The organism is Streptomyces sp. NPDC001100 (assembly GCF_053598575.1).
On the sequence record NZ_JBSFKO010000038.1, the window covers coordinates 59,217 to 100,597 of the forward strand.

At 70.9% G+C, this 41,381-nt stretch carries 41 protein-coding genes and 1 riboswitch (1 of these 42 only partly in view); of the genes, 20 read left to right on the forward strand and 21 right to left on the reverse strand.

The window, feature by feature from the left end; genetic code table 11:
* Both ACWDEW_RS38885 and ACWDEW_RS38890 read right to left on the reverse strand, forming a co-directional pair.
* Positions 1-264: the 5' end (the start) of an extracellular solute-binding protein gene (locus ACWDEW_RS38885; RefSeq protein WP_450519521.1), read on the reverse strand. It extends 1,059 nt beyond the left edge of the window; only the first 264 of its 1,323 coding nucleotides appear in the window; the start codon lies at positions 262-264; its stop codon lies beyond the left edge, outside the window.
* Positions 265-538: 274 nt separating this feature from the next.
* On the reverse strand, positions 539-1,681 hold the full coding sequence (locus ACWDEW_RS38890; RefSeq protein WP_450519523.1) for an ROK family protein: 1,143 nt from the start codon (positions 1,679-1,681) through the stop codon (positions 539-541).
* Positions 1,682-1,976: 295 nt separating this feature from the next.
* Between ACWDEW_RS38890 and ACWDEW_RS38895 the strand changes: the two genes are divergently transcribed.
* The 5 genes from ACWDEW_RS38895 to ACWDEW_RS38915 all read left to right on the forward strand — a co-directional run bounded on the left by ACWDEW_RS38895 (position 1,977) and on the right by ACWDEW_RS38915 (position 8,603).
* Positions 1,977-2,876 (forward strand): N-acetylglucosamine kinase, encoded by a 900-nt coding sequence (locus ACWDEW_RS38895; RefSeq protein WP_450519524.1) that lies wholly within the window; start codon positions 1,977-1,979, stop codon positions 2,874-2,876.
* Between the two features lie 201 nt (positions 2,877-3,077).
* Positions 3,078-5,006: a phosphatase PAP2 family protein gene (locus ACWDEW_RS38900; RefSeq protein WP_450519526.1), complete on the forward strand. Its 1,929-nt coding sequence runs from the start codon at positions 3,078-3,080 to the stop codon at positions 5,004-5,006.
* A gap of 92 nt (positions 5,007-5,098) precedes the next feature.
* Complete coding sequence (locus tag ACWDEW_RS38905) at positions 5,099-6,823, forward strand: ArnT family glycosyltransferase (RefSeq protein WP_450519528.1); 1,725 nt, start codon at positions 5,099-5,101, stop codon at positions 6,821-6,823.
* 67 nt (positions 6,824-6,890) lie between these two features.
* Entirely contained in the window at positions 6,891-7,814 is a 924-nt protein-coding gene (locus ACWDEW_RS38910) for a MurR/RpiR family transcriptional regulator (RefSeq protein ID WP_450519530.1), read from the forward strand.
* Between the two features lie 414 nt (positions 7,815-8,228).
* A complete protein-coding gene (locus ACWDEW_RS38915) occupies positions 8,229-8,603 on the forward strand; it encodes a hypothetical protein (RefSeq protein ID WP_019067862.1) in 375 nt (124 codons plus the stop codon).
* Between the two features lie 228 nt (positions 8,604-8,831).
* Here the strand turns inward: ACWDEW_RS38915 and ACWDEW_RS38920 are convergent, their stop codons facing one another.
* The 3 genes from ACWDEW_RS38920 to ACWDEW_RS38930 form a co-directional block, all read right to left on the reverse strand.
* Positions 8,832-9,479: a peptidoglycan-binding domain-containing protein gene (locus tag ACWDEW_RS38920; protein ID WP_450519532.1), complete on the reverse strand. Its 648-nt coding sequence runs from the start codon at positions 9,477-9,479 to the stop codon at positions 8,832-8,834.
* Positions 9,480-9,560: 81 nt separating this feature from the next.
* Positions 9,561-10,397 carry a hypothetical protein gene (locus ACWDEW_RS38925; protein ID WP_450519534.1) on the reverse strand — a complete coding sequence of 279 codons (837 nt, stop codon included), beginning with the start codon at positions 10,395-10,397 and terminating at the stop codon, positions 9,561-9,563.
* Positions 10,398-10,482: 85 nt separating this feature from the next.
* Positions 10,483-11,574: a substrate-binding domain-containing protein gene (locus tag ACWDEW_RS38930; protein WP_450519536.1), complete on the reverse strand. Its 1,092-nt coding sequence runs from the start codon at positions 11,572-11,574 to the stop codon at positions 10,483-10,485.
* A 195-nt stretch (positions 11,575-11,769) separates the two neighbouring features.
* On the opposite strand from ACWDEW_RS38930, the gene ACWDEW_RS38935 reads away from it, so the two are divergent.
* From ACWDEW_RS38935 to ACWDEW_RS38945, 3 genes are all read left to right on the forward strand, one after another.
* Positions 11,770-12,444 carry a TetR family transcriptional regulator gene (locus tag ACWDEW_RS38935; protein WP_450519592.1) on the forward strand — a complete coding sequence of 225 codons (675 nt, stop codon included), beginning with the start codon at positions 11,770-11,772 and terminating at the stop codon, positions 12,442-12,444.
* Positions 12,445-12,595: 151 nt separating this feature from the next.
* Entirely contained in the window at positions 12,596-13,009 is a 414-nt protein-coding gene (locus tag ACWDEW_RS38940) for a Zn-ribbon domain-containing OB-fold protein (RefSeq protein WP_450519537.1), read from the forward strand.
* Positions 13,010-13,199: 190 nt separating this feature from the next.
* A complete protein-coding gene (locus ACWDEW_RS38945; RefSeq protein ID WP_450519539.1) occupies positions 13,200-15,986 on the forward strand; it encodes an alpha/beta hydrolase family protein in 2,787 nt (928 codons plus the stop codon).
* Between the two features lie 65 nt (positions 15,987-16,051).
* Here the strand turns inward: ACWDEW_RS38945 and ACWDEW_RS38950 are convergent, their stop codons facing one another.
* From ACWDEW_RS38950 to ACWDEW_RS38965, 4 genes are read right to left on the reverse strand one after another with little or no spacing between them, the layout of a single operon-like run.
* Entirely contained in the window at positions 16,052-16,522 is a 471-nt protein-coding gene (locus ACWDEW_RS38950; protein ID WP_450519541.1) for a DUF1003 domain-containing protein, read from the reverse strand.
* Between the two features lie 36 nt (positions 16,523-16,558).
* Positions 16,559-16,945, reverse strand: coding sequence for a PPOX class F420-dependent oxidoreductase (locus ACWDEW_RS38955; protein WP_450519543.1), 387 nt, complete (start codon positions 16,943-16,945; stop codon positions 16,559-16,561).
* A gap of 10 nt (positions 16,946-16,955) precedes the next feature.
* Positions 16,956-17,714 (reverse strand): type 1 glutamine amidotransferase domain-containing protein, encoded by a 759-nt coding sequence (locus ACWDEW_RS38960; protein ID WP_450519545.1) that lies wholly within the window; start codon positions 17,712-17,714, stop codon positions 16,956-16,958.
* Positions 17,715-17,766: 52 nt separating this feature from the next.
* Positions 17,767-18,945: a MalY/PatB family protein gene (locus ACWDEW_RS38965; protein ID WP_450519547.1), complete on the reverse strand. Its 1,179-nt coding sequence runs from the start codon at positions 18,943-18,945 to the stop codon at positions 17,767-17,769.
* Positions 18,946-19,167: 222 nt separating this feature from the next.
* On the opposite strand from ACWDEW_RS38965, the gene ACWDEW_RS38970 reads away from it, so the two are divergent.
* Complete coding sequence (locus ACWDEW_RS38970) at positions 19,168-20,535, forward strand: S1 family peptidase (RefSeq protein WP_450519549.1); 1,368 nt, start codon at positions 19,168-19,170, stop codon at positions 20,533-20,535.
* Between the two features lie 160 nt (positions 20,536-20,695).
* Here ACWDEW_RS38970 and ACWDEW_RS38975 read toward each other — a convergent pair whose 3' ends face one another.
* Together ACWDEW_RS38975 and ACWDEW_RS38980 are read right to left on the reverse strand one after the other, a co-directional pair.
* Positions 20,696-20,881 (reverse strand): hypothetical protein, encoded by a 186-nt coding sequence (locus ACWDEW_RS38975; RefSeq protein WP_406463749.1) that lies wholly within the window; start codon positions 20,879-20,881, stop codon positions 20,696-20,698.
* A 100-nt stretch (positions 20,882-20,981) separates the two neighbouring features.
* The gene (locus ACWDEW_RS38980) at positions 20,982-22,142 is read right to left on the reverse strand and encodes an ROK family transcriptional regulator (protein ID WP_450519551.1); all 1,161 of its coding nucleotides are present in this window, start codon (positions 22,140-22,142) and stop codon (positions 20,982-20,984) included.
* 170 nt (positions 22,143-22,312) lie between these two features.
* Between ACWDEW_RS38980 and ACWDEW_RS38985 the strand changes: the two genes are divergently transcribed.
* Genes ACWDEW_RS38985 through ACWDEW_RS39000 form a run of 4 tightly spaced genes read left to right on the forward strand, consistent with a single transcriptional unit; the run spans position 22,313 to position 26,802 of the window.
* Entirely contained in the window at positions 22,313-23,230 is a 918-nt protein-coding gene (locus tag ACWDEW_RS38985; RefSeq protein WP_450519553.1) for a carbohydrate ABC transporter permease, read from the forward strand.
* Positions 23,231-23,245: 15 nt separating this feature from the next.
* Entirely contained in the window at positions 23,246-24,190 is a 945-nt protein-coding gene (locus ACWDEW_RS38990; protein ID WP_450519555.1) for a carbohydrate ABC transporter permease, read from the forward strand.
* Positions 24,191-24,200: 10 nt separating this feature from the next.
* A complete protein-coding gene (locus ACWDEW_RS38995; RefSeq protein ID WP_450519557.1) occupies positions 24,201-25,544 on the forward strand; it encodes an ABC transporter substrate-binding protein in 1,344 nt (447 codons plus the stop codon).
* Between the two features lie 58 nt (positions 25,545-25,602).
* Entirely contained in the window at positions 25,603-26,802 is a 1,200-nt protein-coding gene (locus tag ACWDEW_RS39000; RefSeq protein WP_450519559.1) for a Gfo/Idh/MocA family protein, read from the forward strand.
* 32 nt (positions 26,803-26,834) lie between these two features.
* Here ACWDEW_RS39000 and ACWDEW_RS39005 read toward each other — a convergent pair whose 3' ends face one another.
* On the reverse strand, positions 26,835-27,533 hold the full coding sequence (locus tag ACWDEW_RS39005) for a L,D-transpeptidase family protein (protein WP_026178411.1): 699 nt from the start codon (positions 27,531-27,533) through the stop codon (positions 26,835-26,837).
* Between the two features lie 223 nt (positions 27,534-27,756).
* Complete coding sequence (locus ACWDEW_RS39010; RefSeq protein WP_450519562.1) at positions 27,757-28,509, reverse strand: RNA-binding protein; 753 nt, start codon at positions 28,507-28,509, stop codon at positions 27,757-27,759.
* Between the two features lie 141 nt (positions 28,510-28,650).
* Between ACWDEW_RS39010 and ACWDEW_RS39015 the strand changes: the two genes are divergently transcribed.
* Positions 28,651-30,039, forward strand: a complete 1,389-nt coding sequence (locus ACWDEW_RS39015; protein WP_450519564.1) for a pyridoxal phosphate-dependent decarboxylase family protein — start codon at positions 28,651-28,653, stop codon at positions 30,037-30,039.
* Here the strand turns inward: ACWDEW_RS39015 and ACWDEW_RS39020 are convergent.
* Positions 30,025-30,816 (reverse strand): SDR family NAD(P)-dependent oxidoreductase, encoded by a 792-nt coding sequence (locus ACWDEW_RS39020; RefSeq protein ID WP_450519566.1) that lies wholly within the window; start codon positions 30,814-30,816, stop codon positions 30,025-30,027. The two genes, ACWDEW_RS39015 and ACWDEW_RS39020, sit on opposite strands and share 15 nt — an antisense overlap.
* Positions 30,817-30,866: 50 nt before the next feature.
* On the opposite strand from ACWDEW_RS39020, the gene ACWDEW_RS39025 reads away from it, so the two are divergent.
* Complete coding sequence (locus ACWDEW_RS39025; RefSeq protein WP_450519568.1) at positions 30,867-31,403, forward strand: hypothetical protein; 537 nt, start codon at positions 30,867-30,869, stop codon at positions 31,401-31,403.
* Between the two features lie 2 nt (positions 31,404-31,405).
* Here the strand turns inward: ACWDEW_RS39025 and ACWDEW_RS39030 are convergent, their stop codons facing one another.
* The 3 genes from ACWDEW_RS39030 to ACWDEW_RS39040 form a co-directional block, all read right to left on the reverse strand.
* Positions 31,406-32,320: an SDR family oxidoreductase gene (locus ACWDEW_RS39030; protein ID WP_450519570.1), complete on the reverse strand. Its 915-nt coding sequence runs from the start codon at positions 32,318-32,320 to the stop codon at positions 31,406-31,408.
* Positions 32,321-32,407: 87 nt separating this feature from the next.
* Positions 32,408-33,037: an MBL fold metallo-hydrolase gene (locus tag ACWDEW_RS39035; protein ID WP_450519571.1), complete on the reverse strand. Its 630-nt coding sequence runs from the start codon at positions 33,035-33,037 to the stop codon at positions 32,408-32,410.
* Positions 33,037-34,125 carry an S-(hydroxymethyl)mycothiol dehydrogenase gene (locus tag ACWDEW_RS39040; protein WP_450519573.1) on the reverse strand — a complete coding sequence of 363 codons (1,089 nt, stop codon included), beginning with the start codon at positions 34,123-34,125 and terminating at the stop codon, positions 33,037-33,039. Before ACWDEW_RS39040 ends, ACWDEW_RS39035 begins: the two co-directional genes overlap by 1 nt.
* A 139-nt stretch (positions 34,126-34,264) precedes the next feature.
* Between ACWDEW_RS39040 and ACWDEW_RS39045 the strand changes: the two genes are divergently transcribed.
* Positions 34,265-36,019, forward strand: a complete 1,755-nt coding sequence (locus ACWDEW_RS39045) for an ABC transporter ATP-binding protein (RefSeq protein ID WP_450519575.1) — start codon at positions 34,265-34,267, stop codon at positions 36,017-36,019.
* 73 nt (positions 36,020-36,092) lie between these two features.
* Here ACWDEW_RS39045 and ACWDEW_RS39050 read toward each other — a convergent pair whose 3' ends face one another.
* Positions 36,093-36,386, reverse strand: a complete 294-nt coding sequence (locus tag ACWDEW_RS39050; protein WP_317884541.1) for a hypothetical protein — start codon at positions 36,384-36,386, stop codon at positions 36,093-36,095.
* Between the two features lie 171 nt (positions 36,387-36,557).
* Between ACWDEW_RS39050 and ACWDEW_RS39055 the strand changes: the two genes are divergently transcribed.
* A complete protein-coding gene (locus ACWDEW_RS39055; protein WP_450519577.1) occupies positions 36,558-36,923 on the forward strand; it encodes a nuclear transport factor 2 family protein in 366 nt (121 codons plus the stop codon).
* Positions 36,924-37,001: 78 nt separating this feature from the next.
* Here ACWDEW_RS39055 and ACWDEW_RS39060 read toward each other — a convergent pair whose 3' ends face one another.
* The gene (locus ACWDEW_RS39060) at positions 37,002-37,490 is read right to left on the reverse strand and encodes a MarR family winged helix-turn-helix transcriptional regulator (RefSeq protein ID WP_450519579.1); all 489 of its coding nucleotides are present in this window, start codon (positions 37,488-37,490) and stop codon (positions 37,002-37,004) included.
* Between the two features lie 60 nt (positions 37,491-37,550).
* Here ACWDEW_RS39060 and ACWDEW_RS39065 point away from each other — a divergent pair, with 60 nt between their 5' ends.
* Positions 37,551-38,390: a hypothetical protein gene (locus ACWDEW_RS39065; RefSeq protein ID WP_450519580.1), complete on the forward strand. Its 840-nt coding sequence runs from the start codon at positions 37,551-37,553 to the stop codon at positions 38,388-38,390.
* Between the two features lie 28 nt (positions 38,391-38,418).
* Positions 38,419-38,503, forward strand: a riboswitch (ZMP/ZTP riboswitch).
* Positions 38,504-38,524: 21 nt separating this feature from the next.
* Positions 38,525-39,373: a bifunctional 5,10-methylenetetrahydrofolate dehydrogenase/5,10-methenyltetrahydrofolate cyclohydrolase gene (locus ACWDEW_RS39070; protein WP_450519582.1), complete on the forward strand. Its 849-nt coding sequence runs from the start codon at positions 38,525-38,527 to the stop codon at positions 39,371-39,373.
* Here the strand turns inward: ACWDEW_RS39070 and ACWDEW_RS39075 are convergent, their stop codons facing one another.
* Both ACWDEW_RS39075 and ACWDEW_RS39080 read right to left on the reverse strand, forming a co-directional pair.
* Positions 39,374-40,264, reverse strand: a complete 891-nt coding sequence (locus ACWDEW_RS39075; RefSeq protein WP_450519584.1) for a CU044_5270 family protein — start codon at positions 40,262-40,264, stop codon at positions 39,374-39,376. It abuts the gene before it with no gap.
* A gap of 87 nt (positions 40,265-40,351) precedes the next feature.
* Positions 40,352-40,873, reverse strand: a complete 522-nt coding sequence (locus ACWDEW_RS39080) for an RNA polymerase sigma factor (protein ID WP_450519586.1) — start codon at positions 40,871-40,873, stop codon at positions 40,352-40,354.
* A 105-nt stretch (positions 40,874-40,978) separates the two neighbouring features.
* Between ACWDEW_RS39080 and ACWDEW_RS39085 the strand changes: the two genes are divergently transcribed.
* A partial coding sequence (locus ACWDEW_RS39085; RefSeq protein WP_450519588.1) for a cbb3-type cytochrome c oxidase subunit I occupies positions 40,979-41,381 on the forward strand: 403 nt, incomplete at its 3' end.

Here is a 41,381-nt window from a genome sequence, read left to right on the forward strand (position 1 = left end):
CCCGTCGTAGGGGATGTTGACGAGCTTGACGCTGACGCCCTCTTCCTTCTTGTACTGCGCCACGAGCTTCTTCCAGCCCGCGTCCTGGCCCGGGACCGTGGAGATCCAGAAGGTCAGCGACTTGGAGGTGCCGCCGGAGCCGGAGCCCGAACCGCAGGCGGAGAGGAGCAGGGCTCCTGCCGTGGCCGCGGCAGCGAGAGGAACCATACGGCGCACGCCGCCGTGGACGAGTCGGCGGGAGCGCCGCGCACTCACTCTGGTCATCTTCGATCCCTTTTCTTCGTAGCGGAGGAAGCACGGCGCCATCCGAGGCGGCACAGGTGCATTCTGCAGAAAGGTTCGCTTTCCGGGGGCGTGGCCTCGCCCGGCCTCGCCGTTCTGATGGGTGGCATCCCCGGCCCTCTCGGCCGCTGCCGCACAAGCACACCCTGGTGCGGTTGCCGTACGTCTCGTACGGGCGGGAGGCTCACTCCGAGTCGACGTCCCGGCCGACTTAGAAAGCGCTTGTCCGGACATTGGCAGACCGAGTCCGAGGCCGTCAATCCTTCACCCCCGCGGCATCGGTCACGGTTTGGACTCCTCTGGCGACCGCGAGCCGCGCGGCGCCCACCACGGTGCCGAGATCGCCGACCGTGCTGCTCACCACCTCGGTGGGCCAGCTCAGTCGTCCCAGCTCGGTACGCACCCCGGGCAGCAGCTGCGGGTCCGTGCCCGTGCTGCCGCCCAGGACGATCAGTCCCGGGTCCAGTACGGCCGCCACGGCGGCGGCGAGTCTGCCCACGTCGGCGGCGTGCCGGCCGACCAGGGCGGAGGCCGTGCGCTGCCCCTGCGCGGCCAGCGCGAACAGCTGCTCCGCGGTGTCGGGGCAGGGCCCGTCCGCGTTCTCATCGGCCCGCCAGGCCTCCGCGGCGCGGCGCAGCAGCGAGCGGGCGCCGACGTACTCCTCCAGGGCCTCCCTGCGGGGCTCCACGGCGTCGTCCCAGGGGTAGGGCAGCCGGGCCAGCTCACCGGCCGCGCCGTTCGCTCCGCGCAGCACATGGCCGCCGACGACGATGCCGAGGCCGATACCGACGCCGATCCGCAGATAGCCGAAGGTGTCGCGGCCCCGCGCGGCACCCTCGTGCAGCTCGGCGAGCGCCGCGCAGTTGACGTTGTTCTCCAGGTGGACGGGCACTCCGGGCGGCAGGGCGACCGTCATGGCGTCGAACACCGGGCCGGCCTTGGCGGTCGCGGGACGCATCCCGGCACCGGCCCGGTTCCGCGCGGCGACGTCACCGACGGCGACGACGACCGTGCGCAGCGGAGTACCGGCGGGCAGCGCGTCGAGGGCCTCGCGCACGGCGTCGGCCGCGTCCTCGCGGGACTCGGTGGCCTCGGCCAGCAGGGTGCCGTCGAGGGCGCAGCCCCGCACCCGGGTGAGGGCGGGGCCGAGGTCGACGGCGAGTACGGCACCGGCGGCCGGGCCGAGCCGGTATACGGCGGCGTTGCGGCCGGTGCCGCCGGAGGCGGTGCCGGAGTGGGCGGCGAGCCCGACGTTCTCCAGCTCCACGACGGCGGAGGACACCGTCGGCTTGGACAGGCCGGCCAGGCTCGCGAGCTGCGGGCGGGTCGCGCTGCCGGCTCTGGCCAGCACCTCGAACACCGCGCTCGCGCTCTCGGTCAGCCGAGACGCCCGCGCCACGACGTGTTCCACACTTCCCCCAGTTCACAGGCCGCGCGCCCGGAGGATTTCCATGGGCTGCGGCGATGGGATGTCCTGGCGTCACGCGGGCCCGGACGGTACTTCCCGTTGCCCGGTGCGCGATGCCTCTTGACGCACTGTACTTCGTTAGTTAACTTCCTAACGAACGTCACGGTACTCGCCTGCCGTGTCCCGTCAGAAGCCCGTCCCGGGGCTTCCCTAGTGCTTCAACTTCCGTCCCCCCGGACACGGTTCGCCCACCGTCGCAGCACAGCGCAACGACGAAAGAGGTTCCGTGCAGGACTCCACGCCCCTCGTGGTCGGCATCGACGTGGGCGGCACCAAGACACATCTGCGCGCCTGCGCGGGCCCCGATGTCGTCGCCGACCACATCCGTGCCAGCAGCGGCTGGCGGCCGCACGACATCGCGACCGCCGCCGACTGGCTGACCGCACTCGTCCAAGACGCCCTGCCCGCACACGCGTGCCCGTCCGCGGTCGCCGTGGGCGGGCACGCGTGCGAGACACCCCGCCAGTGCGCCGAGATCCGGGATGCCCTGGAAAGGCGTCTCGGGATTCCCGCGCTCGTCGTGGGGGACGCCGAACTGCTCGTCCCCGCGGCCGGGTTGGACAAGGGGGTCGGTCTGGTGGCCGGCACCGGTTCCGTCGCGGTGGGCCTGCTCGCCGACGGCAGTCGGCTCCAAGTGGGCGGCTGGGGCGCGGTGTTGGGTGACGAGGGCGGCGCCGCCGGACTCGTCCGCGAGGCGGCCCGCGCCGCGTGGGCCGCGCACGACCGGGGCGAGGCCCCGGACCCACTCGGCCTGGGACTCGTCGAGGCGTTCGCCGTGGCCGAAGTGCCCGCACTCGGCGCGGCGTTGGAAAGCGCTTCCGACGTCTCCGCCGACTGGGGCCGCCACGCCCGCGTGGTGTTCACGGCCGCCGACGCCGGCTCGCTCCTCGCGCGCGAGGTGATAGCGGAGGCGGGTCGGTCCCTCGCGGCACTCGTCGTACGGCTCGCCGAACGCGGCGTCCCCGTCGACGACGTGGTGGTCGCGGGCGGTACCGTCCTCGCCCAGCCCCGCCTGTACGACGCCTTCACCACGGCGCTCGCCGAGCGGTTGCCGGGGGCACGACCGCAGCCCATCCGGGTACCGCCCGTCGAGGGCGCGCTGGCACTGGCCCGATCGATCCTGTGAACCGCACAACTCCCGTTCACCCGGGGGTCATGTGACGGACGCCGAACCCCCTCCGCGGGGACACGGCTCACCGTAAACCTTCGCACGTGCGCCTCAGTGGACGAATGCGCTTTCATACGTCCCACGCGCACCCCGAACCACAGCAGATCGCACGACTCCACCGGCCCCACGGGCCGTAGAACTCAAGAGAGGCACACACCCATGCCGTCACCCGCCGGGCACCGCACGGACGCCGGTCGACTCGCCGTGAACAGACGTGGATTCCTCAAGACCTCACTCGGCGCCTCGGCCGGTGTGGTCGCCGCACCGACGCTGGTCGGCTGGCTGGCGGCGGCGGACGCCAAAGCCGCCACGGCTCCGCTCGCGTTCGTTGACGACTACAAGACGAACGTCATCGCGAACCTCACCCCCGAGACCAACGCCGTGGTCCGGGTCCTCGGCGGCATGGCCCGGATATGGAAGACGGGATCCGCCTGGAACACCGGCACCCCGCTGCGGCCCGAGATCCTGCGCGCCAACATGCGGTACTGCATCGACCTCACCGCCCGCCGCACCGAGGCACAGGCCAAGGAGGCGTTCCTCTACGACCGGCAGCACCAGAGCTACGCCATGATCGCGGGCCTCGGTCCGCTGGCCGACCTCTACAAGTCCGGTGCCCTGGCGGTCACTTCGATCACCAGCGCCCCCGACGGCACCCCGGCGACCACGATCAGCGACGCCGTCCCGGCCGACGCGCCCGCCGGTGCCGCGCTCGGCGCCGGCTCGCACGCCTCCGCGCTCGGCAAGGTCGCCGAACTCGTCGACACCCTGCGCGGCAACTACGCGTCGGGCAACCCGAGCAAGTACGCCTACCAGTACCCGCGTCCGTGGCGCATGAACGAGAAGAGCGAGGTCGTCGACACCGGCACGGTCGACGCGCTCGGCTACCCGGTCTACGACTCGAAGGTGATCGTCGCCCCTCAACTCCTGCGCCAGCGCAGCACTTCCCCCGTCGACGACGGCGGCTTCCCCAGCGGCCACACCAACGCCTTCCACCTGGCGGGCCTCGCCTACGCGTACGCCGTTCCGGAGCGCTTCCAGGAACTGGTCACCCGTACCTTCGAGTTGAGCCACACGCGGATCATGGCCGGCATGCACTCCACGGTCGACGTCATGGGCGGCCGCATCATGGCCACCGCGCTGGCCGCCGCCACCCTCGCCGACCCGGCCAACGCCGAGCTCAAGGCCGCCGCGCGCGCCCAGGCCCTCGCCTACTTCGAGGCGCAGACCGGCACGACGGCGGACACCCTGTACGCCTACGCGCACTCGGCGTCCACCGCGACCGACCCGTACGCGGACCGGACCGCCAACTCCCGCCTGGTGGAGCCCAAGTTCACCTACGTCCTGACCCGCAGCGGACGAAACACGGCGCTGACCGTGCCCAAGGGCGCCGAGGTCCTGCTGGAGACCCGGCTGCCGTACCTCGATGCGGCCCAGCGGCGCGAGGTGCTGCGCACCACCGCGCTGCCCTCCGGCTACGTTCTGCTCGACGGCTTCGAGCAGTGGGGGCGCCTCAACCTCTTCGCGGCGGCGGACGGTTACGGCTCCTTCGACTCCGACGTGGTCGTCGCCCTGGACGCGGCGGCGGGGGGCTTCGGCGCGGCCGACGCCTGGCGCAACGACATCGACGGCTGCGGCGGCCTGACCGTGCAGGGCACCGGGACGCTCACGCTGACCGGGCACAACGCGTACACCGGCGGGACCGTGCTCAAGTCAGGTGCGCTGGTGGCCGGTTCGGCGCACGCGCTCGGCCACGGTGACGTGAGCGTGCTCGGCGGCTCGCTGCGGGTCGCGGAGTCCGTGCAGATCCACGGCACCTACGTCCAGCAGTCCGCCACCCTGGAGGTCACGCTCCGCTCGGGCCACCAGCCCGCCGTCGAGGTCACCCGGCGCGCGACCCTCGGCAAGGGCAGCGCGCTGTCCCTGCGGCTCGACGCCGAGCACCCGCCGGCCGCGGGCTCCACGGTGCGCGTCCTGGGCGCCTCGGCGCTGCGCGGCCAGTTCGACAGCGTCACGCTGAACTCGGACAAGCTGCGGGCCGTACCCGTGTATACGGCGGAAGGTCTGTCGGTACGACTCCTGAAGCGGTGACGCCCCTGGTGGCGGGAGCGATGCGACAGTAGGGCCATGCCCCGGCTCCGCATCTCTCCCGCCACCGAGCGGCCGGCCTCACCGCAGGGCGGATGATGGCGCGCGAACAGCACTCGGTCCTCGACCCCGGCACGCTCGACGACGGCGGCGCGCCTCCCCCGCCGCGCGCCGCGGAGAGCCGGCCGGCCCGTCTCCGCGCCGGGCTGCGGCGCCACCGGCGGTGGCTGCTGCCGCTCCTGGTGGCGCTGCTCCTGGCGCAGATGGCCGCTGTGATGGTCACGACCGCCGTCCAGCAGACACCGACCATCGACGAGCCGGTGTACGTGGCCACCGCCACCGTCTATCTGCGCGAGCACAGCCTCGACTACAACCCCGAGCACCCGCCCCTCGGGAAACTGGTGATCGCCGCCGGGATCGCCCTCGCCGATCCGCACTTCGACGCCAACTACCGGGGCGATCAAGGCGAGTTGGGCCGCCATCTGCTGTACGAGTCGGGCAACGACCCCTGGCAGGTGATGTTCTGGGCCCGGCTGCCGGTGATCGTGCTGACGCTGCTCTTCGGGCTGGTCGTGTTCGCCTTCGCCCGTGAACTGGTCGGCGCGGCAAGAGGGTTGGTGGCCCTCGCCCTCTACGCCTTCTCCCCCGACGTGATCGCACACGGCTCGCTGGCCACCCTGGACGTGCCGGAGGCGGGCTTCCTGCTGACCTCGGTGTGGCTGCTGTGGCGGGCCCGGCGGCGGCCCCGGCTGTACGTCCCCCTCGCGGGCGCCGCGCTCGGTGCGGCCGTGGCGACGAAGATGAGCGCCCTGCCCGCCGTACCGGTGCTGATGCTGCTGGCCGTGGCGTCGGTGTGGTCCGCCCGCCGTCCGGCCGACCATGACGCACGGCGGCGGGCGCTGCTCCTCGGCGCCGCGAGCGCGGTGGTCGTCGCGCTGGTCGCGGTCGCCGCCGTCTGGGCGTCTTACCTCGTGGTCGACCCGCATCTGCGGTTCACGTCCACGGAACCGGTGCCCGCCGTGCACGGGCTGCGGGGGCGGGTGGTCGAGCTGCTGCCGTTCCCGCGCGCGTTCCTCGACGGGATGCGCATCCAGTTCGGTCTGGAGGACTACCCGTGGCAGGGCTTCCTGTTCGGGCACCTCTACACCGGGTCCCACTGGTACTACCTGCCCGCGGCGTTCCTGGTGAAGACCCCGCTCGGCATGCTCGCCCTGTGGGCGGCGGGTGCCGTCACGGTCGTGGCGGTACGGCGGCTGCGGCCGGCGGCGCCCTATCTGCTCGTCCCCACGGCCGTGCTGCTGGCCTCGGCGATGGACGGCTCGCGGGACTTCGGCACGCGGTACGCGATCTTCGTGCCGATGTTCCTGGCGGTCGCGGCGGCCTGTGTGCCGGTGCTGCAGTGGCGGTGGGCCGCGCTGTCCACGGGGGTGCTGGTGGCGTTCGTCGCGGTCAGTTCGCTGCGGACGTTCCCCTACTATCTGCCGTACTCCAACGAGGCGTTCGGCGGTCCGTCGAAGACCTATCTGCGGCTGCACGACTCCAACGTGGACTGGGGCCAGGACCTCGGCCGGCTCGCCGACCGGCTCCGTGAGCGCTACGCGGGCGAGCGGATCTGGCTGGTCTACAAGGGCAGCGGTGTGCCGTCGTACTACGGCATCGAGTCGTCCGATCCGCGCAAGGTAGGGGTGCGCGAGGTGCACGGTCTGCTGGTCGTTTCGGACACCTCGATCGACAAGGCACAGGGGAAACTGGCCGAGTTGATCGACAGCAGTCGCCCGATCGATCAAGTCGGTCATTCGATCACCGTTTACCGGCGCTGATCGCCCACTGGTCACAACGCTCTGTGAGCTATGTTGAGTGACCGTGGGAGACAAAGGAGGCGGATCCGTGCCATCGCCGCAGCAGGCACGCGCCCAGGCATCCGCGATCACCTCGGGTAAGACCGACCCGGAAGTCGGGGCGGCGCCGACTTCCCAGCTCCGCGAACTCTTCGACGGGCCACGGCTGTCACCGGGTCAGCGGCGCATCGCCCAGTACCTGATCGAGCACATCACCGAGGCCGCGTTCCTCTCCATCACCGACCTCGCGGAACGAGTCGGCGTCAGCCAGCCCTCGGTGACCCGGTTCGCCGCGGCGGTCGGCTTCAGCGGTTACCCCGCGCTACGGGAGCGGCTGCAGGCGATCGCCCTGAGCACCCTCGCGGGCGGCCCGGCGGCGGCCGAGGTCAACCGCAGCAACGAACTCCAGGCCGCGGTCGACGCCGAGATCGAGAACCTGGAGAACCTGCGCCGGGACTTCGCCGACCCCGACCGGCTGATCGACGTCGGCCGCGAACTGTCGGAGTCCACCCCGCTGACCGTCCTCGGCCTGCGCATCTCCGTCTCGCTCGCCGAGTACTTCGCGTACGCCGCACGCCGTATCCACCCCGACGTACGGCTGGTCACCAGGGGCGGCAGCGTCGCCTACGACGCGATCCTGCAGTCGCGCGAGGCGGGCGGCACCTGGCTGCTGGCCTTCGACATGCCGCGGCACGCGCACGAGACGCTGACCGCGATCCGGGTGGCCCGCAGCGCCGGGCTCAAGGTGGCCCTCGTGACCGATCTGGCGCTCGGCGCGCTGGCCGACGAGGCCGACGTCACCTTCGCCACCGGCACCGGCTCCCGCCTGGTCTTCGACTCGTACGCGGCCCCCGGCGTGATGGCTTCCGCGCTGCTCCAGGCGATGACGGACGCCGATCCCGAGCGCACCCAGGCCCGGCTTGAGGACTACGAGCAGATCGCCGAGCAGCACCAGTTCTTCATGCGGGACTGACCCGCCACTCCCCCCTCGGATCACTTCGGAACCGGACGATTCCGCCCATTTCACGCATGAATGTTTTCATACGCCTTGCAAAGCGGACGGCATATATAAATACTGCTCACGGATCGCGTCCGGCCCACTCCGGACCCGTTCCGCACCCGTGAGCCCAGCGCTCGCACCCGCCCCGAGAAAGCACCGGTCCGCCCATGCGCACGCCGCTCCACCTGCCGCGCCGGCGACACCCGTTCTCCGGGGCTCCTGCACGGACACCCCCAGCCGCCGTCTCCTACCCGCGTCGGCGCCAGGGGTGTTCGGTCGGGCATCGCCTGCGCGAGCGCCCAGGGCGGCCCCGGTCATCCCCTAGACCGGGGCCGCCACACACCGTCGAACCACCCCCCGCGACGCCGCACACCGGGAAGCGATGACATGCAACTCACCACCACCCGCATCAGCCAGGACTGGCCCTGTCAGGTCAAGACGCCCGGCAGCTACGACTGGGAGCGCTCGGCCGCCAAGTGGCTGCGCGAGCTGGTGCCGGCCCGCTACGCCAGCTACCCCGCGTTCATCCGCCATCCCGTGCTGCTCGCCCGCCATGCCCAGATCCAGGTCCAGCACGAGATCCGCGTGGCCCGCACCGCCCTGCAGACCGCACGCGCCGACCTGCCCGGCCTCGGCCTGCCGGAGTCGGTCATCGAGCACACCATCAAGCTGTACGCCGCCGAGCTCCTCCAGCTGCAGCACATCGCGCGCAGCGTCCGCGCGGTGACCGAGGCACTGGTCGGACACAGCACGGGACGCTGACCGGCGCCTCGGGACGCGCGGGCGTTCATCATGGGCGGTGCGGCGTCGTGGGACGACGGCGCCGCACCCCCTGCGAACCGAAGGCCATGCCCATGAGCGGCTCCCGTATTCCGGGCCTCGTACTGCCCGGAGTGTTTCTGCTGGCCCTCGTCGTGGGCGCGTTCTGGTACTGGCGACACCGCGACGACGACTGAGCGGGCCGCCCGCGCAGTGGGCCGGACGTCGGTCCTACTGGCCGTCGAGTGTCGTGCGGGACTCCAGGTCCCTGCGGGTGTCGTCGCCGTAGACGCCGTTCTCGTCGCCGCGGATGCCGTACCAGAGCTGGAAGCGGGCGACGGCCTCCTTGAGGGTCGCGTCGAACCGACCGCTGGTCGAGCCGTTCTCGTAGACATTGGGGATGCGCAGCAGCCGCTGTTCGAGCTCCGTCACCTCGGCGCCGCTGTCTCCCTCGCGGAGGGTGCCGGCGCCGTCGGGGTCGGCGGTGCCCGTGGCGGTCGCCGAGGTCACCGGGGTGGGCGTGGTGACCGGCTGCACGGTGCTGGCCTCGCCTCTGCCGGGCAGCAGCAGGGCGCAGGCGAAGCCGACCAGGGCCGCGGCGCTGACGCCGACGGTGATGGCGGCCCGGCGGAGTCCGGGGCCGAAGGGGCTGTCGCTCGACGCCGGGCGGAAGTCGCCGCGTACGGGCGGCAGTTCCTGTGTCTCGTCGTCGGAGCCGGAGAACGGCCGGGGCAGCGGCACCGAGTCGAAGACGGTGGAGTCCCGGCGGCTGTCCCGCATCAGCTCCGCGAGGTTGTCGGAGCGGCGGCGGCGCAGCACCCGGGCGGGTTCCAGGACCGGGCCGCCGGACGAGGCTCCCGGTTCGGGCGGTGTAGACACACTGCTCTCCTTCCGTTCCGCGCGCACGGATCTCCGCCATTCCCCTGGAGAGATACGCGCGCACGGCCTCAGGAGTTCAGGTCACGCTCCGGCGAACCGGTGCAGGGACGCCTTCAGCGCGGCGACGAACGCGTCCCGGCGGGCGTCGTCGAGTGCCTCCAGGGAGAGGTAGGGGTTCAGGTCCTCCAGCTCGACCAGCAGCAGTCCGCCGTCCGGGGCGCGGCAGGCGTCGACGCGCTGGATGCCGTGATCGATGGTGTTCCAGTCGACGAACCGCTGCGCGAACTCCAGGTCGGCGGCGGCGGGTTCATAGGGTTCGAGACGCCAGCGCTGCCCGGTGTCCGGGGCGTGCAGGGCGTACTGGAAGTCGTGGTCGACGAAGTAGAAGGACACCTCGTACGAGAAGTCGACACGGGGCTGGACCAGGACGCTGCCGTCGGCGAGGGCCGGGAGGCGGTCCGCCGGGACGATCCGCAGGCCGATCGAGTCGGCGCCGAGCTTGGGCTTGACCACGTACCGGTCGGTGCGCGGCAGCCGGTCCAGGTCCTCGATCCGGTCGACCGTCGGGATGACCGGGAATCCGGCGGCGCTGAGGTCGAGGAGGTACTGCTTGCCCGCCATGTCCGCGCGTCCCGAGAGCTGGTTGTAGACGCGGGTCCCGGCCTCGGTCGCGCGCTCGCGGAACGCGTCGTACTCCGTCTGGTACCCGAGGACGGGACCGCTGTTGCGGACCACGACCGCGTCGAACGCGTCCATCAGCCGGGCCGCGTCCAGCGGATGACACAGCGCCAGGTCGAAGTCCTCGCGCAGCCGGGAGGTCAGGGCGATGTCCTCGTCGCAGTAGCGGCGCCCTCGTGCCTGGTACGCCAGGTCGGTGACATACAGGATGCGGGGGCGGGCCGGGGACGGGGAGGGCATGCCGGTTCTCCTTGGCTGATGCTGTCGAGCTGGCTGAGGGCGGGGAGACCGTTCGCGCGTAACGATCAAAACGGTCGTGCCGGATTCACCGGGTGGGCGGCAGTCCTCCGCAGGAGGCGCGGATCCTCAACTCGGGGAGGAGTTCCACGTGTTGACGCGGGGCCGACCGTGCTCCGTTCCCGCGCTCGGCGAGCCGGCCGAGCAGCAGCTTCGCGGCCAGCTCCCCCACCGACCGTTTCGGCGGGGCCACGGCGGTCAGCGGGACGTCGGCGAGCGGGGCGACCTCGTCGTCGTAGGCGATGAGCGCCAGGTCGTCGGGGACGCGGATGCCGACGGCCTGGAGCCGGGGCACGAGCACGATCGCGTCCTCGTCGCTGTGCACGAGAGCGGCGGTGACCCCGCGGCGGCGCACCGCGTCGGCCAGGAAGTCCACGCTCGCCTCGTAGTCGCCGTGTTCGCGGACCGAGGGGGCGCCCGGGGCGGTTTCGAGGCCGAGGGAGCGTACGGCCGACTCGTAGCCCGCGGTGATCTGCGCGGCGTGCGGGCCCTCCTGGAGTACCGCGGTGATCCTGCGGTGGCCGAGCGCGGCGAAGTGGCCGACGGCGACCGCGGCGCCGTGGGCCCGGTCGGTGCGCACCCGGTCGAGGGCGGCGGCCGGGTTGCCGGGCGGGGCGGAGCGTTCGACCAGGACGGTGGGCACTCCCCGGTCCACGAGCCACCGTTCCTGGCCGCCGACGGGCACACCGCCGGACCAGCTGGGCGCGACGAGCAGTCCCTGCGCGCCGCCCGCGAGCAGATGCCCGGCCTGTACGGCGTCCTCCGTGTCGACGTACCCGGACACCCCGAGCACCAGACGGCCGCCCTGGGCCCGCACGGCCTCGCGGGCGCCGCGCACGATGTCGGCGAAGATCGAGGCGGTGGTCGGCACGATCATTCCGATCACCGGGCCGTCGGCGGGCTCCCGCCGCACCGGCCGCTCCACGACTGCCTCGCCCGGCCACACCACCGCGCCGTGCAGTCGCCGCACCCGGCCCTGCCCGGCCAGCGTCTCCACGTCGCGCCGCAGGGTGACGGCGGAGACGCCTAGTTCCGCGGCGAGTTCCGCGACCCGCAGGCTGCCGCGCTCCCGGACGAGTTCGAGCACCCGCTCATGGCGCTGGTCGACGTGGAGTCGCATGGGTCCCCCTGATGGCACTGCCGGTCGCCGTCACTCTATGCCTCGGACCGAATCGACCGTCTCGATCGTCTCGACCGCATCGGCTGTCGCATCCCGTCGTGAACTTCGGGGGACTCAGTTCCCTCTCGGCGGCGCACTGAGTGCCATCCGTGTCGGCCTGGTGCTACGTTCCCGTCCATGAGCTCCAAGCCGCCCATGCGGGACGCCCTGGTCGCGGCCGCCTTCCAGCTGTTCCTGGAGCGGGGCTACGAACAGACCACCATCGACGACATCGTGGCACTGGCCGGCGTCGGACGGCGGTCCTTCTTCCGCTACTTCCCGTCGAAGGAGGACGTGGTCTTCCCCGACCACGAGCGCTGCCTCGCCGACATGACGGCGTTCCTCGCGTCCGGCGGCGACGAGCACGAACCCGTGCGGCGGGTCTGCGACGCGGCCAGACTCGTCCTGCGGATGTACAACGAGAACCCGACGTTCTCGGTCCAGCGCTACCGCCTCACCAAGAAGGTGCCGGGACTGCGCGCGTACGAACTGTCGGTGGTGTGGCGCTACGAGCGCGCCCTCGCCGACTATCTGCGCGGGCGCTTCGCCGGGCGGCCCGACGGCACGCTCCAGGCCGATGTGATCGCCGCCGCCGTGGTCGCGGCGCACAACAACGCGCTGCGTTCCTGGCTGCGTTCGGACGGGCAGCGCGACGCGGCCACCGAGGTGGACCACGCCCTGGGGTATGTGCAGTCCGCCTTCGGAAATCCGCCGGCATCCGTCGCCGTGCTGCAGCAACAGCCCGAGGACGTCGTGGTGGTCGTCTCCCGGCGGGACGCACCGCTGTGGCGCGTGGTCCAGGAGATCGAGTCCGCGCTCGGCCGCGACTGAACCGGAGAAATACGAGGGTACGCAGTATCTTTACGCCTGGCACTGAGTGCCATACGCTGTGGTCGTGCACGGTGGCACGGTGAGCCGCGCACACGCGTGCCCGGCTCGGCCGCGCACGCGGGATTCCGGCCGAGCGCAGGGAGTTGACAGCGTGTACCACCACTCAGGATTCGCGACCCGTCCGGCAGCCGGCTCCCCGACGGGCGTACTCGAACCGCACGGCCCGGACGGGGACACCATCCTCTTCCAGCGCTGCACCTGGTGCGGCACCTCGATGTACCACCGGCTCCTGTGCCCGGTCTGCCAGGGCGGCGACCTGCGCACGGAGCGCAGCGAGGGCACGGGTACCGTGCGGCACTCGACCGTCGTGCACCGCAACACCCCGGCCGCCCGCAATGTGTCGCTGATCGAGATGGCCGAGGGCTTCGTGGTGCGCGGCCGGGTCATAGGTCACCCCATGGGCATCCACAGCGGCGACCGCGTCCGGCTGTCCACGGCCAAGGACCCGGTGCGCGGCGAACCCGTCTTCCAGCTCCTCGACGAGCCGTACCGCGCCTGGCACTGAACTCCGGCACCGGTCGGCAACGGATTCCTGAACGGCCGTGCCGCACGGCCGAGTTCGGGCCCGTCCTCCGAAGATCGGCCGAATCCTCCTCCACAGGCAACCCACAGGCTCTGCTTCCCGTCCTCCGGGGCGCGAGGGGCTCCCGGGACCGACGGGACGCCCGCGTCTGGGGTTCGAGGAGGAGAACACATTGTTCCGTGCCCGGCGAATATGGGTCACGGCCGCGGCGGTGCTCGCGGTGGCGGGTGGGGTGTCCGGGTCCGCGCAGGCGGTACCGCCCTCGGACACCGGACCGTTCACGACCACGGCGACGGCCGACGACGGCACTCTGCCACCGGGTTGGCGGATCACCGGGAAGGGATCCGCGCAGCAGCTGGTGTGGCGCTCGGGCAGGCGGGTGCCCATGGGGGACGCCCGGGTCGAGTTCCACGCCGGCGGCCGGCTCCTCGGCGTGCCGAGTCCGGCCAAGGACGGACGGACCTTCCGGCTCGGCCTCGACGCCGCCTCGCCAAGAAAACTGACGGACCTTCAAGTACTGGCCGGTGGCAGGCGGTTGGACACCGCCGGTGACAACAGCGGTTCCGGCAACGGCCGTTCGGAGGCCGTCGCCCGGCCCGCGGCCCAGCTCCCGGCCGGCGCCGTCGATCCCGGCAAGCCGGGTGCGTACCGTACGACGACCGGCGAGTACACGCTCGACTCGGTCCGGCTGCCCGGGTATGCCACGCCGATCGAGATGAAGGCCGTCGTGGTCGCGCCGAAGGGCACCACCGGCAAGCGGCCGCTCGCGCTGTTCCTGCACGGCCGGCACTACACCTGCTACAAGCCGGGCACCGAGGACATCACCGGTGACTGGCCCTGCCCGACCGGCACCAAGTCCGTTCCGAGCTACCGGGGTTATCTGCGCGACCAGCAACTCCTCGCCTCCCAGGGCTATGTGACGGTGTCGATCTCCGCGAACGGCATCAACGCCCAGGACGCCGATGCCGAGGACGCCGGAGCGCAGGCCCGTTCGTCGCTGGTCCGGCTCCACCTGGCCCACTGGGCCGACTGGTCCGCCCACCCGGGGACCGCTCCGGCGGTCGTCCGCGACGCGCCGCCGGCCGACCTCTCCCGCGTCCTGTTGATCGGTCACTCGCGAGGCGGCGAGGGCGTCAACCGGGCGGCGATGGACAGCCTCTACCCGCCGCCGGCCGCGCAGGACGGCTATCACGGCCCGGTGCGCTGGAAGATCCGCGGCACGGTCCTCATCGGCCCCACGATCTTCGGCCAGAACCCGGTGGCCGACGTGCCCTCCGTGACGATCCTGCCCAGCTGCGACGGTGACGTCTCCGACCTCCAGGGCGAGGTGTACGTCGACGGGACCCGCGGCGTCAGCCGAGGCACCGCACTGCACAGCGCGGTCTACGTCGAGGGCGCCGACCACAACTTCTTCAACACCGAGTGGACCCCGGGTCAGGCCCAGGCGCCCGCCGAGGACGACTTCTACAACGACCCCGACCAGCGGGACGCGGTGTGCTCGCCGGGCACCGCGACCCGGCTGACGGCGGACCAGCAGCACAAGGCGGGTTCCACCTACATCGCCACCGCCGCCCGCCTGTTGGTCGCCGGTGACGACCGGGCGCGCGAGCTGCTCGACGGCTCGGGCCGCCGGGCACCCTCGGCGGACCCCGCGCGGGTTCTCACCCACGCGGTGGGCGCGAACCGCGGCGCCGGCTTCCTGCCGGACGGTCAAGTCACCGTGTCCGGCGGCAAGTTGTGCTCGGCGGTGGATCCCTCCCCAGCCGTCGCCTGCCTGAGCGACAGCCGCCTGGGCCTCTCGCCGCACTTCGCGCAGTGGGACACAAGCAAGGAGATCGGCCGCCGTGCCGTCGCGCTGCGCTGGTCCGCGGCCGGTTCGCCGACGACGGTACGTCCGGCCAAGCCGGTCTCCCTGAGCGGCGCCAAATCCCTCGCCCTGCGGTTGATCGTGCCGCCCAACACCACCGGCACCCAGTTCGACGTCACCCTCACCGACACGTCCGGCCACCGCTCGCCCCTCGGCCGGGTCCGCGTCGAGGGCCTGCCCGGCACCGAGCGCACCGCCTCCTACTGGGCGCGCGAGGTCCGGGTACCGCTGACCGCCGCCACCCGCGCCGGACTCGACCTGCGCCACGTCAAGTCCCTTTCCCTGACTCCGCGTTCGCGCTCCGGCCAGGCCTGGCTGATGGACGCCTGGGGCTGGCGCCCCGGCACTCCGGCGGCCGTCGCGGCCCCGCTCCCGCGCGTCGACATCGGCCGGCTCACCGTCAAGGAGGGCGACTCGGGCGTCAAGACGTACCGCATCCCCGTCCAGGTGTCCGGCCGGGGCAGCGGCCAGGTGCGCGTCTACGTCTCCGACCCGGCCACCGGCCAGGACACTTCCCGCCTGGTCACGGTGCGCCCCGGCGGCCACGACCTCGACGTATCGGTCGCGGTGAAGGGCAACACCCGCTTCGACTACGGCACCCAGCACGACCTGTTCGTGAAGGCGGTGCACGGCGCGGTGGTCGGCGCCCATCACGGTGGCGTGACCACCGAGAACGACGACCCGATGCCCACGTACACCGTCACCCCCGTCGCCGACCGGGTCACCGAGGGACAACCCCTGAAGTGGAAGGTGACGCTTTCGACGCCCGCCGACGTGGAGCTCAACCCCGTGTTCGCCGTCCAACCGGTCGCCACGGGGCCGGAGTTGTCCACCCTCGACGTCGACGCGCAGTGGCTCCGCGAGAACTCCGGAGAGGAGCCCACCCCGGAGCGGCCCCTGTCCACGGTGTCGAACCTGGCCCTCTGGACGACCGTTCCAGCGGGTCGGCCGAGCACGGAGATCAGCCTGCCCACCATCACCGACCAGGTGACCGAGCAGCCCGAGTCCGTGCTCTTCCGTGCCACGGACGACAACGGCAACCCGCTGCCCGACGGCCCGGTGCTGACCGGCACGGTGCTCGACGCGTCGTAGCCGGACGCCGTACGAAGTGAAGGGGCCGCAGCCCGAAGGCTGCGGCCCCTTCATCGTGCTATGGGTCAACTCCCCTGTTTTGTCCCGCCGTTCATCTTGGCGCGGTTCTCGGTGAGGAGTTCCTGTACGCGTTGTTCGATCTCGCGCGGGTCCAGGCCCAGGGCGGCTCCGATGTGGGCCGACCACACCTCGGAGCGCAGGTTGGTCTCGAAGTCGAGGTCGGCGCGGACGTTCTCGCGGGTCGCCTGCCGGTTCTGGCTCACCATGACGAAGGTCGACAGGAAGATGGCCTCCAGGCTGACGATCATCGTGAGCAGTCCGTACGGGTACGGGTCGAAGATCCCGGCGTGCCCGAGGAGCCCTTCGTTGAGGGCGATCCAGGCGGCGAACCACAGGGCGTGCAGATAGACGAAGAGCATGGTGCCGGCGAAGGCTGTGATGGCATCGGCGACCCGGTCCTGGGTGCTGCGCATCCGGGCGAAGACGATCCGCTCCTGCCGCAGCCGCAGCTCGGCCGGGGTCAGCGCGGAGTCCACGGGCGCTCCCTGGATCCGGTGTCCAACGGCCCGTTCTCAGGCATTGAGGGTCACGCGGATGCCGACGGTGCCGTCGAGCCCGCGGCGCAGCCGGCTGCCGAGGAGCGTGAGACGGCCGGTGAGCCCGTACTTGCGCTTGATGAGGGCGCGGTAGCGGGCGGTCGTCTCGGCGTCGGTGAGTTCGGCGGTGCCGGGGACCTGGTTGCCGGTCGGGTTGCCGCGCAGGTCGCAGGGGCCCACGAGGACGTCGGCGCGGGCCCGGATGCGCTTGACCTTCCAGGAGTCGGCGACCGTCCACACCCCGAGGGTGTCGCCGTCGCGCACCACCCACACCGGGGTGGGGACCGGGGAGCCGTTCTTGCGGTAGCTGGTAATCAGCAGGTACTGGCCTGCGCCGAGCCGGTCCAGCGGGGTCTCGTCCATGGTCGGCAGTCTAAGCACCCGAGGGTGCCCGCAGGAGATCGAGATACCGGCGGGCGAAAAGGTATGCGTCTCCGGGCCAGCGCGCCGACAAGTAGCTGCCGTCCTGCACGACGAACGCGTGGCTGTCGTCGCTCGCGGTGCCGCGCCGGGTGAGCTCCCTCGGGCCGCGTTCGAACTGCGTGCCCGGGTCGTCGAGGGCGGCCCGCACCTCGTCCTCCACATAGGCGGGGTAGGTGCGGTAGTAGCGGCCCAGGCGCCAGGCGGTGGTCAAGTAGGCGGTGCGTTCCATGTACTTGGGCAGGCAGGTCGTACGTCGTCCGGCGAGGACGCTGCGGCCGGTGGCCGGGTCCTGGGTGCGGGCGAGCACGAGGACGCCGTGGCAGATGGCGCCGACCGGACGGCCGAGTGCCCAGAACTCCCCCACTTTCGCCCGTAGTTGGGCCGAGCCGAGGTACTGGCGCATACCGGGCGCGTGGCCGCCCGGCAGCAGCAGGCCGTCGAAGCCGGTGACGTCCACGTCCGCCCAGGAGACCGTGGCGCCGAACTCCGGTGCCTCGGTGAACTCTTGGTAGAACCGCTTGGGCTCGCCCTCGGCGCCGAGCTGTCCGAAGAGGACGCCGGTCAGCAGCCGGGGGTCCGCGGCGGGCCGGGTGCCGGCCCGCTCGGTGGCGAGGACGACCTCGTGCCCGGCGTCGGTGAGCAGCCGCCAGGGCACGGCGACCTCGGTGACGTCGAAGTCGCGGTCGGGGACCGGCATCAGCACGCGCATGGGCTCATCATGGCAGCCGGGGCAGGTGTTCATGACAGCCCAGCCGTCCCACTCACCCCAGCGCTGCCACCATCCGCCGCACGGCCTCCGTGATCACCTCCGGGGACGTCGCCAGATTGAGTCTTACGTGTCCCGTACCGCCCGTGCCGAAGTCGCGGCCGGGGCTCAGCGCGACCCGCCCCCGGCGCAGGAAGACGTCCGCCGGATCGTCTCCGAGACCGAGCGCGCGGCAGTCGAGCCAGGCGAGGTAGGTGCCCTCGCCGGGCCGGTACACGACGGCGGGCAGGTGCTCGGCCAGCAGACCGGTCAGCAGCCGGCGGTTGTCGTCGAGGCCGGTCAGCAGCGCGTCCAGCCAGGCGGTGCCGTCGCGCAGGGCGGCGGTGTGGGCGATGACGCCGACGTGACTCGGGCCGTGACCGACCTCCTCGGGCATGCGGGCCAGGTCGGCGGCGGACGCGGGGCCCGCGACGGCCAGGGCGGCCTTGAGCCCGGCCAGGTTCCAGGCCTTCGACGCCGACATCAGCGACAGCCCGCGCTCGCCGCCCGGCACACTCAGATACGGCACGAAGCCGACGCCCGCCGCGACGACCGGTGCGTGGATCTCGTCGGCTACGACCCGCACACCGTACCGCTCGGCGAGGGCGGCGACGGCGGCCAGTTCGGCGGCGGTGTGCACGGTGCCGGTCGGGTTGTGCGGGCTGCACAGCAGATATGCGGCCCGCCGCCCGCCCTCGACCGCGCGCCGGAACGCGTCCTCCAGAGCGCCGAGGTCCAGGCGCAGGTCCGCGCCCAGCGGCGCTTCCACGACCTGCCGGTCCATATGGGTCACGAACTGGAAGAACGGCGGATACACGGGCGGGTTCAGCACCACCGGATCGCCCGGCCCGGTGACCAGCCGGAGCATCTCGACGACGCCCAGCATGACGTCCGGCACGATCCGGGTGCGCTCGACGGCGAGCCCGTCCCAGCCCCACCGCTGCTCCGCGAACACGGCCAGCGCCTCGGCGTAGGCCGTGCCGGAGGGATAGCCGGTGTCCCCGAGGGCGAGCGCGTCCGTGACCGCGCGGACCACGGCGTCGGCGAGCGGCACGTCCATCTCTGCCACCCACACCGGCAGCACGTCCTCGGGGTAGGTGCGCCATTTCATGCTGGTACGACATCGGAGGCGGTCGAGGGTGAGTGCGCGCAGGGGATTCGGTTCACCGGCCGCGGCCTGCGGGTTGCTGGTCATGAGGCTCAAGATAGGGGGACCGCGGCGCGTGGGCGACGGGCCGCGCCGGGCACCGCCGAGGCCAACTCGGCCGTCCGGACAGCCTGTTGTGGCCGGTGGCTGAAGCCGATCTTCCATCGGGTGAACGGGACGGTGCCGGGCCACGTATGGAGGAAGGGCACCTCAACGACCGGAGGGCCTCGCGGTGTTAGGCACCGCACGTTCGGGGTTCGGGAGCCAGGCATGAGGCACGCACGACGACGGGTCGTCCGGCGAGTGACACGGTTGACGGCCGTCGGCGGACTCCTGCTGGGAGGGGCCATGGTCACCCAGGCGGCCATGGCGAGCGACACCCCGGGCAGGACCGCCGCCACGCTCAGCGCGCCGCAGACGCCCGCGGACAAGGGTTCCGCTCTGGTGGCGAAGCTCGGTTCGGCCCGTACGGCGGGCAGTTGGGTCGACTCCGGCGGCCGTACGGTCGTCGCGGTGACCGACAAGGCGACGGCGGCCGAGGTGACGAAGGCGGGCGCCGAGGCGAAGGTCGTGCCGTACAGCATGAACCAGCTGAAGTCGGCCGCGAGCACGCTGAGTTCGGCGCCCAAGGTGCCGGGCACCGCGTGGGCTATGGACTACCGGAACAACAAGGTGCTGGTGGAGGCCGACAGCAGTGTCTCCGCCACCAGCTGGGCCGCGATGACGAAGGTCGCGAAGAGCATCGGCGCCTCGGTGGAGATGCAGCGCACGCAGGGCAAGTTCACCACCCGGATCAACGGGGCGCAGCCCATCCTGTCGACCGGCGGCCGCTGCTCGGCGGGCTACAACGTGACCAACGGCCAGACCGACTTCATCCTCACGGCCGGGCACTGCGGCCCGGTCGGCTCGATCTGGTTCGCCGACAACCAGGGCGACCAGCAGCTGGGCAAGACGGTCTCCGACAACTTCCCCGGCAGCGACTTCTCCCTGGTGCAGTACGCGAGCGGCTCCGCGGGCGAGGGCGCGGACGTGGTCGCGATCGGCAACGGCAGCGGGGTGACGATCACCGGCCTGGCCGACGCGGCCGTGGGCGAGAAGGTGTTCCGCAGCGGCAGCACCAGCGGCCTGCACGACGGCGAGGTGACCGCGCTCGACGCGACGGTGAACTATCCCGAGGGCACGGTGACCGGTCTCATCCAGACCACGGTGTGTGCCGAACCGGGCGACAGCGGTGGTCCGTTGTTCTCCAACGGCATCGCGCTGGGGGTGACCTCGGGCGGCAGCGGTGACTGCAAGGCGGGCGGTACGACGTTCTTCCAGCCTCTGACCAAGGCGCTGGCCGCGCTCAACGTCAAGCTGCTGGTGGCGCCGAAGACGGCCGCCTCGCCCGCGCCGTCCGCCTCGGCGGCAGGCAGCGCGGCGGGCACCGGTTCGGTCACGCCCGGGACGTCGGCGCCGGCGACGAACACCACGGCGGGCACGACGACCCTGGCATCCCGGCTCACCGACCCCAAGAATGTGGGACCGGGTCTGCTGGTGATCGCGGGAAGCCTCATCGCGCTGGTGGCGACGCGCTGGATCCGCGCGGAGCAGGACCGCAAGGCCTTCCAGCGGCACTATTCGGCGATGTGGGGCTGATCACACGGGATCACGAGGGATCACGCGGCGAGTTCGTCGCGGGGTGATCGTGGGTTGTCGGGTCGGGTCGACGGGGGCTCGACCGGCTGGACCGAGGGTCACGAGGAAGGCCGGGCGACGGGATCCGAACGACAGCTGCGCGTCGGCCGGGCGGCCGCTCTCAGGCCGCCGTGGCCGGCTGAGGAGTCGCGGTGGCCCACTCCATCACCAGCCGCCGGTACTCCTCGCGCTGTTCGACGCTCAGTGTCCCGCCCGATCGGAGCCACAAGGCCCTGATCTCCTCGTTGACCTCGGCTGCCGATCGCTCGGTGGCTGATTCAACACGGGTGGACATGGTGTGAAGCATACGTCGCCGTAGGTGAAGGCGATGTGAGTAATCACGAGCCAATCGGACATATCGGACCGTGTTACTGATCACGTCCATCTGTCAAGCCCCGTAACGCATTTCACACCTCCGCCACACCCAGCACCAGTACCTGGATCGCCAACACCGCCGCCCCACGCGCCCAGTCGTGGAAGTCGGAGACCTTGGTCTCCACGTCCAGCGGGGCGGCCAGCGGGTGCCGGTGTGCGCGGAGCGTGTCGTCCACCGTCTTGCCGGCGACATCGATCAGGCCGACGCCCTCACCGGCGAGCAGGATCTTCTGCGGCAGCACGAAGTTGGCGATCTGGGCGACCAACACTCCCAGCGCACGGGCCGCTTCACCGATCACGCGGGAGGACATGGGCTCGCCGACGGCGGCACCGGCGAGGATCTCCTCGTACGTGAGGTCCCGGCCCGTGGCGGCCTGGACCTGGTAGCGGATGCTGGGAATGGTCAACAGTGAGACGGCGCTGCCGCGTTCACCGGTGGGGGTGAGCGGGCCGTTGGGGTTCAGGATCCAGTGGCGTCCGAAGCCGCGGTCCTCCTCGGCGTAGGGCACCCGCTTGCCGCCGAGGACGAGACCGTAGCCGACGCCCGCGCCGATGGTGAGGACGACGAAGCGGTCGAGGCCGCGCCCGGCGCCGAACCAGGTCTCGGCCTCGACGAACGCGGCCACGTCGTTCTCCACGACGACCGGCAACCCGGTGCGCTCCTCGACCAGTTCGGCCAGCGGAACGTTGCTCCAGTGCAGGAAGGCCGACTCCCCGACCACGGCACGGTCCTGGACGAGACCGCCGACACCGATGCCTATGCCCGTGAGCGTGGGGAACCGGGCGGTGAGTTCGCCGGTCATCTCGGCGAGCAGGTCGGCAACTTCGGCCGGGGCGTGGGTGGTGAGCGCTCGGTCGAGGCGCGCGACGATCTCGCTCCTGAGGGTGGTGACGACGCCGTAGACCATGTCCTCGGTGACCTTGAACCCGAGGAAGGTGCGGGACTCGGCGACCACGTCGAGGGGTTGTGAGGGGCGGCCCTGGCGGACCTCGGCCGGGCCGCCGCCTTCGGGGACCTCGACCAGCAGGCCGGATTCGATCAAGGGCTTGGTGAGGCGGGTGAGGCTGCCCGCCGAGAGGTCGAGTCGCCGCGCGATGTCGGTGCGCGACAGCGGGCCATGGACGAGCACCTCGATCGCCACGGAACGTTCACCGGGGCTCAGCGGCTGCCAGCTGGCGGCACGTGTGGTCATGAGGGTCACACTCCCACAAGGTTCTTTCTTTCACCATGGAAGTAACAGGACCACCGTACGGCCAGGATTCGGCACAGAAAAGATCCGTGCACAGCTATTGACGCCTTGATTATTTCGAGACGAAAGTAAGTGCCGCGAGGACGAGCCGTCGCAGACAAGGGAGTCTCCAGATGACCATCGCCTCAAGCAGTCCCCCGACCCGTCGGCCGCGGGCCCGTGAAGGCGGGGGCGACGGACGGCTGGCGGCGGTCTTCATCGCCCCCGCCCTGCTGGGCTTCCTTGTCTTCCTGCTCTGGCCGACCCTGCGGGGCATCTACCTGAGCTTCACCCGCTTCAACCTGCTGACGCCGGCGAAGTGGGTGGGCCTCGACAACTACGACCGGATGGTCCACGACCCCATCTTCTGGTCCTCGCTGCGGGTCACCGTCGAGTACGTGTTCATCAACATCGGCGTCCAGACGGTGGCGGCCCTCGCCATCGCCGTCCTGCTCCAACGGCTCACCCAGTCCGCCCTGTTGCGCGGGATCGTGCTGACGCCGTACCTGATGTCGAACGTCGTCGCCGGCATCGTCTGGCTGTGGATCCTCGACACCCAGCTCGGCATCGGCAACCAGATCATCGGCGGACTCGGCTTCGACCACATCCCCTTCCTCGCCGACAAGACCTGGGCGATCCCCACGATCGCCCTGATCAACGTGTGGCGGCACGTCGGCTACACCGCGCTGCTGCTGTTCGCCGGGCTGCAGGCCATCCCGAACGACATGTACGAGGCCGCAAAGGTGGACGGCGCGAGCGAGTGGCGGATGTTCTGGCGGATCACGATGCCACTGCTGCGGCCGGTCCTCGCGGTCGTGCTGATCATGACGGTGATCGGTTCGTTCCAGGTGTTCGACACGGTCGCCGTGACCACCGCGGGCGGCCCGGCGAACGCGACCAACGTCCTCCAGTACTACATCTACGGCTCCGCCTTCGGCCGCTTCCAGTTCGGCTACGCCTCCGCGATGTCCGTGGCCCTGCTGATCGTGCTGAGCGCGATCACGTTCCTCCAGTACCGGATCACCCGCGCCGGCCAGACCGACCTCGGCTGACCGGAAGGAGACGACATGGCCACCCTGACCACCACGCCCGAAACGACCACGCCGAGCACCCGCCCGACCGTACGACCGCCTCGGCGCCGTATCTCCGTCGGCAAGGTCGCCGCCTGGGCCGCGATGACCGCGATCATGCTGATCACCCTGCTGCCCTTCTTCTGGATCCTGCGCACCGCGCTCTCCACGAACACCGGGCTCGCCGCCCACCCCTCGGACCCGCTCCCGGTCGACTTCACCACCGGCGGCTTCGAACGCGCACTGGGCCTCCAGTCGACCAAGGAGGCGATCGCGCAAGGCGGTTCGGGCGGCGGGCTCACCTTCTGGCGCTATCTGCTCAACTCGGTGATCGTCTCCACCCTGGTCACCGTCTGCCAGGTGTTCTTCTCCGCGATGGCCGCCTACGCCTTCGCCCGGCTGCGCTGGCGCGGCCGGGACCGGATGTTCGGGCTGTTCCTGGCCGGGCTGATGGTGCCGGCCATCTTCACCCTGCTGCCGAACTTCGTTCTCATCAAGCAACTCGGGCTCGTGGACACCCTGTTGGGGATCGCGCTGCCGACGATGTTCATGACGCCGTTCGCGGTGTTCTTCCTCAAGCAGTTCTTCATGAACATCCCGCGCGAGGTCGAGGAGGCCGCCCTGCTCGACGGCGCGGGCAAGGTCCGCGTCTTCTTCCGGGTGCTGCTGCCGATGGCGTCCACGCCGATCCTGACGCTGGGCGTGCTGACGAACATCACGTCCTGGAACGACTACTTCTGGCCGCTGATGGTGTCCTACAGCGACAGCTCGCGCGTGCTGTCGGTGGCGCTGGCCATCTTCCGCTCGCAGACCCCGCAGACCGGCTACGACTGGTCGGGCCTGATGGCGGCGACCCTCATCGCCGCGCTCCCGATGCTGGTGCTCTTCTCGGTGTTCGCGCGCCGCATCGTGAGCTCCATCAGCTTCACCGGAATCAAGTAAGGGGCAGCACATGCGATTTCGTACGGTCATGGCACTGACCGGGGCGCTCGCGCTGTCCCTGACGGCGGGCTGCGCGAAGGGCGACTCCGTGGGGTCGGCCTCGAACACGGTGACGTACTGGCTGTGGGACTCCAACCAGCTCCCCGCCTACCAGGCCTGCGCGAAGGGCTTCGAGCGGCAGAACCCCGGACTCAAGGTGAAGATCACGCAGTTGGGCTGGGGCGACTACTGGACCAAGCTCACCGCGAGCTTCATCGCGGGCACCCAGCCGGACGTGTTCACCGACCACATCCAGAAGTTCGGTCAGTTCGCCGACCTGAAGGTGCTGGAGCCGCTGGACGACCTCGGCATCAGTGACGCCGCCTACCAACCCGGGCTCGCCGCCAACTGGGTGGGCCAGGACGGCCATCGCTACGGCGCCCCGAAGGACTGGGACACGGTCGCCCTCTTCTACAACCAGAAGATGGCCGAGGCGGCGGGACTGAGCGCCGACCAGTTGAACAGCCTCTCCTGGAACCCGACGGACGGCGGCACCTTCGAGAAGGCCATCGCCCACCTCACCGTCGACCAGAACGGCAAGCGCGGCGACGAGCCGGGCTTCGACAAGAAGAACGTCAAGACGTACGGCCTCGCCAGCGGTGGCGCGGGCGACGCCGACGGCCAGACGACGTGGAGCCCCTTCACCGGGTCGGCCGGCTGGAACTACACCGACAAGAAGCGCTGGGGCACCCAGTACCAGTACGACAGCAAGACCTTCCAGTCCGTGGTCAAGTGGTACTTCGGGCTGGCCAAGAAGGGCTATCTCGCGCCGTACACCGACTACAGCGACGGCGCCAACCCGGCCAACGCGCAGATCGCCTCGGGCAAGGCGGCGACCTCCTTCGACGGCGCGTGGATGATCTCGACGTACTACGCGGCGAAGGGCGTCAAGGTCGGCACGGCGTTCACACCGGCCGGGCCGAGCGGTGAGCGGGCGACCATGATGAACGGTCTCGCCGACTCGATCACCAAGAAGGCGCACAACAAACCCGGCGCGGAGAAGTGGGTCAAGTACCTCTCCTCCGACGAATGCCAGAAAACGGTCGGCGGTTACGGAATCGTGTTCCCCGCGACCCCCGACGGCACGGACACCGCCGTCGCCGCCTACAAGAAGAAGGGCATCGATGTCACGGCCTTCACCAGGCCGGTCTCCGACAAGAAGGACTTCACCACCTTCTCCTATCCGATCACCAACTACGCGGCGGACGTGTACGCGTTGATGCACCCCGCCATGCAGGACGTCTACGCCAACGACGCACCCGTCAGCGGCCTGGGCAGAACGAACAAGCAGATCAACTTCATCCTCGGTCAGTGACGCGTCGGTCGACGACCGACGCGTCAGCGACACCCTCGTCAGAGAAGGACACGCACCTATGACGTTCTCCCTCGGCATCGTCGGAGCAGGCCAGTTCTCCGGTCAGTTCGCCAGACTGTTCCAGGCCCACCCGGGCGTGAGCGAGGTCTACGTGACCGACCTCCTCCCGGAGCGGGCGGAGCAACTGGTCGCCGAACAAGGGCTGGCGGGCACCTTCCCCTCGTACGAGGCGATGCTGGAGTCGAAGGCCGTCGACGCCGTCGCGATCTTCACCCAGCGCTGGACGCACGGCCCCCTGGTCCTCCAGGGGCTCGGCGCCGGCAAGCACGTGTACTCCGCGGTCCCCATGGCGATCAGCAGGGAGGAGATCGCGGCGATCATCGACGCGGTCAAGGCCACCGGACTGACGTACATGATGGGCGAGACCAGCCAGTACAACCCGGCGACCGTGCACGCCCGCAACCAGATCGCGGAGGGCGCCTTCGGGCGGATCTTCTACGCCGAGGGCGACTACGTCCACGACATGGATCTGGGGTTCTACGAGGCGTACCAGTACAGCGGCGGCGACAACTGGAAGGCCACCGCCAGCTATCCGCCCCTGCTCTACCCGACGCACTCGGTGGGCGGGGTGCTCGGCGCCTGGCAGACGCACGCGGTGAGCGTGTCCGCGATCGGAGTCGTGGACGAACGCGGGGACGGGGTCTTCGACCGGGAGGTCAGCCAGTTCGGCAACGACTTCTCCAACGCGACCGCGCTGTTCGAGGTGGCGGGCGGCGGTTCGTTCCGTACCAACGAGTTCCGGCGGGTGGGCTATCCCTCGCAGATCCGGGAGTCGCGTTTCCGGTTCTTCGGCACGGACGCGAGCATGGAGCAGCTCGCGACGGTGGCCTTCTGGCAGGACAAGAAGGGGGTGAAGGACATCAGTGAGCTGCTGGAGCCCAAGCCCACCATGTCTCCTGACGATCCGTCACTCCAGCACATCGCGCCGGACCTGCGGGCCGCCTTCACCTCCGGTTCGGCGCCGGTGCACGACCGGTCGCGGCTGCCGCGGGAGTTCGACAACCTGCACAACGGCCACGAGGGCAGCCACCACTTCCTGGCGGACGACTTCGTGACCGCGGTCAACTCCCGCACCCTGCCGTCGGTCAACGCGTGGGTCGCCGCCCGTTACACCCTGCCGGGCATCGTCGCGCACGACTCGGCACGGCAGGGCGGGGCGAGGCTGGAGATCCCGGACTTCGGGGACGCACCCGAGTAACGGGCTTGGTACGCAAGCCGGGTGACTGACTGTCAGGTGCCCGGCTTGCGGCCGTACACGAAGACGTCGTCGCCGTTCTTCAGCAGCGACCAGTACTTCTTCGCGGTGGCCGGGGTCATATTGACGCAGCCGTGCGAACCCGGCGGGTTCCACATGCTGAGGTTGACCGAGTGGAAGGCCTGGCCGCCGTCGAAGAACTGGCTGTACGGCATGGGCACGTTGTAGATGTTCGAGACGTGGTCGATGTCCCGCCAGTAGATCTTCTTCAGACCGGTGCGGGTCTCGTAGCCGTTGCGGCCGGTGCGCACCGGGACCGGGCCGTAGACGAGGCGGCTGCCGTCCTGGATCCAGCTGATCTGGAGCGTGAGGTTCACGCAGGCGATGCGGCCCTTGTTGGTAGGGCACTTGCCGGCCGCGTTGGGCTTGTTGCCCACGGCCTTCTGCTTGTTCATGAGGTCCATCACACCCCAGGTGACGGAGCCCGCGTAGCCGATGTTCGGCGTGATGCCGTGCTTGGTCTGGAAGGCCCGGATGGCCTTGCAGTCGGCGGCCGACTGCTTACCGTCCACCGGCCGCCCGAGGAACTTCTCCACCTGCTTCTGGTACGGCCCGGCCTGCGTCGTGCAACTCGCCGCCGCCTGAGCCGGCATGCTGCCCAACGCGAGCGTGAGCGGCGCCACCAGCCCGGTGAGGCCGAGCACCACGGCACCTCGTCTGCGTATGTCCCCCATGGCCTGCCCTTTCCCCTTGCCGTATGCCGTAATCCCTACGGTCCCTGTGACTTCTGCCAGCTAGACCGGTACCTGGGGGTGCGGGTTGTAGTCCTGGGCACGCTGCGACGAAACGGTGACTTTCCGAGCCGCCCGGTGACACTTCCGGATCCGAGACTTCTACCGGTGGGCCCGGACCACTCCGTCGTTGTCAGGCATGACAGCGGTGAACAGAGGCGCGCGTTCATCGGCGTACATGGACAGGAGCGTTGCGGCGTCGGCGCCGGACATCCGGGCGGCCGGCGGCCAGCCGGGCGCGGGGAGTGATCCCGGCGCGAACCGTGGCGATGATGTCGGCACGGAGGCGGTGCCGTCTTGAGGCTCCCTCGATGTACATCTCCTCCAGGAGTCCGGCGCGGCCCGTGGCGACGGCCCGGCGCAGATCGGCCCAGAAGTCGTCGTCCCCCGGCCGCTGGATGTTTTGGCTGTTGGCTTCCACCTCGTACGGAGAGGCGGCGATCCGTTCCGGGAACAGCCCGGGCGCGCGGGTTCGCGCCGGCGCCTCCTCGCAGGGCCGGGTGCTGCCGACGTAGAGGTACTGGTCCCAACCGACGTGCACTGCGAGTGTGCCCTCCGCCTCCAGCCGACACCAGGCGCCGCTGTCGCGCAGCATGAGCCGCACCAGCTCCAGCCCGGCTTCGAGCGGCACCTCTGCCCCGTCGTCGAAGCGGGCGAGGCCCGTCGGAAGGATTCCGGCGAGCCCGAAGCCCTCCAGGGGCGACTCGACGCCGAAGTGTGCGAGGGACGTGACCTGCGGCTCGCGGACGGACAGACGATCGATACCGACTTCCGCGGCGAAGGCCTCGACCGCCTGAAAGTAGGCGGCCTCTACCTCACCGTGATCGCTGGCAACGTCCTCGGTGCCGGTGTAGTGCCCGTGTTCGTCACGATCGGCGGGGTCGTACTTGGTGACGCGGTAGACGTAGGGGAGTCGCACCTCCCTATCCTCCGGCACGGCCCCGACGCCGCCCAACAAAATATCGAGGCACCGACCACTGTGGTGAACCCCGCCCCACCGGTCCAGTTTTCCCGAAGTGGACCGATACTCCGCCCACCCCCTCGCCCTACGCTCCAGCCCATGCACCGCACTCTCGCCGACGATCTCTCCCGGCTCCCCGAACTCCTCCAGTCCGCCCGTGACTTCGCCGCCCGTGAGCTGGCCGGTGTGGGCGAGCGGCCGGTGGTCCACCCCGGGAAGGCACCCGATCACGACCCGCTGCCGGCCGACGGGGCCGGTGCCGAGGGTGCGCTCGCGCGGTTCGCCGAGCGGTGGGCGCCCGGTTTCTCCGGTTCGGCGGGCCCGCGCTACCTCGGATTCGTCACCGGCGGTGCCACGCCCGCGTCGGTCACCGGGGACTGGCTGACCTCCGCCTACGACCAGAACGTCTCGGGCGCGGCCGGTTCCTGGGCGGCGGCGCTGGAGCGGGAGACGGTCGGCTGGCTGCGCGAGCTGTTCGGCCTGGGCGAGGCGCACTCCGGGGCCTTCGTGACCGGCGCGACCGTGTCCAACACGGTGGGGCTCGCCGTCGCCCGCGAGTGGCTGGGCGAGCGGCTGGGCGTGGACGTGTCCGGGGAGGGGGCCGCCGCGCTCGGACCGGTGGACGTGCTCTCCGGCAGCCCGCACTCCAGCGTCACCAAAGCGCTGTCCGTGCTGGGCATCGGCCGCGACCGGCTCCGGCAGGTGCCCGTGCTCGCCGGAAACCGCGAGGCCGTCGACGTGGCCCGACTCGACGCCGCGCTGGCCGAGTTGGGAGGACGCCCGGCGATCGTCGTGGCGAACGCAGGCACCGTGAACACCGTCGACTTCGACGACCTGCGGGCCATCGCGGCCCTGAAGGAGCGGCACGACTTCTGGCTGCACGTGGACGCCGCGTTCGGCGGTTTCGCCGCCCTCTCCCCCGCCCACGCCCACCTCGTCGACGGACTCGACGCGGCGGACTCGGTCTGCGTCGACCTGCACAAGTGGCTCAACGTGCCCTATGACGCGGCCGTCCAGTTCACCCGCCGTCGCGACCTGCAGACCAGGGTGTTCCACAACTCCTCCCCCTACCTCTGCCTGCCGACCGGCGACCCGGACTTCCTCCATCTCACCCCGGAGAACTCCCGCCGGCTGCGCGCCCTCCCGGCCTGGTTCTCCCTCCTGGCCTACGGCAGCGCCGGGCACCGCGAGATCGTCGAGCGCAACGTCGCCCTGGCCCACCGCCTCGGCGAGGGCATCGCCGCGCTCCCGGGTCTGCGGCTGTCGGCGCCGGTCCGGCTGAACGTCGTCTGCTTCACCCTCGCCGAGAACCCGACCCAGGAACGGGTGGCCGCGCTGGCGGAGGCCGTCGCCGCGACCGGCGAGGCGTTCCTGACGCCGACGGTGTACGACGGGACGCCCGCGCTGCGGGCCGCGTGCAGCAACTGGCGTACGTCCGAGGCCGATACGGACCGGGTGCTGGCGGCGCTGGCTTCAACGCCCTTCTGAAAGGGCGTGCCGGAAGCCGGTGTTGACCGCGGTGAGGCCGCCGTCGACGGTGAGGGCGGTGCCGGTGATCCAGGAGGCGTCGTGCGAGGCGAGGAACGCTACGGCCGCCGCGATGTCCTCCGGCTCGCCGACCCGGCCGAGCGGATAGAGCCCGCGTACCGCGTCCAGGTCGTCCTCCCGTCCCTCCCACGCGGAGGTGCGGACGGTGCCCGGCATCACCAGGTTGACCCGCACGCCCCGCTTGGCCGCGTGTCCGGCGAGGGTGCGGGTCAGGGAGGCGAGTCCGGCCTTGGCGGCGCTGTAGGCGTGGTTGCCGAAGTCCTGGATCCCGTTCACGGAACCGATGTTGACGACGGCTCCCCGTCCGGACGCGGCCAGGTGCGGCAGTGCGGCACGGCAGCAGCGGTACGGTCCGGTCAGCGTGATGTCGATGTCGCGGGCCCACTCGTCGTCCGGCTGGTCCTCGAAGAGCGGGAGGTCGGGGCTGCAGTGGGCCGCGCTGTTGACCAGGACGTCGAGCCCTCCGAACGTCGCCACGGCATGAGCGACGGTCCGCTCCACCGCCTCCCGGTCGGCCACGTCACACCCGAACGCCGTGGCCGCGAGCCCGAGTTCACGCAGCGCCGCCGCCGTCTTCGCCGCCTCGGCAGGATCGGCGTCGGTCACCAGGACCCGCGCCCCCTCCTCGGCGAGCCGCCGCGCGACGGCCGCGCCGATGCCGCGGGCCGCACCGGTGACGAGAACTCCGTACCCGTCGAAGCGCCTTGAGTCAGTCATGGTCCCGAACGTACTGCCGTGACGATCAACTCGGCAGATACGGTGCGGACATGAACGCGTTCATACAGCAACTGCCCGCGCTGATCGGTGTGGTGATCGGTGCGCTCGGCTCGTACGTGGCGATCGTGCGGGGTGAGCGGGTGAGGTTTCGCCGTGAGCGGGAGGCCCGTTGGGAGGAGCGGCGGCTCGCGGTGTACACCGACTACGCACGAGTCCTGAAGCAGACCGTCACGCTCACCTACCGGGTCGCGTCCCACTTCCGCAACGACCCGCACCCCCACCCGCTCACGCCCGAGGAGGCGGCACCGCTGATCGCCGAGGCCGCGCTGGCCCGCGACCCGGCCGGGGAGACGCTGCTCATGCTGGGCAGCCCGGAGGTGGTCGCGAGGGCCCGGGTCTGGGTCACCTCGGTGCTGGCGATGGAGCGGTTCCTGCGCGAGGGCAGGCACGATCCGGAGACCTGGCAGGACCTGCTGGAACGACAGCGGGAGGGGCGCCAGGGCTACTACGCGGCCGTGCGTGACGACCTGGCCCTGCCACCAGGTCACTCGGCCGCCTGGGTACTACCGCCCGTGAACCCCGTCTGAGGTCACCGGTACCCGGTCACATCCGCCGCCTTCCCCACGTCCTGCACCTCCACCAGATACCGCCACGCGTCCGGCCGGCTCCCGTCCATGTCCGTGAAGCCGTACACCGGAGCGAGTCCGCCGCTGGACAGCGACTGCCCGTTCCAGCGGGCGACTTGGGGGTCGGTCGCGAGGGCTGTGACGGCGCGGCCGACGTAGCGCGGGGTCTCCGAGATGGCGAAGTGCGGGACGCGGTCGAGGGCGTCGCGCCAGTTGTCCTCCCGTACGCCGAACTGGTCGAGCATGATCTCCGAGCGCAGCCAGCCCGGGGTGAGCGCCACGGCGGTGGCGCCGCGCGGGCCGAGTTCGTGGCCGAGGGCGAAGGCCATGCGCAGGACGGACGACTTGGCGAGGTCGTAGAAGAAGGAGACGCGGTAGGTGTCGCGGTTGTACTCGGCGGTGCCGTCCGTGACCTCGACGACCAGGCCGCCCGGCCTACGCAGCAGCAGAGGCAGGGCGTGGTGGCTGGTGATCGCGTGCGTCTCCACCGCGAGCCTGAGGAGCCGGATCCCCTTGTCGAGGTCATGCTCCCAGACCGGGGCGTCCCAGGCGAAGAGGTGCTCGCCGCCCCAGATGTCGTTGACGAGGATGTCGAGGCGGCCCTGTTCGGCGTCGATGCGGTCGACGAGGGCCCGTACGGCCGCGGGTTCCAGGTGGTCGGTGGGTACCGCCACCCCCCGGCCGCCGGCCGCCGTGACGAGGTCGGCGGTGTCCTCGATCGTCTCGGGCCGGTCGTACTCGGAGCGCCTGGCCCGGGTGGTGCGGCCGGTGACGTAGACGGTGGCGCCGGCCTCGCCGAGTTCCACGGCGATCCCGCGCCCCGCTCCGCGCGTCGCCCCCGCGACCAGCGCGACCTTGCCTTCCAGTGGGCCCGGCATGTCCGACCTCCCGTGCTCGTTCGACGTGTCTCATGTCGATCGTGCACGGGAAGCCGGACATCTTCTGTCGGGATTGTGTCCGGGGCGTCAGTGGCCCCGCGCGATCCACTCCTCCAGGTGTGCGGCCTCGGCGCCGACCGTGGTCGAGTCGCCGTGTCCCGTCAGCACCTTCGTCTCGGGCGGGAGGGTCAGGAGGCGGTCGCGGATGGAGTCGATGATGGTCGGGAAGTGGGAGTACGACCGCCCTGTGGCGCCCGGGCCGCCGTGGAAGAGGGTGTCTCCGGTGAAGACCGTGCCGAGCCCGGGGTCGTAGAGGCAGACCGCGCCGGGCGCGTGCCCGGGCGTGTGCAGGACCTTGAGGTCGGCGCCCGCGGCCTCGACGACCTGGCCGTCGGCGAGATGGGCGTCGGGGTCGCGGTCGGGGTGGGTCTGCTTCCACAGCGGCAGGTCGTCGGGGTGCAGCCAGATCGTGGCGCCGGTGCGGTCCGCGAGGGCGGGCGCGGCGTCGATGTGGTCGTTGTGGGCGTGGGTGCAGATGATGGCGGTCAGTCTGCGGTCGCCGAGCGCCGCGAGGATGGCGTCGGCGTCATGGGCGGCGTCGATCACGACGGCCTCGTGGTCGTCGCCGACGATCCACACGTTGTTGTCGACGTCCCAGGTGCCGCCGTCGAGCGTGAACTGCCCGGAGGTGACGAGGTGTTCGATGCGGGCGGCCATCAGAGCACCACCACCGAACGCAGTACGTCTCCGCCGTGCATCCGCTCGAACGCCTTCTCCACCTCGTCGAGTTGGACCGTTTCCGTCACGAACGCGCCGAGATCCAGGCGGCCTTGCTGGTGCAGGTCGATCAGCATCGGGAAGTCGCGGGAGGGCAGACAGTCGCCGTACCAGGACGACTTGAGGGAACCGCCGCGTCCGAAGACGTCCAGGAGCGGGAGTTCGAGCTTCATCTCCGGGGTCGGGACGCCGACGAGGACGACCGTGCCGGCGAGATCACGGCCGTAGAAGGCCTGCTTGTACGTCTCCGGGCGGCCGACCGCCTCGATGACGACGTCGGCGCCGAAGCCGCCGGTCAGTTCGCGGATCGCCTCGACGGCGTCGGACGTCTTCGAGTTGACCGTGTGGGTGGCGCCCATCGAGAGGGCCTTCTCCAGTTTGCGGTCGTCGATGTCGACGGCGATGATCCGCGCCGCTCCCGCGAGCCGGGCCCCGGCGATCGCCGCGTCGCCGACCCCGCCGCAGCCGATGACGGCGACGGTGTCGCCCCGTCCGACGTTCCCGGTGTTGATCGCCGCGCCGATACCGGCCATCACGCCGCAGCCGAGGAGTCCGGCGACGGCCGGGGAGACGGTCGGGTCGACCTTGGTGCACTGGCCGGCCGCGACCAGTGTCTTGTCGGCGAAGGCGCCGATGCCGAGGGCCGGGGAGAGTTCCTGGCCGGTGGAGGCGAGGGTCATCTTCTGCTTCGCGTTGTGGGTGTTGAAGCAGTACTGTGGCCGGCCGCGCAGACAGGCCCGGCAATTGCCGCACACGGCACGCCAGTTGAGGATCACGAAGTCGCCCGGGGCGACATCGGTGACGCCCTCGCCGACCGACTCCACGATCCCCGCCGCCTCGTGCCCCAGCAGGAAGGGGAAGTCGTCACTGATGCCGCCCTGCTTGTAGTGCAGGTCGGTGTGACAGACCCCGCAGGCCTGGACTTTCACCACGGCCTCACCGGGTCCGGGATCGGGTACGACGATCGTCTCGACCCGGACCGGTTCGTTCTTTCCCGGCGCGATCACGCCGCGCACTTCCTGCGCCATGGTCCTGAACCCTTTCGTCGATCGTTGTCCCTGCCTGAGACCCTACGCGTGACTGATCGGTAAGGGCACGACGGAGGCTCGACACCGTCGGCACCGGCCGACGTAACCTGAGTGCTCCGACCGCATCCCGGGGAGCGCCGTGGGCATCGCAGGGACTCGGAGCGACCCGCCGGCCTGGCGGCTGCTCCTCGACTACGTACGGCCGCACCGCTGGGCCCTGTTGGCGGGCGCGCTGCTCTCGCTGGTCACCGGCGGCACCGGGCTGCTGCTGCCGCTGGTGGCGCGGGGACTCATCGACGACCTGTCGCACGACCGGACGATCACCGGGGCGCTGCTCGCGATGTCGGCGCTGGTGGTCGCCAACGCTGCGGTGGGCGCGCTGGGTTCGTATGTCCTGCGGCGCACCGCCGAGTCGGTGGTGCTCGGCGCGCGGCGCGCCCTGTCGTCGTATCTGCTGCGGCTGCGGATCGGCGCGGTGGACCGCAGCGAGCCCGGCGACCTGATGGCCCGCATCACCTCCGACACCACTCTCCTGCGCGAGGTCACCACCGATTCACTGGTCGGGCTCGGCACCGAGGGGCTCATCCTCGTCGCGACGATCGTGATGATGGGTCTGGTCGACCCCGTGCTGTTGGCCGTCACCCTCGGCGTGATCGTGGGCGCGGGCACCGTGCTCAGCGTGATCGTGCCACGCATCAACCGGGCCAGCAGGCAGGCACAGGACGCGATCGGCGTGATGGGTGCCTCGCTGGAGCGGATCCTCGGCGCGCTGCGCACGGTGAAGGCGTCCGGCGCCGAGGACCGCGAGGAGCGCACCCTGCACGCGGCGGCCGAGGAGTCGTGGCGGCAGAGCATCCGCGCCGCCAAGTGGGCTGCGGCGGCGGGCAACACGGCCGGCCTGTCGATGCAGATCGCGTTCATCACCGTCCTCGCGGTGGGCGGGGCACGCGTGGCGACGGGCGCGACAGATGTCGGCACGCTGGTCGCCTTCCTCCTCTACGTCTTCTACCTCATGATGCCGATCCAGCAGGTCGTCGGCGCGATCACGCAGTACCAGACGGGCGCCGCGGCCCTCGCCCGCATCCAGGAAGCGCTCCAGCTCCCCGCCGAACCCCCGTCCCTGCCCGCCCAGTTGCCCTCCCCCGGCGCCGAGCCGGCGGCCCTCGCCTTCGACGACGTCCGCTTCCGCTACGCCGACGACCTGCCCTACGTCCACCACGGCGTGACCTTCTCCGTGCCGGCCCAGGGCATGACGGCTTTCGTCGGCCCGTCCGGCGCGGGCAAGACCACCGTGTTCTCCCTCATCGAGCGCTTCTACGACCCCGAGTCCGGCGCCATCACCCTCGACGGCCGGAACCTCGCGGACTGGGAGCTGTCCGGACTCCGCTCCGCCATCGGCTACGTGGAGCAGGACGCGCCGGTCCTGTCGGGCTCCCTGCGCGACAACCTGCTGCTCGGCAACCCGGACGCGAGCACGGACGACGTCACCCGCGTCCTGAAGACGACCCGCCTGGACGGTCTGGTCGCCCGGCTCCCGAAGGGCGTCGACACCCTGGTCGGCCACCGCGGCACCCGTCTCTCCGGCGGCGAACGCCAGCGCGTCGCGATCGCCCGCGCCCTGCTGCGCCACCCCCGCCTGCTGCTCCTGGACGAGGCGACCTCGCAGCTGGACGCGGTCAACGAGGCGGCCCTGCGCGACACCGTCGCCGATGTGGCGCGTACGACGACGGTCCTGGTCGTCGCACACCGGCTGTCCACGGTGACGATGGCCGACCGGATCGTCGTCATGGACGCGGGCCGGGTCCGCGCGGTGGGCACGCACCGGGAGCTGGTGGCCGCCGACCCGCTCTACGCGGAGCTCGCGGCGACGCAGTTCCTGGCGACGGCGGGCTGATCCCGCTCCAGTCCACGACTGAGGGCCGCCCGTTTCCGGACGGCCCTCAGGGTCTGCGTGCTGCGCGGTCCCGCTACTCGACGGCGGGGAGGAGTCCCGTGACCGGCGCGGCCATGTCGGTGACCTGGTGCAGCTGCTGGAGGTCGTTGAGGTGGTTCAGCGCCTTCATCTGGTCGGCGACCTTCGGGATCTGCGCCTGGTGCTCGGCGGGGATCTCGCTCACCGCGAGCGAGTCCAGCAGGGCGACCGGGCTGACCTTGCCGTCCTTGAAGGCGGGCGCGTCGGCGGCGTTCGCCATCGGCGCGACGAGGCCGGTGACCCCGACGGCGAGACCAACGGCGGCGGCAATACGTCGTGTTGAGATCATGCTTCCAGCAACGCGGACGGTAGTCACACGGTCACGGGCACCGGTCACCGCTCACCCGTCAGGCGGAGTACGCCCGCTCGGTTTGCCGACCCCGGCGCGGCGGAGGAGGCTCGTAGGAGAGGCCCGCGCGGCTCGCTCCTGTTCGGGCCGCGGCCCTCCAAGGAGGTAACCATGGGCACCGCGGCACGCCCCGGCTTCGACACCGAAGCCCTGCGCCGGGGCATCGAAGATCACACAGCGGCGACGCTTCTGTCGCTCTACGCCGACGACGCGGAGATCCACGTCGTCGACCACCAGACCCAGCCCAGCAACCCCAAGGTCCTGCACGGCCGGGACGAGATCAGCGCCATGCTCGACGACGTCTACAGCCGCGACATGACGCACAAACTGGAGGAGTGCGTCGTACAGGGGGACCGAGTCGCCTACAGCGAGTCCTGTCAGTATCCGGACGGGACCCGGGTCCTGGCCGAGTCGATGCTCGTGCTGGACGACGGCAAGATCACCCGGCAGACCATGATCCAGGCATGGGACGGCTAGCGAGGCTGGTGCCGAAGGTCCGGGTCACCACCCGGCTGACCTGGACCTTCTCGGCCAGCACGGTACCCGCCGGCCCCGCTAGGACTCGACGGCGAGGACCAGTTTCCGCAGCAGGTCTGCGAGCGTCCGGCGCTCTGCTGGGTTCAGTGCTGCGAGCAGCGCGAGCTCGCCCGCTTCCTCCGCCGCGACGTGCTCCTCGAGGACTGCGTATCCGGCGTCGGTGAGCCGCACCCGCACCCGCCGCCGGTCCCCCGTCTCATGGGTACGGGTGATGAGCCCCGCCTCCTCGACGGCCGCCAGCCGCGCGGAGAGCGCGCCACGGGTCAGCCCCAGCAGCTCAGCCAGGTGTGACGGGCTCGTCTCGTACGGCGGCCCGAGCCTGCGCAGCATGAGCAGCACCTTGAACTGCCACTGCTTGAGCCCGTCGGCGTCGAGCACGTCCCGCCGCGTCCGACCGGCATGCCGGGCCAGGATCGCCAGCCGGATGAAGATCTCCTCCTTCACCGGGTCCATCCAGGCGAGTTCCTTCAACCAGAGCGCCACGTGCCGGTCGACCGAGTCCTCCACCGTCTGCCTCCCGCAGTGGTTTTCTTGTGGATAGTTTTTCGCATAACTACCTTCCCCGCCATGACATCCACAGCGAACGCGGTCGTCCCCGTCGAAGAACTCATCGCCGCCGCCCACGAGTTGAGCGTCACAGGACGATGGGAGCGCGCCTCCCGTCTGCTGGACGCGTGCTCCGCCGACGAACCGGACGCCCGGGCGCGGATCGCCCGTGCCGCCGCCCAAGTGGCCCTGGAACAGGACTGGTTCGCGGGGACGGACACCGCGACGGCACGTATCGAGGCGGCCGGGAAGGAGTTCCCCGGCGGCGACTGGGACGTGGACTTCGCGCGGCTGCGGAACACCTACCGCCGGCTGCTCGTCGTCGACGGCCGGCTCCGGCTGGGCCCGGCCGGGAAGGACCCGGAAGCCCTCGCCTCCCTGCTCCGCGAAGCGGAGGCGCTGCGGGACGACGCTCCGGACGAGGGGCGCCGGGGCTGGGCGGAGATGTATCTCGGCCTGACCACGGACAACCACTTCGCCGACCTGGCGAACGCGCCCGCCCACTACGCGTCCGCGCTGCGTGCCGCCGAATCGGGCGACGACCCGCTGCTGGCCCGCGAGGCCCTGCGCCACCTAGGTGACCACGACCACGACGCCGGTGACAACGGCCTGGCCCTGGACCGCTGGCGCCGGGCGACCACCCTGGGCGCCGCCGCGGGCACGGTCCCCGGCACGCTCTCCCAGCAGCTGCTGCTCGCCGTGCTGGCCAGGGACTCCGGCGACGAGGCCGGCGCCAGGGCACTCGCGACGGAGGTCGCCCGCTGGGCGGAGGCCATCGGGGCGCCCCGCCTCGCGGCCCAGGCCCGGGACTTCCTGACCGGTGTCGACCCGACGCAGCCGCCCGGGGAGAACGGGTCCTGACGACCGTAGAACTCTCTCGGTTAGGCTGTCCGTGGGTCGTGACTGGCGCTGAGGTGGAGCACCACCGTGGAGCGGCCCACGCGGAGTGAATGCCGTGCGCCTGGGCGACTGGTCAACCAGCTCAGGAGTGGATCATGTCCCAGGCACGGCTCATGGACGGTACGGCGCTCGCGCGGCGCATCGTCGAGGACACCGCGAAGCAGGCCGCCGACCTCACGGAACGCACCGGTACGGCGCCCTGTCTGGCCACGGTCCTGGTCGGCGCGGACCCGGCCTCCGTGACGTACGTCCGGATGAAGCAGAACCGCTGCCGCAAGGCCGGCATCGAGTCCCGGCACGTCGAACTCCCCGCCGCCACGACCACCGCCGAACTGGTCGCGGCCCTCACCGCGCTCTCCGCCGACCCCACCGTGCACGGCATCCTGCTCCAGCACCCGATGGGCGAACACATCGACGAGCGGGCCGCGTTCGAGGCGATCGCGCCGGAGAAGGACGTCGACGGGGTCACCTTCGCGTCCTTCGCGGCGATGAGCTTCGGCCTGCCGGGCTTCGTGTCCTGCACGCCCGGCGGCATCATGCGGCTGCTCGACGAGTACGACGTCGACCCGTCCGGCAAGCGGGCCGTCGTCGTGGGCCGCAGCGCGATCCTCGGGAAGCCCGCGGGGATGCTGCTGCTGGCCCGCGACGCGACGGTCACCTACTGCCACTCCCGCACCCGCGACCTGTCGGCGGCGGTCCGCGAGGCGGACATCGTGGTCGCGGCCGTGGGCCGCCCCCGGCTGATCCGCGGCGAGGACATCAAGCCCGGCGCGGTCGTGCTCGACGCCGGCTACAACGCGGGCAACGTCGGTGACGTCGACTTCGACTCCGCCGCCGAACGCGCCTCGCTGATCACTCCGGTGCCGGGCGGCGTCGGCCCGATGACCATCGCCACGCTCCTGGAGCAGACCGTGACGGCCGCGGCCCGGCAGCTCGGGGTGTGATCAGCGCGTCCACGCGCTGTAGTCCATGACGTCCCCGGCCTTGACGCCGTACTCGGGCTGGTCCTTCGTGAAGGTGCTCTCCATCCCGAGGACGGCGCCGGTGGCCGGATCCATGATCAGCATCAGGCGGTTGCCCGGCTGCCGATACACATAGGCCTCCCCGCGCCGCCCGAGGCGGTCGGTCACCTCCCCCGCCGGCCGCAGTCCGTCCGCCGCCGCGAGCAGCCGCGCCAACGCGGCCGACTCACGCGCCCCGAGCGTCCAGTGGTCCAGCAACTCCCCGACTGCGGCAAGGAGTTCGGGGGTGGTCAACGGCGTCTTGCTGTACGCGGTCTCCTGGAGGTACGCCCGCAGTCCCGCCACGTCGTGCGGGGGCCGGGCCTCGGGCGGGACATCGCTCCAACTCGGCGGATACGTCGTCTCCTTGAGGACATGCCCGTCCTCCACGACACGTTCCGTGTGGCTGTCGTCCGCGTTCCACCGCACGATGCGTTCCTCGGGGATGGTGACCGGCGGTTTGTCGTCGGACATGCCGAGGCTCCATGACTGCACGTGGGTTCCCTTGCGCAGTACGGGAGTTCCGTCGACGGCGACCGCCGCGGCGAGAGCGGCGAGCTGTTTCAGGGACACGGGCGTGGAGTTCGCCTGCACGACCAGGGGGCGGGGCGCCGCCACGGCGGGAGTGCCGCTCGGTCCGCCCAGCAACAGCGTGAACACGGTCGCCACTACGGCGGCTCCGGCCACGAGACTCCAGAGCAGCCGGCGACGCCGTTCGTGCAACAGCCGGTTCAGCCGGCGCGAGGCGTGGTGGTCGAGCGGTCCGTCGCCGTAGCGGGGGCCATCGGCCGTGAACGGGTTGGCGCCACGCAGTAGTTCAAGTTCATCGGCCATGGCGTCGATCCTCCGGTCCAGCTGTAGCGCCCCATAGGGACGCGGGGAACTGCGCGACCAGCCACGACGACGCAGCAGACAAATTGATCATCGCCCCGGACCTCCAAGCACCACGAGACGATCAATCTCCGCCCTCAATCGCCGCCGCGCCCGATGCAACCGCATGGCCGCAGCCCGCACCCCACACCCGAGAACCACGGCGACCTCCTCCACACCCAGCTCCTCCCACGCCGTCAGCCGCAACACCTCCTGGTCTGCCGCCGACAACCGCGAAAGCGCCTCGTGCACCCAAGAACCAGGCGCCTCCGCATCGGGCCCCGCAGCCACCTGCCGCCCGTGCGCGCTCTCGTCGTTGCCCAGCCGATGGACAAGCCGACGTCGGCGCCCGTACCCCCGTACCGCGTTGGCCAGGCAGTTGCGGGCAACGCCGTACAGCCAGGGCAGCGGGGCCGGCGGCAGATCCGCACGGCGGCGCCAGGCGACGGTGAAGACCTCCGCCACCACTTCCTCCACCTCACCGCTGCGCCCGTCCAGTCGCCGGGCAACGTAGCGGCTGACCGCCCAGTAGTGCTCGCGATAGGCAGCGGCGAAGATCTCGTCGTTGCTCATGTTCCGTTCGTGTCCGGCACCCGGGCGATCGTCACACCCGATTTCGTGATTCTCGTCGCGCCCGTCGAGTGTGACGGGCGGGCGGGGCTCGGACACAGGCGGGGCGTGAGAGACCTCAAGAGCATCAAGTGGCTGACGACCACGGATCACAAGACGATCGGCACGCTGTACCTCGTCACGTCCTTCGCGTTCTTCCTGATCGGCGGCGTCATGGCGCTGCTGATGCGCGCCGAACTCGCCAGACCCGGACTACAGCTCCTGTCCAACGAGCAGTTCAACCAGGCGTTCACGATGCACGGCACGATCATGCTGCTGATGTTCGCGACGCCGCTGTTCGCGGGCTTCGCCAACTGGATCATGCCGCTGCAGATCGGCGCGCCCGACGTGGCGTTCCCGCGGCTGAACATGTTCGCCTACTGGCTGTACCTGTTCGGCTCGACGATCGCGGTGGGCGGCTTCCTCACCCCGCAGGGCGCGGCCGACTTCGGCTGGTTCGCCTACAGTCCGC

Coding starts and splice junctions, on each gene's coding strand:
- ACWDEW_RS38925 (WP_450519534.1), bottom strand. CDS start 10,397: ATGCCCTCCCCGTCCCCGGCCCGCCCCCGCATCCTGTATGTCACCGAC.
- ACWDEW_RS38970 (WP_450519549.1), top strand. CDS start 19,168: ATGAGGCACGCACGACGACGGGTCGTCCGGCGAGTGACACGGTTGACG.
- ACWDEW_RS38905 (WP_450519528.1), top strand. CDS start 5,099: ATGATGGCGCGCGAACAGCACTCGGTCCTCGACCCCGGCACGCTCGAC.
- ACWDEW_RS38960 (WP_450519545.1), bottom strand. CDS start 17,714: ATGCGCGTGCTGATGCCGGTCCCCGACCGCGACTTCGACGTCACCGAG.
- ACWDEW_RS39075 (WP_450519584.1), bottom strand. CDS start 40,264: ATGGCCGATGAACTTGAACTACTGCGTGGCGCCAACCCGTTCACGGCC.
- ACWDEW_RS38990 (WP_450519555.1), top strand. CDS start 23,246: ATGGCCACCCTGACCACCACGCCCGAAACGACCACGCCGAGCACCCGC.
- ACWDEW_RS39005 (WP_026178411.1), bottom strand. CDS start 27,533: ATGGGGGACATACGCAGACGAGGTGCCGTGGTGCTCGGCCTCACCGGG.
- ACWDEW_RS39020 (WP_450519566.1), bottom strand. CDS start 30,816: ATGACTGACTCAAGGCGCTTCGACGGGTACGGAGTTCTCGTCACCGGT.
- ACWDEW_RS38915 (WP_019067862.1), top strand. CDS start 8,229: ATGCAACTCACCACCACCCGCATCAGCCAGGACTGGCCCTGTCAGGTC.
- ACWDEW_RS38955 (WP_450519543.1), bottom strand. CDS start 16,945: ATGGACGAGACCCCGCTGGACCGGCTCGGCGCAGGCCAGTACCTGCTG.
- ACWDEW_RS38935 (WP_450519592.1), top strand. CDS start 11,770: ATGCGGGACGCCCTGGTCGCGGCCGCCTTCCAGCTGTTCCTGGAGCGG.
- ACWDEW_RS39025 (WP_450519568.1), top strand. CDS start 30,867: ATGAACGCGTTCATACAGCAACTGCCCGCGCTGATCGGTGTGGTGATC.
- ACWDEW_RS38965 (WP_450519547.1), bottom strand. CDS start 18,945: ATGACCAGCAACCCGCAGGCCGCGGCCGGTGAACCGAATCCCCTGCGC.
- ACWDEW_RS39000 (WP_450519559.1), top strand. CDS start 25,603: ATGACGTTCTCCCTCGGCATCGTCGGAGCAGGCCAGTTCTCCGGTCAG.
- ACWDEW_RS39035 (WP_450519571.1), bottom strand. CDS start 33,037: ATGGCCGCCCGCATCGAACACCTCGTCACCTCCGGGCAGTTCACGCTC.
- ACWDEW_RS38985 (WP_450519553.1), top strand. CDS start 22,313: ATGACCATCGCCTCAAGCAGTCCCCCGACCCGTCGGCCGCGGGCCCGT.
- ACWDEW_RS39050 (WP_317884541.1), bottom strand. CDS start 36,386: ATGATCTCAACACGACGTATTGCCGCCGCCGTTGGTCTCGCCGTCGGG.
- ACWDEW_RS39070 (WP_450519582.1), top strand. CDS start 38,525: ATGTCCCAGGCACGGCTCATGGACGGTACGGCGCTCGCGCGGCGCATC.
- ACWDEW_RS38975 (WP_406463749.1), bottom strand. CDS start 20,881: ATGCTTCACACCATGTCCACCCGTGTTGAATCAGCCACCGAGCGATCG.
- ACWDEW_RS38930 (WP_450519536.1), bottom strand. CDS start 11,574: ATGCGACTCCACGTCGACCAGCGCCATGAGCGGGTGCTCGAACTCGTC.
- ACWDEW_RS39015 (WP_450519564.1), top strand. CDS start 28,651: ATGCACCGCACTCTCGCCGACGATCTCTCCCGGCTCCCCGAACTCCTC.
- ACWDEW_RS38995 (WP_450519557.1), top strand. CDS start 24,201: ATGCGATTTCGTACGGTCATGGCACTGACCGGGGCGCTCGCGCTGTCC.
- ACWDEW_RS39065 (WP_450519580.1), top strand. CDS start 37,551: ATGACATCCACAGCGAACGCGGTCGTCCCCGTCGAAGAACTCATCGCC.
- ACWDEW_RS39080 (WP_450519586.1), bottom strand. CDS start 40,873: ATGAGCAACGACGAGATCTTCGCCGCTGCCTATCGCGAGCACTACTGG.
- ACWDEW_RS38900 (WP_450519526.1), top strand. CDS start 3,078: ATGCCGTCACCCGCCGGGCACCGCACGGACGCCGGTCGACTCGCCGTG.
- ACWDEW_RS38980 (WP_450519551.1), bottom strand. CDS start 22,142: ATGACCACACGTGCCGCCAGCTGGCAGCCGCTGAGCCCCGGTGAACGT.
- ACWDEW_RS39055 (WP_450519577.1), top strand. CDS start 36,558: ATGGGCACCGCGGCACGCCCCGGCTTCGACACCGAAGCCCTGCGCCGG.
- ACWDEW_RS39030 (WP_450519570.1), bottom strand. CDS start 32,320: ATGCCGGGCCCACTGGAAGGCAAGGTCGCGCTGGTCGCGGGGGCGACG.
- ACWDEW_RS39040 (WP_450519573.1), bottom strand. CDS start 34,125: ATGGCGCAGGAAGTGCGCGGCGTGATCGCGCCGGGAAAGAACGAACCG.